General features: G+C 45.5%; 37 protein-coding genes and 1 pseudogene (1 of these 38 running past the window's edge). 14 read left to right on the top strand and 24 right to left on the bottom strand.

Going from position 1 to position 57,671, the window contains the following annotated elements; genetic code table 11:
• Positions 1-8 carry the 5' end (the start) of a co-chaperone GroES gene (locus tag Q4Q57_RS16710; protein WP_006086113.1) on the bottom strand. The gene continues 283 nt to the left of window position 1, outside the view, so the window shows 8 of its 291 coding nt (coding positions 1-8); it begins with the start codon at positions 6-8; its stop codon lies off the left edge, out of view.
• A 224-nt stretch (positions 9-232) separates the two neighbouring features.
• On the opposite strand from Q4Q57_RS16710, the gene Q4Q57_RS16705 reads away from it, so the two are divergent.
• Positions 233-1,600, top strand: coding sequence for an MATE family efflux transporter (locus Q4Q57_RS16705; protein ID WP_311891447.1), 1,368 nt, complete (start codon positions 233-235; stop codon positions 1,598-1,600).
• A 1-nt stretch (position 1,601) separates the two neighbouring features.
• Here the strand turns inward: Q4Q57_RS16705 and Q4Q57_RS16700 are convergent, their stop codons facing one another.
• Positions 1,602-2,591, bottom strand: coding sequence for a LysR family transcriptional regulator (locus tag Q4Q57_RS16700; RefSeq protein WP_006086115.1), 990 nt, complete (start codon positions 2,589-2,591; stop codon positions 1,602-1,604).
• Between the two features lie 128 nt (positions 2,592-2,719).
• On the opposite strand from Q4Q57_RS16700, the gene Q4Q57_RS16695 reads away from it, so the two are divergent.
• From Q4Q57_RS16695 to Q4Q57_RS16685, 3 genes are all read left to right on the top strand, one after another.
• Positions 2,720-3,802, top strand: a complete 1,083-nt coding sequence (locus tag Q4Q57_RS16695; protein WP_311891446.1) for an efflux RND transporter periplasmic adaptor subunit — start codon at positions 2,720-2,722, stop codon at positions 3,800-3,802.
• 3 nt (positions 3,803-3,805) lie between these two features.
• The gene (locus Q4Q57_RS16690; protein WP_311891445.1) at positions 3,806-6,895 is read left to right on the top strand and encodes an efflux RND transporter permease subunit; all 3,090 of its coding nucleotides are present in this window, start codon (positions 3,806-3,808) and stop codon (positions 6,893-6,895) included.
• Positions 6,896-7,089: 194 nt separating this feature from the next.
• On the top strand, positions 7,090-7,626 hold the full coding sequence (locus Q4Q57_RS16685; protein ID WP_012088204.1) for a hypothetical protein: 537 nt from the start codon (positions 7,090-7,092) through the stop codon (positions 7,624-7,626).
• A 126-nt stretch (positions 7,627-7,752) separates the two neighbouring features.
• Here the strand turns inward: Q4Q57_RS16685 and Q4Q57_RS16680 are convergent, their stop codons facing one another.
• Positions 7,753-8,361 carry an FxsA family protein gene (locus Q4Q57_RS16680; RefSeq protein ID WP_011847864.1) on the bottom strand — a complete coding sequence of 203 codons (609 nt, stop codon included), beginning with the start codon at positions 8,359-8,361 and terminating at the stop codon, positions 7,753-7,755.
• Positions 8,362-8,612: 251 nt separating this feature from the next.
• Between Q4Q57_RS16680 and cutA the strand changes: the two genes are divergently transcribed.
• The 5 genes from cutA (at position 8,613) to Q4Q57_RS16655 (ending at position 15,265) form a co-directional block, all read left to right on the top strand.
• Positions 8,613-8,936, top strand: a complete 324-nt coding sequence (gene cutA, locus Q4Q57_RS16675) for a divalent-cation tolerance protein CutA (protein WP_012088202.1) — start codon at positions 8,613-8,615, stop codon at positions 8,934-8,936.
• On the top strand, positions 8,933-10,792 hold the full coding sequence (locus Q4Q57_RS16670; protein ID WP_311891444.1) for a protein-disulfide reductase DsbD: 1,860 nt from the start codon (positions 8,933-8,935) through the stop codon (positions 10,790-10,792). The genes cutA and Q4Q57_RS16670 overlap by 4 nt, the downstream gene beginning before the upstream one ends.
• A gap of 181 nt (positions 10,793-10,973) precedes the next feature.
• Positions 10,974-12,629, top strand: coding sequence for a cation:proton antiporter family protein (locus Q4Q57_RS16665; RefSeq protein WP_311891443.1), 1,656 nt, complete (start codon positions 10,974-10,976; stop codon positions 12,627-12,629).
• A 295-nt stretch (positions 12,630-12,924) separates the two neighbouring features.
• Positions 12,925-14,070 (top strand): galactokinase, encoded by a 1,146-nt coding sequence (gene galK / locus Q4Q57_RS16660; RefSeq protein WP_311891442.1) that lies wholly within the window; start codon positions 12,925-12,927, stop codon positions 14,068-14,070.
• 160 nt (positions 14,071-14,230) lie between these two features.
• Positions 14,231-15,265 (top strand): aldose epimerase family protein, encoded by a 1,035-nt coding sequence (locus Q4Q57_RS16655; RefSeq protein WP_311891441.1) that lies wholly within the window; start codon positions 14,231-14,233, stop codon positions 15,263-15,265.
• Positions 15,266-15,434: 169 nt separating this feature from the next.
• Here Q4Q57_RS16655 and Q4Q57_RS16650 read toward each other — a convergent pair whose 3' ends face one another.
• Together Q4Q57_RS16650 and Q4Q57_RS16645 are read right to left on the bottom strand one after the other, a co-directional pair.
• A complete protein-coding gene (locus Q4Q57_RS16650) occupies positions 15,435-15,839 on the bottom strand; it encodes a hypothetical protein (RefSeq protein ID WP_220591940.1) in 405 nt (134 codons plus the stop codon).
• Between the two features lie 496 nt (positions 15,840-16,335).
• A complete protein-coding gene (locus tag Q4Q57_RS16645) occupies positions 16,336-17,337 on the bottom strand; it encodes an NAD(P)H-quinone oxidoreductase (protein WP_311891440.1) in 1,002 nt (333 codons plus the stop codon).
• A 430-nt stretch (positions 17,338-17,767) separates the two neighbouring features.
• Here Q4Q57_RS16645 and Q4Q57_RS16640 point away from each other — a divergent pair, with 430 nt between their 5' ends.
• The gene (locus Q4Q57_RS16640) at positions 17,768-20,893 is read left to right on the top strand and encodes a M9 family metallopeptidase (RefSeq protein ID WP_311891439.1); all 3,126 of its coding nucleotides are present in this window, start codon (positions 17,768-17,770) and stop codon (positions 20,891-20,893) included.
• A gap of 166 nt (positions 20,894-21,059) precedes the next feature.
• Here Q4Q57_RS16640 and Q4Q57_RS16635 read toward each other — a convergent pair whose 3' ends face one another.
• From Q4Q57_RS16635 to Q4Q57_RS16620, 4 genes are all read right to left on the bottom strand, one after another.
• Entirely contained in the window at positions 21,060-22,877 is a 1,818-nt protein-coding gene (locus Q4Q57_RS16635; protein ID WP_311891438.1) for a sel1 repeat family protein, read from the bottom strand.
• A gap of 183 nt (positions 22,878-23,060) precedes the next feature.
• On the bottom strand, positions 23,061-26,138 hold the full coding sequence (locus tag Q4Q57_RS16630; protein ID WP_311891437.1) for an efflux RND transporter permease subunit: 3,078 nt from the start codon (positions 26,136-26,138) through the stop codon (positions 23,061-23,063).
• Complete coding sequence (locus Q4Q57_RS16625) at positions 26,138-27,370, bottom strand: efflux RND transporter periplasmic adaptor subunit (RefSeq protein ID WP_311891436.1); 1,233 nt, start codon at positions 27,368-27,370, stop codon at positions 26,138-26,140. The genes Q4Q57_RS16630 and Q4Q57_RS16625 overlap by 1 nt, the downstream gene beginning before the upstream one ends.
• 294 nt (positions 27,371-27,664) lie before the next feature.
• Positions 27,665-29,020 carry a leucine-rich repeat-containing protein kinase family protein gene (locus tag Q4Q57_RS16620; protein ID WP_311891435.1) on the bottom strand — a complete coding sequence of 452 codons (1,356 nt, stop codon included), beginning with the start codon at positions 29,018-29,020 and terminating at the stop codon, positions 27,665-27,667.
• A gap of 221 nt (positions 29,021-29,241) precedes the next feature.
• Between Q4Q57_RS16620 and Q4Q57_RS16615 the strand changes: the two genes are divergently transcribed.
• The gene (locus tag Q4Q57_RS16615) at positions 29,242-30,693 is read left to right on the top strand and encodes a LysM peptidoglycan-binding domain-containing protein (RefSeq protein WP_311891434.1); all 1,452 of its coding nucleotides are present in this window, start codon (positions 29,242-29,244) and stop codon (positions 30,691-30,693) included.
• 152 nt (positions 30,694-30,845) lie between these two features.
• Here the strand turns inward: Q4Q57_RS16615 and Q4Q57_RS16610 are convergent, their stop codons facing one another.
• Together Q4Q57_RS16610 and Q4Q57_RS16605 are read right to left on the bottom strand one after the other, a co-directional pair.
• Complete coding sequence (locus Q4Q57_RS16610) at positions 30,846-31,967, bottom strand: sterol desaturase family protein (RefSeq protein ID WP_311891449.1); 1,122 nt, start codon at positions 31,965-31,967, stop codon at positions 30,846-30,848.
• A gap of 159 nt (positions 31,968-32,126) precedes the next feature.
• The gene (locus Q4Q57_RS16605) at positions 32,127-33,500 is read right to left on the bottom strand and encodes a DUF4397 domain-containing protein (protein WP_311891433.1); all 1,374 of its coding nucleotides are present in this window, start codon (positions 33,498-33,500) and stop codon (positions 32,127-32,129) included.
• Positions 33,501-33,874: 374 nt separating this feature from the next.
• Between Q4Q57_RS16605 and Q4Q57_RS16600 the strand changes: the two genes are divergently transcribed.
• Positions 33,875-36,604, top strand: a complete 2,730-nt coding sequence (locus Q4Q57_RS16600; protein WP_311891432.1) for a DEAD/DEAH box helicase — start codon at positions 33,875-33,877, stop codon at positions 36,602-36,604.
• A gap of 5 nt (positions 36,605-36,609) precedes the next feature.
• On the opposite strand, the gene yidZ is transcribed toward Q4Q57_RS16600, so the two are convergent.
• The 13 genes from yidZ to Q4Q57_RS16535 all read right to left on the bottom strand — a co-directional run bounded on the left by yidZ (position 36,610) and on the right by Q4Q57_RS16535 (position 56,072).
• On the bottom strand, positions 36,610-37,569 hold the full coding sequence (gene yidZ / locus Q4Q57_RS16595; protein ID WP_311891431.1) for an HTH-type transcriptional regulator YidZ: 960 nt from the start codon (positions 37,567-37,569) through the stop codon (positions 36,610-36,612).
• Positions 37,544-38,737, bottom strand: coding sequence for an MFS transporter (locus Q4Q57_RS16590; protein ID WP_311891430.1), 1,194 nt, complete (start codon positions 38,735-38,737; stop codon positions 37,544-37,546). The genes yidZ and Q4Q57_RS16590 overlap by 26 nt, the downstream gene beginning before the upstream one ends.
• Positions 38,738-38,958: 221 nt before the next feature.
• A complete protein-coding gene (locus tag Q4Q57_RS16585) occupies positions 38,959-41,766 on the bottom strand; it encodes an insulinase family protein (RefSeq protein WP_311891448.1) in 2,808 nt (935 codons plus the stop codon).
• Positions 41,767-42,119: 353 nt separating this feature from the next.
• Positions 42,120-42,386 (bottom strand): hypothetical protein, encoded by a 267-nt coding sequence (locus Q4Q57_RS16580; RefSeq protein WP_311891429.1) that lies wholly within the window; start codon positions 42,384-42,386, stop codon positions 42,120-42,122.
• Between the two features lie 435 nt (positions 42,387-42,821).
• On the bottom strand, positions 42,822-44,198 hold the full coding sequence (locus tag Q4Q57_RS16575; RefSeq protein WP_311891428.1) for an EAL domain-containing protein: 1,377 nt from the start codon (positions 44,196-44,198) through the stop codon (positions 42,822-42,824).
• 392 nt (positions 44,199-44,590) lie between these two features.
• Positions 44,591-45,697, bottom strand: a complete 1,107-nt coding sequence (locus Q4Q57_RS16570; protein ID WP_311891427.1) for a hypothetical protein — start codon at positions 45,695-45,697, stop codon at positions 44,591-44,593.
• The gene (locus Q4Q57_RS16565; RefSeq protein ID WP_311891426.1) at positions 45,697-46,401 is read right to left on the bottom strand and encodes a hypothetical protein; all 705 of its coding nucleotides are present in this window, start codon (positions 46,399-46,401) and stop codon (positions 45,697-45,699) included. The genes Q4Q57_RS16570 and Q4Q57_RS16565 overlap by 1 nt, the downstream gene beginning before the upstream one ends.
• Before the next feature lie 38 nt (positions 46,402-46,439).
• Positions 46,440-49,298 (bottom strand): TcfC E-set like domain-containing protein, encoded by a 2,859-nt coding sequence (locus tag Q4Q57_RS16560; protein WP_311891425.1) that lies wholly within the window; start codon positions 49,296-49,298, stop codon positions 46,440-46,442.
• Positions 49,295-49,858: a hypothetical protein gene (locus tag Q4Q57_RS16555; RefSeq protein WP_311891424.1), complete on the bottom strand. Its 564-nt coding sequence runs from the start codon at positions 49,856-49,858 to the stop codon at positions 49,295-49,297. The genes Q4Q57_RS16560 and Q4Q57_RS16555 overlap by 4 nt, the downstream gene beginning before the upstream one ends.
• Positions 49,859-49,967: 109 nt before the next feature.
• Positions 49,968-50,543, bottom strand: a complete 576-nt coding sequence (locus Q4Q57_RS16550) for a hypothetical protein (RefSeq protein WP_311891423.1) — start codon at positions 50,541-50,543, stop codon at positions 49,968-49,970.
• A 533-nt stretch (positions 50,544-51,076) separates the two neighbouring features.
• Positions 51,077-52,254 (bottom strand): IS3-like element ISSba5 family transposase gene (locus tag Q4Q57_RS16545; RefSeq protein WP_311891422.1). Its coding sequence is split into 2 segments (ribosomal slippage): positions 51,077-51,996 and positions 51,996-52,254, totalling 1,179 coding nucleotides; the frame shifts between segments, so codons are not numbered across the junction.
• 219 nt (positions 52,255-52,473) lie between these two features.
• Positions 52,474-54,903: an Ig-like domain-containing protein gene (locus tag Q4Q57_RS16540; protein ID WP_311891421.1), complete on the bottom strand. Its 2,430-nt coding sequence runs from the start codon at positions 54,901-54,903 to the stop codon at positions 52,474-52,476.
• Positions 54,904-55,052: 149 nt separating this feature from the next.
• Entirely contained in the window at positions 55,053-56,072 is a 1,020-nt protein-coding gene (locus Q4Q57_RS16535; RefSeq protein ID WP_311891420.1) for a helix-turn-helix domain-containing protein, read from the bottom strand.
• Positions 56,073-56,691: 619 nt separating this feature from the next.
• Between Q4Q57_RS16535 and Q4Q57_RS16525 the strand changes: the two genes are divergently transcribed.
• Both Q4Q57_RS16525 and Q4Q57_RS16520 read left to right on the top strand, forming a co-directional pair.
• Positions 56,692-56,829 carry a transposase DNA-binding-containing protein gene (locus tag Q4Q57_RS16525; RefSeq protein ID WP_409438196.1) on the top strand — a complete coding sequence of 46 codons (138 nt, stop codon included), beginning with the start codon at positions 56,692-56,694 and terminating at the stop codon, positions 56,827-56,829.
• A gap of 233 nt (positions 56,830-57,062) precedes the next feature.
• A pseudogene (locus Q4Q57_RS16520) lies at positions 57,063-57,671 on the top strand (transposase); the annotation flags it as partial.

The raw sequence follows: 57,671 nt of genomic DNA, 5'->3' as shown, positions 1-57,671 counted from the left end.
ATATTCATCTATGAACTCTCCTAATGATTTGATGCCCTACAATCGAGCCTATTTGTGATTAAAAAAACAGACACGTCGGTCTGCTCTTTTGCTGTCTGAGATATGGGGCTGATAGTGTCGAGATCCAAGGGCATTTACAAAAAAAACTTCAATTTTTTGATGTCGGTTTTTTCAAGTCGGCACAATCCTGCTAGAATCTCGCCTCCGCTCGCTAACAAGGCACTATTTTTCCATGAAAGACAGACACGGGCTGCTAACAGCGCCAATTGGTCGTGTACTGCTCAACATGAGCCTCCCCAACTTAATTGGCATTATGACCATTCTAGGTTTCAGCCTCGCTGACACTTTTTTTATCAGCCAATTGGGCACCGAAGCCTTAGCCGCCATCAGTTTTACCTTTCCAGTGACCTTAGTGATCTCGAGTATCGCCATTGGTATTGGCGCTGGTGTCTCGACTAATTTAGGCCGACTTATCGGTTCGGGTAATGCCCACAAGGCCAAAGTCTTCTTGCATGATGCCTTATTACTCACCTTTGGTTTGATCGCCAGTTTAGCTGCACTGGGTAGCATTTTTATCGAGCCACTGTTTCGCTTACTTGGGGCAAATGATGACAGCTTGCCGCTGATCCACGACTATATGATTTACTGGTATGTCAGCGCGCCGCTGCTGGTGTTGTTGATGGTGGGCAATCAAGGTTTGCGTTCCACCGGCGATACTCGCTCGCCAGCGATGATTATGGCGCTGGCGGCAATCATCAATCTTATCCTCGATCCTTTGTTGATTTTTGGTATTGGGCCGTTTCCGCGCTTAGAAATCCAAGGCGCCGCAATTGCAACCCTGTTCGCTTGGTTGATTGCCTTATCTTTGTCGGGATATTTGTTGATTGTCAGGCGCAAAATGCTCGAATGGACAGTGTTTGACATAGACAGAATGCGCGCGAACTGGAGCAAATTAGCCCATATCGCACAACCCGCCGCCTTGATGAATTTAATCAATCCACTAGCCAATGCCATTATTATGGCCATGTTGGCGCATATCGATCACAGCGCCGTAGCAGCCTTTGGTGCCGGTACTCGGTTAGAGTCAGTGCTATTAATAGTAGTGATGGCACTGTCGTCGAGTTTAATGCCCTTTATTGCGCAAAACTTAGGGGCAGGACAGCCACACAGAGCAAAAGAAGCCCTGCTATTATCGATAAAATTTATCTTTATTTTCCAAACCTTACTCTATATCCCACTGATCTTTTTAGCCGAGCCTATCGCGCATTTATTCAGTACCGATCCGCAGGTTATCGAGTGGCTGAGTTTTTATATCTTAGTGCTGCCCTGTGCCTACGGACCTTTGGGTATAGTGATTATTGTCGCGACCTCGCTCAATGCCTACCACAGGCCTATGAGTTCATTAGTCATCAATCTGTGCCGCTTAGTGCTGCTTATGCTGCCGCTAGCAGCCTTGGGATCGTATATAGGTGACGTTAAAGGCCTGCTGCTCGCGCTACCTGTGACCAATATTTTGATGGGAATTGCCTGTTACTGGCTGGCGCAGCGGATCTGTGAGCCCACAAAGATCACGACCGCAAACGCCATTAGCGAGGGGTAAGCTAGCTTGATTTTTTAACGGGAAAGCGCAACACGTCGTCTGAAAACGCTCCCGTAGAGGCTTTGCAGGATCGACGTGGGCCTTGCTCACTCATATTAGTCGGCACCCCGTTTGGCACTAACTCTTGCATGATATAGTCGATAAAGCGCCGACTGGCTAAACTTACGTAACGTCTTGATGGATAAGCTAAGAAGCACTCACCTTGGTGGGGTTGGATTTCAGGTAATAAGGTCACTAACTCACCAGTTTCCACATATTCGGCAACGACTTCAGAAGGTGCATACACGATACCGCGTCCTTGCAATCCAAACTCTACCGCCACTTCAATACTGTTCGAGCAGAAATTGCCTCTAACTCTCACCTCTTGTTCTGAACCGATAAATAACTCATTAAAAATTTTGCCGTTGGATAAACGGAACATAGACACATTATGCGCTTCAATCTCTTTCGGTGTTTTAGGTGTACCGTGTGCCGCTAAATATTGCGGACTGGCGTAAAAACGTAAGTCAGTGGTAAAAATTGGCCGCACCACTAAATCTAAGGTATCCAACGCAGGCTCGACTACAAAGGCCACATCGAGATTATGTTTCACCATATCAACGGATTCTGAACTGCTGATGACTTCTAAGGTGAGTTTGGGGTGCATATCCATAAAGCGGAAAATGGCTTGCATCAAGATTTTCATGCTGTGGATAGGGAACATTTGAATGCGCAGATGGCCACTGATCTCAGCATCATCATTGGTCATTTCAAATAGAGTTTCATCGAGCTGGGCCAGAATGTTTTGCGAGCGCTGGTAGAAATGGCTGCCCGCAGAGGTGAGCGTCATGGAGCGGCTCTGGCGGTGGAACAATTTAATATTCAGCTCATCTTCCAAGGCTTGCAAACGTCGACTCACGGTCGATTTGGGTAAGTTAAGTAAATCAGCCGCTTCAATCAAACTACCGGTTTCAGCAATTCGGTGGAATAACGCTAAGTCCTCTGTCTTCATTTTGACCTTAAGTTCAATCTCATTATGTGGGACTGATAATCCCAAAGTATCCCGTTTATTGCAACTACTTTAGCTGGTATCTTCGCGACCAGAAATGCTGACAACTTGTTAACTAGGAAATCGCCACCATGAAATCATATCGACTCTTGCCACTGGCTATGCTGCTTCCAGCCCTGCTCAGTGGTTGTTCGCCTGCGGAAAGTTCAGTACAAGTGGACACTGTCCGTCCGGTTAAACTGTTTGAAGTGCTCAACGTAGAAGCTGGAGATTTTAGAACCTTTCCTGCCCGCGTTGCCGCCAATAGCCGCGCCGAATTGTCGTTCCGTATTTCAGGGCAATTAACCGAACTAACATTAGTCGAAGGCCAAAGAGTCGCTCAAGGTAGCTTACTCGCAAAACTTGATAACAGGGACGCCCACAATAATTTAATGACCCGCGAGGCGGAGCATGAACTGTTAGCCGCTGACTTTAAACGTAAAGTCGAGCTACTCAATCGCAAGCTGATTTCACAATCTGAGTTTGATAGCACTCAAGCGCAACTCAAATCGGCCACCGCCGCCTTAGCCGCTGCACGCGATCAACTGAGTTACACCCGTTTAACGGCGCCTTTTAGCGGTACAGTCGCCAAACGTTTAGTGGATAACCACCAAATAGTGCAAGCAAACCAAGGGGTATTAACATTACAAAACAATAATTTGCTCGATATTAGCATTCAAGTTCCCGAGTCGATGGCGGCGGGTTTGAAGCAATATACCGATCAAGCTCACTTTGCAGCTAAGGTGCGTTTTAGTGCCTTCCCTGAGCAAAGTTTCGATGCCAAATTTAAGGAATACTCGACTCAAGTCACGCCAGGTACTCAAGCCTATGAAGTGGTATTTTCGTTACCTCAACCTCAAGATATTCAGTTACTTCCAGGAATGAGTGCCGAGTTGACCTTAGCCTTAGTCAAAGATCCTAGTGCCCTTGCGTCAACGGTAGTGCCAGTGACCGCTATCGATAAGCGCGACCAAGATGGCCAAGTGCAAGTGTGGATTTATCAAGCGCAATCGGGTGAAGTAAAACCGACGATGGTGACGCTAGGACGCGTGAGTAATCAAGGTGTTGAGATTTTAACGGGCGTCAACAAGGGCGATCTTATCGTCAGCGCTGGGGTGTCTCAATTATCCGCGGGCATGAAAGTCAAACCACTTCGCTGGCAGCGTGGAGTGTAATTGATGAACATTGCAGAGTATTCGATACGCCACAAAGTCATCAGTTGGATGTTTGTGTTGCTGCTACTCGTGGGTGGCGGCGTGAGTTTTACCGGTTTGGGGCAATTAGAGTTTCCCGAATTCACCATTAAAGAAGCTTTAGTGATCACGGCTTACCCCGGCGCATCACCTGAACAAGTTGAAGAAGAAGTCACACTGCCGCTCGAAGATGCCCTGCAGCAACTCGATGCCATTAAGCATGTGACCTCGATTAACAGTGCGGGCCTGTCACAAATCCAAATCGAGATTAAAGAAAGCTACGACAAAACCACCCTGCCACAGGTGTGGGATGAAGTGCGTCGTAAGGTCAACGACACGGCGGGCAACTTGCCTCCGGGTACAACCGCGCCGCAGGTGATGGACGACTTTGGCGATGTGTATGGCATTTTATTTAACCTTTCGGGACCTGATTACAGCAACCGCGAGTTGAGCAATTACGCCGACTATCTGCGCCGTGAACTCGTGCTCGTGCCCGGGGTTAAAAAGGTCTCGGTTGCAGGCAGTGTCACCGAGCAAGTCGTGATTGAAATCTCCCAGCAAAAGCTGTCGGCACTAGGATTAGATCAAAGCTATATCTATGGTTTAGTGAACAATCAAAACGTGGTCTCCAACGCGGGCAGCTTAGTGATTGGCGATAACCGTATTCGCATTCATCCCACGGGCGAATTTAGCAATGTGCAGGATCTGGCGCGCTTGATTGTGAGCCCACCGGGTAGCACTGAGCTAATTTACCTTGGCGACATTGCTAATATTGAAAAGGATTACGACGAAACCCCGAATGTGCTTTACCACAATAAGGGCGAAGCGGCGTTATCACTGGGGATTTCTTTCTCTAGTGGCGTGAACGTGGTCGAAGTCGGACAAAAGGTCAGTGACCGTTTAGCCGAGCTTGAATCCCAACGCCCAATCGGCATGAATTTAGCAACGGTTTACAACCAGAGTCAGGCGGTCGATGAGACAGTCAATGGCTTCTTAATCAACTTATTAGAATCGATTGCTATCGTGATCGCCGTGCTCCTGCTATTTATGGGGCTGCGCTCGGGTATGTTGATGGGCCTGATCTTACTGCTGACGATTCTGGGTACCTTTATCGTGATGAAAGTGCTGGGGATTGAGCTGCAACTCATCTCCCTCGGCGCACTCATTATCGCCCTCGGCATGTTGGTCGATAACGCGATTGTGGTCACTGAAGGTATTTTAATTGGCCTGCGCCGTGGTAAAACGCGCCTCGAAGCGGCGAAGCAAATTGTGGATCAAACCCAGTGGCCGCTCTTAGGCGCGACTGTCATTGCCATTATTGCCTTTGCGCCCATTGGCTTATCGCAAAATGCCGCCGGTGAGTTCTGCCGCTCTTTATTCCAAGTATTGATGATTTCGCTGTTTATCAGCTGGATCACCGCCATCACCTTAACGCCGTTCTTCTGCCATCTGTTATTTAAGGATGCGCCGAGCGACGAAGAAGCCCAAGACCCTTACAAGGGCTGGTTCTTCAGCTTATATCGCGCAAGTTTAACCCTAGCGCTGCGCTTTAGACTGGTGAGTATTCTGCTGGTTGTCGCCATGCTGTTCAGCGCTGTGGTGGGCTTTGGTCATATCAAGAATGTGTTCTTCCCTGCCTCTAACACGCCGATTTTCTTTGTGGATATCTGGATGCCAGAGGGCACGGACATTAAGGCGACCGAACGTTTTACTGCCGATATTGAGCGCCAGTTACTGCAACAGAACGAGCAAAAAGATATTGGGCTAAAACACTTAACCAGCGTTATCGGGCAAGGCTCGCAGCGTTTCGTCCTGCCCTATCAGCCAGAAAAAGGCTATCCCGCCTTTGCCCAGTTGATCGTCGAAATGCAAGATCTAGCCGCCGTTAAAGCCTATATGCCAGAGTTAGAAACCTTGTTAAATCAACGTTTCCCACAGGCACAATATCGCTTAAAAAATATGGAAAACGGCCCATCGCCCGCAGCCAAAATTGAGGCACGCTTCTACGGTGACAATCCTGAAGTGCTGCGCGCTTTAGGCGCCCAAGCCGAGGCCATTTTCCACGCCGAACCGAGCATGGATGGCATACGTCACAACTGGCGTAATCAAGTGCCCTTGATCCGTCCGCAACTGGAAAATGCCCAAGCGCGGGAAACGGGGATCAGTAAGCAAGATCTCGACAATGCCCTATTGGTTAACTTTAGCGGTAAGCAAATTGGTTTATACCGAGAAACCAGCCACTTGTTGCCCATCGTCGCCAGAGCGCCCGCCGAAGAACGTTTGCAAGCCGACAGCCTATGGAAGCTGCAAATTTGGAGTAGCGAACACAATACCTTTGTTCCAGCCACCCAAGTGGTGAGTAACTTCAACACTGAGTGGGAAAATCCGCTGGTGATGCGCCGCGATCGCATGCGTATGCTCGCTGTGATGGCCGATCCTAAGCTTGGCAGTGATGAAACCGCCGACTCTGTGCTGCGTAAAGTGAAAGACAAGGTCGAAGCGATCAGCCTGCCCGCAGGTTATCACTTGGAATGGGGCGGTGAATTTGAAACCGCAGGCGAAGCACAAACCGCAGTATTCAGCTCGATTCCTATGGGTTATCTGGCGATGTTCTTGATCACTGTATTCTTGTTCAACTCAGTACGTCAGCCCTTAGTGATCTGGTTTACTGTGCCCTTAGCCCTGATTGGGGTGTCTGCGGGACTCTTGTTATTCGACGCCCCTTTCAGCTTTATGGCGCTACTCGGCCTGCTGAGTTTGTCGGGCATGGTGATTAAAAACGGTATCGTCTTGGTCGATCAAATCAACCTCGAACTCAGTGAAGGTAAACCCGCTTATTTCGCCTTGGTCGATTCCTGTGTCAGCCGCGTACGCCCCGTCATGATGGCAGCCATAACCACTATGCTCGGGATGATCCCACTGATCTCAGACGCCTTTTTTGGTTCAATGGCGATTACGATTATCTTCGGTCTTGGTTTTGCTTCACTGCTAACACTCATAGTACTGCCTGTGATGTACAGCCTAGTATTCAATATTAACGCGACAGCGATAGGAGGTGAGTCACCTAACAAATAACACTCAACTTTTTAGCTCCGCAATTGATCCAAAAACGCTTCCCGGCGCGGCCGGTCAGTCACTCGTGGCTGGCTGGTCATTTCTAATACATGTCCCCCCTAGCTATTGCGATCTGTTGCGCTTATCTGACTTGCCATTTACACTTGATGGCGAGCGACAAGCTCAAGGAAGTGATTATTAAATAAGGAAGTTATATGAAGCTCATCAAGCTAGCTGTGCTGCTCGGCCTCGTTTTTATGGCGTATCAAAAATGGTATGCAGTCAAACCCCTCGAATCCCATGTATTAACTTCTGTCCCCGTGAAAGTGCACATGTTACCTAATCCTAAGGCGCTACATAAAAACTCGGGACAGGTCAGCGTTGAAACCATCACCACTCAAAAACAAGCTCAAGAACCGCTGGTATTGAGCGTTATCGCCTACAGCTCCCAGTTTGAAACTATAGATGAGGAAGACATTACTGAGCTTTCCTTCGATGACACCAACACGCTAGCGAAAAAGTTTAAAGAGATGCAGGGAACAGATGAGCTGAAATTGACGCGCGGTTATATCGAACACGGCGGGCAGCGGGGTTATGAGATCAGTATGGATATGGGTAAAGATCTCGGCACCTTAGTGCAGCATGCCTATGCCTACAATAATCACCTGCTGATTTTAACCGCCAGCTATGATGACAACGGCCAAAACCGTCGCACCGCAGAAGCCTTTCTCAACTCAGTGGAATTTTTATAACGAGTGGAAAAAAAGCACCAGCGGCGTAGCTCAGAAGAATTCTGAAGGCCGCTGGTATTGAAGCGAGGTTTGGGTAGAAGCTCAAACGAATAAACGCGTAAATCAGATTAGCTAAACCATAACAGACTAAGGCTTAGGATCTTTATCCTGCGTGTTACCTTGTTCTTTATTCTGATCTTTATCAGGCAGCTGATGACTCGCGGGCTTGATATCACTTGGATCGACTTTATGTTCGAAGTCGCCCTCAAACACATTACCGTCTTTCTTCACGCTATCATCAAACGGCGCTTGGCCAAATGGGTCCTGCGGCTTAGGCCCAAAGGGACCTTGACCCGCTTGAAAGCCACCGTGCATTCCGCCCTGTAACCCCGCTACAACGCGCAACTGCATGCGCTTAAACAGCAAGGCAGCAATGGGACGACGGGTGAATGGCGTCAGCAATAATAGGCCAATGGCATCGGTCACAAAACCGGGGATCACCAGTAAAATACCCGCCATGGCTAACATCATGCCTTCGACGATTTCTTGCCCCGGCGCTTCACCGCGAGCGAGTTTTTGCTGTACTTGCATTAAGGTGCTTAAACCTTGGCTGCGAACCAAAGAGACCCCGAGCACGGCGGTAAACAGCACTAAGCCTATGGTAGTCCAAGTGCCAAGCACTTCACCCACACGGATCAGCACCGACAGCTCTATTACTGGGATCAGCACAAAGAGTAAAAATATAATGAAAAACATACCGACCTCAGGTTTATCTGACTATCTGTGTAAACTAAATGGGGACTATCCGGTCTTAATTCAAGTCAGGCTAAGCATTGCGACAGACTAAGGGGCTAATAACCTCTGATTGAGCAACAGATTTAACAACTGATATTTAGCTCACCCTTTTGTTAACGCGCTAATGTATGAGACCATTAAAACACGTAAAGTAGCCTAACTCAGTTGGCTTAAGCGAACTTTAAGATTCTTAAGAGACGATACCTAATACCATGCAGCATCAGTATTTAATGGTTAGCACTACCTGCCCCGATGAAGTACAAGCCAATACCTTGGCTCGGGCTTTAGTTGAGTCGCGTATTGCCGCTTGTGTTCATATCTCCGCCCCGATACGTTCAATTTATGCTTGGGAAGGGAAAATCTGTGAAGAACAAGAATTTAGCTTACAGATTAAATGTTTACAAAGTCGATATTCAGAGTTAGAACAACTTGTGCTTAGACTTCACCCTTATCAAGTACCAGAAATTATTGCCGTGCCTGTGACTCACGGGCTACCAGCCTACTTAGATTGGATAAAAGACAACACTCAGCCATGAAAAAACTACTCAGCCTTATTTTCACGTCTTTATTGCTCCTCACGCCCTTAGCGCACAGTGAAGGGGTTTTCGGTAACAAATTCGACTTCATGAAGAGTGAACCGGAATTGATGCCTGTCGATCAAGCATTTGCCTTCGATTTCAAGCAAGAAGGTAATCAGGTCAAACTCAATTGGGTGATTGCCGACGGTTACTACATGTACCGCGACAAGCTTAAGTTTACTGTCAATGGCGCCGAGCTAGGCACAGTGGCGCTGCCCAAGGGCAAGCCCCATGAAGATGAGTATTTTGGCGAGCAAGAAGTCTATTACACCTATGTGGATATTCCCGTTGCGTTAAAGCAGGCCGATGAAAATGCCACGCTTACCGTCACTTTTATGGGCTGCGCCGAAGGCAAGTTGTGTTATCCACCGACCAAACGTGACGTGGTGCTAAAAGCGATTGCCGCCAACGATGGCTTAATCGCAGGTGCCGAAGCGAGCGAATCGACCGCCGCCGCAAAGCCAGTAAGCACTGAGTCAGCCGGTAACGAGCCAAGCACGGCCGACAAAGCCAATACCCAACCTATTACTCAGCAAGATACCCTGAGCCAAATGCTGTCAAACGACAGCCTGATTTGGACCTTAGTGATCTTCTTTGGTCTAGGTGTCGGTCTGGCATTAACGCCTTGCGTGTTCCCTATGTACCCGATTTTGTCAGGCATTATTGTCGGCCAAGGGCAAAAACTCTCAACCGCGAAAGCCTTTACCTTGTCCATGGCTTACGTGCAAGGCATGGCAATCACTTATTCAATCTTAGGGTTAGTGGTTGCATCGGCGGGACTGAAATACCAAGCAGCATTGCAACATCCGGCCGTGTTAGTGGTTCTGGCGATCCTGTTCTTTGTGCTCAGCTTATCTATGTTTGGCCTGTACGATTTAAAACTGCCATCGAGCTGGCAGGAGAAGATGAACTCAGTATCGAACAATCAAAAAGGCGGCAACTTAGTTGGCGTATTCTTGATGGGCGTGATTTCAGGTCTGGTCGCATCACCTTGTACTACCGCGCCGCTGTCGGGCGCACTCGTTTATGTGGCGCAAACCGGCGACTTACTCCAAGGCTTCTTAGCCCTGTATGTGCTCAGTATGGGCATGGGTTTACCTCTGCTGATTATCGGCACCTCGGGCGGTAAATTATTACCCAGAGCCGGCGCTTGGATGGACATCATTAAGACCATCTTCGGCTTCCTGTTGATCGCTGTGTCTATCGTAATGCTCGGCCGCATTTGGACGGGCGTGGTATCCGATGTGCTTTGGTCACTGTGGGGCGTGAGCTTCACCGGCTACTTGATGCATCAGAACAAACTCAGTCCCTTCAACTGGAAACAAACTGTCCGTTCAGTGCTATTAACTCTGACGCTACTGGCAAGTTTCTCCTACGGATTCCAAGCTGTGATGGGCCACTTTGGTTTTAATCACAATCCCGTAGGCACTGCGGCGACGACCGAAGAAGCCCATGGCTTTAAACGGATTAAATCCATTGAAGATCTTGAGCAAGAAATCGCTGCCGCTGCCGCCCAAGGTAACCCTGTGATGCTGGATCTCTATGCCGATTGGTGTGTTGCCTGTAAAGAGTTTGAAGCCATCACCTTTAAGGATGCAGACGTGTTAGCCCGCATGAATAAAATCGTGCTGCTGCAAGCCGATGTGACTAAGAGTGACAAGGTCGATGTGGCCTTACTCGAAAAATACAATGTGCTCGGTTTACCTACGTTGTTGATGTTTAACGAACAAGGTGAGCAAAGGGAAGATTTACGTGTGACTGGTTTTATGGGCCCTAAAGATTTTGCCGCCCATTTAGATCATCTGGTGAAATAGTCACGATTTAGACTTAGACCACTAAAGCGATTTCACCCGCGCCAGTTTTAACCGGCAAGTGTATTTGCCGCAACACCAATAGAAAGCGGACTTTTTTCATTAAAAGTCCGCTTTTTTGTTCCAGTGTCATAGATTTCTTATACAATCACTCATAATTTTGGACTTTTTAGATTGGAGCATCATGGAACCCGGTATCCTCATTATCACACTCATCTGCGGCATGCTCGTCAGCCGTATAGGACTACCACCGCTCATCGGCTACTTAGTGGCGGGCTTTGTACTATTCGTCCTCGGGATAGATAAAGAAAGCCTGCCATTGCTGCAAGAACTCGCCAGCCTAGGCGTGACTTTGCTGCTGTTTGCTATTGGTTTAAAACTCGATATTCGTAGCCTGTTCAAGGCCGAAGTGTGGGCGGGTTCGAGTGTCCACTTAGTGCTCTCAATCGTGGTTTTTGTGCCTATTCTGAAACTCTTCGGCTTACTGGGTTTAAGCCAACTCACGAGTCTTAACCTTGAGCAACTGACGTTAATCGCCTTCGCGTTAAGCTTCTCCAGTACCGTATTTGCGGTCAAAGTGTTAGAAGATAAGGGCGACGTCCAATCACTCTACGGCCGGGTTGCCATTGGTATCTTGATTATGCAGGATATCTTCGCCGTACTGTTTTTAACAATTTCTAAAGGCGATGTACCTTCGGTATGGGCCTTCGCATTACTCTTACTGCCACTGGCTAAGCCGCTCATTTATAAAGCCTTCGACCGTGTTGGCCACGGTGAACTGTTAGTCCTTTTTGGTCTAGTGATGGCACTTGTGGTTGGCGCTTGGTTATTTGAATCTGTTGGCCTGAAACCCGATCTCGGCGCACTGATCATAGGTATCTTGTTGGCGGGCCACAAAAAGTCCTCAGAGCTGGCAAAATCCCTGTTCTATTTTAAAGAACTCTTCCTCGTCGCCTTCTTCTTAACCATTGGGCTCAACGGCTTACCTACGGTATCGGATATCGTACTCGCGGCGCTGTTAGTGCTGTTAGTGCCACTTAAAATCCTGCTGTTTGTTTATATTCTTACCCGCTTTAAGCTGCGTTCACGTACCTCTATGTTGGGCTCGTTCAACCTAGGTAATTTCAGTGAATTCGGTTTGATTGTCGCCGCCGTCGCCACCTATAAAGGTTGGTTACCTCCCGAGTGGCTAGTGATCATCGCCGTGGCATTAAGCTTTAGCTTTTTACTCGCCGCGCCGCTTAACGCTACCGTCGGTAACATCTATCAACGATTCCAACAGCGTTTAATCAAGCTTGAAAAACGCCCATTGCATCCAGAAGACAGACCGATCGCCATTGGCAATCCACGCTTCTTAATCTTAGGCATGGGCCGCATTGGTAGCGGCGCCTACGATGAACTCAGGGAGCAATTTGACGGCGAAATTCTCGGCATTGAGCACAAGCAAGACATAGTCGACTTACATAAAGCCAAGGGCCGCAACGTAGTACAAGGTGATGCCTCGGATACCGACTTTTGGGAGAAGCTCGACAGAGCACCGAATCTTGAATTAGTGTTGCTGGCCATGCCGCACCACGCGGGAAATATGTTTGCGGTCGAGCAACTCAAAAAACTGGATTATCAAGGCAAGATCAGCGCGATTGTGCAGTACAGTGACGATGCCGCGGCGCTTCGAGAGTCCGGCGTACACAGTGTTTACAACCTGTACGAAGCCGCCGGTGCCGGTTTTGTGGATCATGTGATTTACGAGCTGTTGCAAGACTCAGAAAAAAACACCGCGCAAGCGGAAGAAACAGCGCAAGTGGCTGATCCTAAGATTAATGCAGAGTCCAACAGTTAAGTGCCTGCTAATGCTGCATTGAATTAAAATCACGCCATAATAGGCCGCACAAACGAGCAGTAACCTCTTCTGCAAGTTTGTGCGGCATCCAACTAACTACTGACTAATCTTTACAAATCAATCGACTAGATAACGCACTGAATACGCTATTTTGACTTCCTATCACAGTATCGATTTTCTCCTTACAACCTATCGCCATTTCAGCAAAAAATCTCAGTTACATCACCGACTCAGTCGTGATATAAATCGATGACGGTAACGAAATTAGCTCAGCTTTTTTGGAATTTTTTACAGCATGTCAAACCCTGCGCAGCGCGCCACAAAGTTATTTGTCCAAACCTTTGGCACTAAAGCCGACGATTTATATCAAGCCCCTGGGCGCGTCAATCTGATCGGTGAATACACGGATTACAACGACGGTTTTGTACTCCCGGCAGCCATTAATTTTCATACAGTGATTGCAGTAAAACGCCGTGACGACACTAAGTTTCGTGCCGTTGCCGATGCCTTCCCCGGACAAATTAAAGAGTGGACCTTCGGTCAAGAAAACGACATGAACCCGCAAGATGGCTGGGTGAATTACCTCAAAGGTTTTACTGCGGCTATGGCGCAAACGGGTTTATTAGCCAAGGGCTTAGACTTAGCCATTGTGGGCGATGTGCCACTTGCGGCGGGGTTATCCTCATCGGGCGCCCTGGTTGTCGCCTTCGGCACTGCCATCAGTGATACCAGCCAACTGCATTTATCGCCAATGGCGGTAGCGCAACTCGCACAGCGCGGCGAGCACAGGTATGTTGAATCGGCCTGTGGCATCATGGATCAAATGTGCAGCGCTATGGGTGAGCAAGACCACGCACTACTGATTGACTGCTTAGATCTGGACAGTGAAGCCATTCCTATCCCAGAAAACCTAAGCCTTATCATCATAGATGCCCATATTGAGAAACAACGTTTAGCCGCCACCAATCAACAACGTCGCAATGAATGCGCCCAAGCGGCTGAATACTTTAGCTTAGATGCACTGCGTCACCTCGATTTACGTCGATTAGAAAGCGCAAAAGCCAATTTAGATGAAGTGTTATATCGCAGAGCGAAACACGTAGTCACAGAAAACCAAAGAACCCTAAGTGCTGCACGCGCGTTAGAGCAAAATAACATTGAAAAATTCAGCCGCTTAATGGCGGAATCCCATGTTTCACTGCGGGATGATTTTGAAGTGACACTGCCCGAATTTGATACTTTAGTTGAGATTGTCAGCCAAGTGATTGGCGAGCGTGGCGGTATCCGCATGACCGACGGCTGCGTGGTGGCTTTAGTCGATCATGAACTGACCGACGCTGTCGTTGCCGCTGTTGAACATGAATTTTTCGACAAAACCGCCATCGATGCCACTGTCTATTTATGTTCCGCCAGCGCTGGCGCGGGCCGCATAGACAATTAGCCAGAACGCGCTTAAAACAAAGAAAACCAATACAGTGACAACGCCGTCGATACCATACGAATTCATCGCTGAACTTTATAGTGTTGATGGCAAATAATAGGGTTAACATACTCATTTAACACAATAAGCAGTGAGCATATTCAACACAGAGGGAAGCTAAATGGTACGTTTCAGTGTTTTGGATCCTTGGGCCGATCCCCGCGGCGGCGAAATCGAACGGGTTCGGATCGACAATGGCATACTCGCATTAGAAGTCATCAGCTTAGGCGGAATTATCCGCGCTCTGTGGACCCCAGATAAACACGGCGAACGTGCCAATATCGTCCTTGGTTGCGACAGCGCCGAAGACTACCTGACGCAATCGGCTCACTTAGGCGCCATTGCTGGCCGTTTTGCAAATCGTATCGCTAACGGCAAAATGCACTATCAAGGCCAAGATTATCAACTTGATGTCAACCAAGCGACTAACTGTTTACACGGCGGCCGTGAAGGATTTAACCGTAAAAACTGGCACTTAGGCCAACTGCCCGATGGTGTGCGCTTGACCTTAATGAGTCCAGACGGCGACATGGGTTTCCCCGGTAATTGCACGGTTCAACTGGATTACCGCCTCGCAGGCAATAATCTCTATGTGGAGATCTTAGCCTCGGTGGATAAAGCCTGTCCCGTGAGCTTAACCCAGCACAGTTATTTCAACCTCGATGGTTCAGAGACCAATCACGAGCATTTGATGCAAATCGATGCCAAGCGTTATCTCACCATGAATGATGTCAGTGTTCCCACTGGGATTGCCGAGACGGCAGGGTCGATTTTCGACTTGAGTCAGCCGATACGCTTAGGCGACAAACTGCATGCCGCAGAACTCGCAAGTACGCGCGGTTATGATCACTGTTATATGATGAATGACCCCGACGGTTCACTCGCCCGCTTTGGCTGTTTAAGCAGTCCAGTGAGTGGTCGCGCTATGACGGTTTATACCAATCAACCGAGCGTGCAGCTCTACTGCGCTAACTTTTTAGATGGCACTGTAGGTCGCAATCAACAGGTATTAAATCAACATCATGGCGTGTGTTTAGAGCCGCAGATGCTGCCAGACTCACCGAATCAAGGCGAGCGCTTTGGTGATGATGTTTGGTTAGTACCTGGCAAGGTTTATCACCACATCAGCCGATATCAGTTCGATGCCGATGCGTAACCATTGCCTATAAAATAGCAATAAATTAACGGTAAATGGGGGCACGCTAAAATAGCGATGAATTGAGGTTAACACTCGGTTTCGCGGAAGGAAATAAAGCGATAAGGAATAAAATAAGCCCTATTTTATTCCTTACACTCACAGTGTTAGCCCTTAAGCCGACACTGTGTTAATCATCAAAATCATCGCCCCAATCATCGTCAAAATCCACGCCTACGGCATCGGATTCCACTTCTGGTTCAACTTCAGGCTTTGCCTTACGTACAGGCGCAGTTTCCTTCACGTTGTTTAGGTCAATACGAGCTTGATGCTTACTCATGAATTGAGCTCTAGCCGCCTTCCATGCACCACTAAACTTAGCCTCAGCAGCTTTTAACGCAGCCTCATCTAAGTCGTATAGGTTCACTTTGACTATATCTTCCACATACTCAATGATCGCATCACGATCGGTATTGTATAGGTAGATACGTCCTGGGGAGGCATCGGGCAGCTGGTTGTCATGGACGACAATCGCATTGCCTTTCGATGTTCTCAGCTCACCATACCAAACCTGTTTCTTTGCTGTGTTATACATATATGCTAATACCCTTAAATCAACACATACACTATGAGTTTTTTAGCCTGAATAAGCGAAGCATCGCTTGCTTTGATCCACGAATAGCGCCGGAAAGTCTCTGACGTTTTCAACTGGGTATTTTTACAGAATATTTCCGATAATCAATGCCTCATACCATGAAATTTTCACTAATTACGTATTAATTTCTGCCAAAGTACCCAAAAAGTTTAATCATTAACGACTTTAGTCTAAAAAATCGACGCGGCAAGTTTTATTCCCAATAAAAAGCAATCATATCGACTATGTTCGATGGGCTTAAACTTTGCAATTCGAAGTTGCCGTTCGAGGTTACTGCAAGGTTAAGCATCAGGTTTAACCATGACGATTTAACGACAGTCGCGCAAACGGCTATTTACCACTGCGTTACTCAGCCACACTTTTGCCTGAAAGATCGCAGACTGGCATCGAATGGCAGCGACCTAAACCAGCTCGCTGCCAAGCCAACGTGCCTAATCTAAATAACAGTCAGTACCACCTTGCCCCTGTGCTCACCCGACTCCATCAGCGCATGGGCTTTCGCGGCTTCGTCTAATGTAAAGGTCGCAAAAATATTCGGCACAATTTTATGGGCATTTAACAGTGGCCAGACTTTCTCAAATAATTCGGCGGCAATGGCGGCTTTAGCCTCCACGCTTTGTGGTCTTAGGGTCGACCCTGTCCACATAATACGTTTTGCCATCAGGCGGAAAATCTCGACTTCAGCCTTAGGCCCGCGCTGCATCGCCACCGACACCATACGGCCGTCCATCGCTAAGGCTTGTAAATCGAGGTTAATAAAATCGCCACCCGCGATATCAAAGACCACGTTCACGCCCTTATCTTGGGTGAGCGCCATGACAGGTTCAACAAAGTTGTGGGTGCGATAGTTGATGACTTCAGCGGCGCCAAGGCTCAAGCAATAATCGCGCTTCTCATCTTGCCCCGTCGTCGCTATCACTGTTGAACCTAAAGCGCTGGCGAGTTGAATGGCCGTACTACCAATACCGCCCGAGCCGCCATGGATCAGTACCGTCTCGCCCGCTTTCAGTCCCGCACGCATAAACAGGTTGCCCCATACGGTGAAGAAGGTTTCTGGCAGCGCAGCGGCCTGCACATAACTAAAGCCCGTTGGGATAGGCAAACAGTGGGCGGCATAGGTGAGCGCATACTCGCCATAACCCCCGCCCGGCACTAAGGCGCAAACCTTGTCGCCGATTTGCCATTGGCTCACGCCTTCACCTAGGGCGCAAATATCCCCCGCGACTTCAAGCCCAATAATCGGTGATGCACCCGGTGGTGGTGGATAAGCGCCCACCCTTTGTTTGACATCGGGGCCATTCACTCCAGCTGCATGTACGCGGATCAACACTTGACCAGCGGCGGGGACAGGCAGAGGCGAGCGCGATAATTGCATCACCTCGGGGGCACCGGGTTGCTCAACATAGATATGGGTGTATTCGCTTGGTAAAGCTGACATAAAAGCTCCTTTGGAATGGCATCGACCTCATCGCAGATTGCTTGGCGGTTCGAGTGCTTACAGCGGAAAGTGCATATAACCTTAATGCGGCTAAGCTAGCGCAAATTCAAGCCAAATAGCCACTCTTATTCAATCAGGCATTTCATAAGGTGTGGAGTCCCACAGACTCAGCTTCCGGGGCAAACACATTTAGCAAAAGCTGAACCTAAGCTGAACAGAAAAGATGTATAAAACAAATTTACAGATAAATACTAGATATATTAAAAACTTACAGCCATCATTTGAACGCATTATTTGCTAGCTGCGATGTTTGTCGCGCTATTGTTATCACGCAAATAATCCAATGAGGTTTGATGCAAGCTTAGGTTCCACGCATCAAATAACGCCCAAGGAAGATCTGCTTTGCAGACTAGATAACTACGGATACACAATGAAAAACACACTGCTCTTCGCAGCTATTAGCTTAGCTTTTGCGACTCCCACTCTCGCCCATGACACTCATACGAGTCACCCATTAGGCAGCAACACACCCAGCAATCCACAAGCGCAACCCGCACCACGACCACCCTCGGCGCCCATTAGCCAAATAGAATCCCATAGACCGCTACTGCGGGAGACGCCATTGATGGCATCCCCGAATGAGCCAACTATGACAGAACAGACAATGACAGAACCGCCTAAGATCCATTCACGCAAGAAGCGAGAAGTATCTGAGCAACCGCCACTTAAGTTACAGAGTCGCAGCGCCGCACTGCAGAGCAATGACTGCAGTGACTTTGTCGGTAAATCGGGCCAAGCCCTAGTGGATCAATTGAGCCAATCGACACCCGAATGCGTCGGTAAGCTCTATAGCCTCAAAGGCAGTAGCGCCACCGCGCTGTTTAGCGAGGCCAATGTGATCAGTGTCGCCAACGCCATAGCCACTAAAGCCAAGGACTACACTGGGGTCGATGTTCAGCATCTTGAATCGCATATTTACTTTGTCCGCGCCGCCCTCTATGTGCAGTTTTACAGCCCAAATGATGTGCCCGCTTACAGCAGCGCCGCTAAGGCCAGCTTAAAATCGGCCCTCAACGCTTTATTTGCGAACGCTGCGATTTGGACTGTATCCGATGACAATGCTGGCGTGTTGAAAGAAGCCTTAATCCTGATTGACTCTGCCGAGCTCGGCGCCGATTTTAATCATGTCACCATAAAAGTGCTAACGGACTACGACGCTAACTGGCAAGCCAGTTTCGCCATGAACGCCGCAGCAAACTCAGTGTTTACCACCTTATTCCGCGCCCAGTGGAATGATGACATGCAGGCGCTGTTCGCTCGTGACCAAGGCATTTTAGATGTGCTGAATAACTTCCAACTCGAACATCGCGACTTGTTAGGCACCAATGCTGAGTATCTGTTAGTCAACTCAGTCAAAGAGTTATCTCGGCTGTATTACATTGATGCCATGCGCCCGCGAGTGACTCAGCTAGTTAAAAACATCCTCAGCAGCACCAGTAAAACCGAACCGAGCAAAGTGCTTTGGTACGCGGCGGCAGAAATGGCCGACTATTACGATCGCAGCCATTGTAACGATTACAATATCTGTGGTTTTAAGGCGCAGCTAGAGGCCGATACCCTACCGTTCAACTGGAAATGCTCCGACAGTCTCAAGATCCGCGCCCAAGATCTCTATCAAGATCAAGCCAAGTGGGCCTGTGATGTGCTGACCAGCCAAGAAAGCTATTTCCACAGCAAACTTGAAACGGGCATACAACCTGTAGAGCAAGATAACAACGATGACTTAGAGCTAGTAATCTTTGGCAGCTCGTCTGAGTATAAATCCTTAGCCAACAGTATCTTTGGCATCAATACCGACAACGGCGGCATGTACCTTGAAGGCTCGCCCGCCGGACTCAAAAATCAGGCGCGTTTTATCGCCTATGAAGCCGAATGGCGCACGCCGGATTTCCATGTCTGGAACCTGCAACACGAATATGTGCACTACCTCGACGGGCGCTATAACCTGTTTGGTGACTTTAGTCGCGGCACGTCAGCCAATACTATTTGGTGGATTGAAGGCCTAGCGGAATATATCTCTTACCGTGACGCAAACCCAGCGGCGATTGCCATGGGCGAAACCGGTGAGTTCATGTTGTCGACCATATTCAAAAACAACTATGAATCGGGCCAAGACCGCATCTATCGCTGGGGTTATCTGGCGGTGCGCTTTATGTTTGAGCACCACAGAGACGATGTAAGACAGATTCTGGCCTACCTACGTAGCGACCAATACGCTGAATATCAAACCTTTATGGATGGTATCGGTACACGTTACGACAACGAGTGGCAAGGTTGGCTCGCCAGCGGCTTGAGCACGGCTGACGATGGCATTGTCGATAAAGGCCCAAGTGATGTCGATGCTGAGCCCAGTGGCCGTGAAGGTAATTGGACTGGCCCTGCGGGCACTATCAGTAAGGATTACTCTCCTTGCCAAGTAACGAACGAAGCCTACCGTTACACTGAATCGGCTAGCCTGAAAATCGATGTGCCGATGGAATGCATCGACTCCAAACTCGGTCGCGCCAGTTTCAGTTTTACTAATACCGATCGCTCGGCCCAAGATCTGTGGATCAAGATTGGCGGCGGTTGGGGTGATGCCGACATTTATTTCGATTCTAGAGGCTGGGCAAGCCCAGAACAAAACCAAGGCGCGGGGATCGGCAATGGCAACTATCAAGTCATTAAAGTGCAGTTAAACCCTGACGAATATTGGCACTACATTACCTTGTCGGGGGACTTTGGCGGCGTCGATATGCAAGTCAGCACCACAGAACTGTTCGCTGATGTCGATCCCGATCTGGGAGATGGCGGCGTGGATCCTGAGCCACCAGCAAATTGCGGTGCAGTGACCTTAGATTACGGCCAGCTCACCCTAGGCAAAAACGAGTGTATCAGTGGTGGACGCAACAGCTTCTACTTCTGGGTTGAGGAAGATAATAGCCAGTTCACCGTCACCACTAAGGGCGGTTCTGGGGATGCCAATCTTTACTTCAATGCCAGTCAGTGGGCCGACGCCGATAATGCCGATGCCAAGAGCACCCAAGTGGGTAATCAAGAGTCGCTTAGCTTTAGTGCCAATCGCGGCTGGCGTTATATCACAGTGGACACTGCCACTGAGTTTAGCGGCGTCACTCTCACCCTCAATGCTGGTGCAAGCAACACGCCTACGCCAGCTCTAATCGCTAATGCCTGCAAAACGCAATCGCCCTTGAGTCATGGTGAGCTGAGTTCAGGCAAAGCCATCTGCACCGCCGATGGCCGCAGCGATTACTATCTTTGGGTGCCAGAAGGTACGAGTCAGTTAAGCATCAACTCGGCCCATGGCAGTGGTGATGTGAGCCTGTTTTCGGGGACAACGTGGGCCAATGCTCAACACTTCGATGCAGCGTCTGTCACGCCTGCTAACACTCAAGAAAGTATCACAGTCGATGCGCCAAGCCTGGGGTGGTATTACATCACAGTGCAGAGTGAACCCCAGAGTTCGGGTGTCGCACTGCAGGTTGATTTACGCTAGTTGGCTGTCGTTGCTTAAGCCAGAACGTTTAAATCTGCTTATTTAACTCTAGCCACTTAACACTAGAGGCTTAAATCAAGCAGCTGAATAAATAGCAAAATCCCTGCCATGGCAGGGATTTTTATTGGCTAAATGCTAACGAATACTCTTTTATATAAACATGACGTTATAAGCGCATCTCTTCAAGCACTTGCACTCTGTCCTTGGCCTTTGCTTCATAGTCGTTTGAAAATCGCTCTGCCATTTCAATGCTCTGCCGATAAAGCGTTAACGCTGTTTTCGCATCGACCGCGCCGCCCTCGCCTTTATCTAATAAGGTTGCGAGCTGGAAGTATGCATTGCCTAAAATATCCGCCTGCAAACCTTGCTTAGCACCCAGCGTCGTCACTCTTGCTAACCAGTAGCGCGCGTTAACCGCATCTCGATGGGTTTCCGATAACAAGATATTGGCAAGATCGGCTGCGGCGTAGAGATCCCGCTCGGCGGCAATCTGCCAAAACTCCGCACCCGCCGCAAAATTATCTGCCAAATAGTAATAATCGCTGGCCGCCGCATGGGCCAGTTCAGGCTTAGCCTTCACGCTCAGACGATAATTTTCCAGCGCGGCGTTAGCATCAAAATACGGTGAATAGGGTAACACTTGATAGAAAGCCATAAGGCTGCTTGCCTCTGGCATTCCTTGGTCAACTAATTGATTTAACTGCTGCCACGCTTGCGTTTCTCTAACCTTATCTTCACCCGTATTAACGAGGCCACGCTCAATAACCGATAAAGGTAAACGGATTAACTCAAGCTTTGCCGTGTTATCACCAAAGCTTACGGCGCGCTCCAGCCAATAGGTTTTTTCATCATTTCGCCCCGCGTAACCGGCTTGATCTCGCATCCAGTGCAAGGCTTCAATATCGCCCGCCTCTGCGGCTTCGCGGTAATACTTTAGCGCCTTAGCCTCGTCCTTAGGCAAGGCGTGCCCAAGCTCATAGATACGCGCCAATAAGCGCTTATCTTCGGCCTTGGCACTTTGAGCTAAGGTCTTGATTTGTGATTCAGGTTTACCATAGGCATACAGTTTCACATCACCGTTAGTATAAGCATATTGAGTACCGTCGGGATACTTCACCTCAACCGTATCGGGCTGATACCAGACATCGACCTCGTAATGCTCGGCAATCTGTGGATTAAAGTTCACCCGCATCACCGCCTCCTCACCGCGCCGAACCGCTTGAGTATACGGGCTGGCCCAAAGGCTAGAAGTGCGCTGCAGGCTACTCTTCAGCCGTGCCTCGAAGGGCTTATCTTCCTCTGGATAATGAATAAAAACCGGATAGTAAACTGGCGCTAACGATAACGGTGTGGTCGCCAGCAGTGAGTTGTCTGCCTCACTGCCTGCATGAATAGGATCGATATTAAGCTCATGACTTAGATAAAAATCATCGTGGGATGACACTTGAGTCGGCAACGCAGTTTGGCTGGCAGCCTTAGATGCATCTACCGAAGTGCGCTGCAACTTGGCGAGGTAATCCCGTTGCAGCGTTTTAGCTCTCTGCCACAGTGGATGGTTTGGCAGTATAGTCACATCGAGCATTAAATCCTCAAGCCGCCACTGACAATCACCGCCGCCATTTAAGGCTAAGGGCAGCAAAAAATCACTCGCTTTGCTACCACTGCTAATCACTTGCCGCAGCACTGAGGTTTCTTCGAGTGTGGCGCGATAGGGATTGGCAAGATCGCCACTGGGAAAACGGATTTCCTTGCGGGTACAAATCGAAGAGGCGTAATAACCGACCAGTTCTAATTGCGTATTGGCGGGCAACACACCGACAAACTCGAAACGCTGGCTGTCCGCCGGCGCCGTCACTTGATCGACCGGTAACTCACTGCGCAACAAGGACTGCCAAAAAGAGGCCATGACCGGAGAGGCAAACATCAGCCCAGCCGAGCAAGCCAGATACAGGGGCGCCCGATGAAAACACTGTAACAAACTCATAATGCCAGCTCTCCGTCGCTGATGAGGCCACTCGCACTCAACACTCTCTCAAATACTGCAATGATCACTCGACAAAAAAATTAAGCCAACGCGCTTAGCTATTGGCTTAAATCATAACGTATTTATAGGCAAGTTGAACCCATGGAGTGGATCTAGGCTCGATCAACCCCAACCAACCTGCGACTAAGCTTTAGCACTGCGCAGCCCAGCAAGCACATCCTTAGCTTTGAGTTCGGCCATAGCGACATAGGCCACAGGCACCACAAATAACGAGAAGAAGGTCCCCGTCATTAAGCCTCCGACTAAGACTAAGCCTATGTTGGCTAACCCTAATGAACCAGGCCCAGAAGCCAGCGCTAAGGGAATGGCACTTAAAATCATGGTTAAAGAGGTCATTAAAATCGGCCTTAAGCGCGATTTAGCACTGCTGAGCGCCGCCTCAATAGCACTCAAGCCTTGGTCCTGTTGCTTATTGGCAAACTCCACCAGTAAGATGCCGTGTTTAGTCACGAGTCCCACTAAGGTTAATAACCCTATCTGCGAGTAGATATTCACGCTCTGGCCAAACAAAGCTAAGGTCAGCAGCGCGCCAACAATACACAGGGGCACAGTCAGTAAGATAATTAAGGGATCGACGAAGCTTTCAAACTGCGCGGCCAAAATCAAATAGATAAACACCAGTGCCAGCAAAAATAACGACTGAGTCCCCGCCTGCGAATCCATTAAATCTTTCACTACCCCATTGTATTTAAAGCCTTGGGCGTCATTGAGCAGCGTTGGCAGTTGCTCGTCTAAATAGGCTTTAATTTCATTGGTGGAATAACCGGGCATAATATCTGCCGTCAGCTCGGCGCTATCAAGGCCCATAAATGTCTTAATGTTCGACTCTGCCGTGGTCTGCTTAATCGACACAAACTGCGATAACGGCAATGCTTGCCCCGATTCTGAGGTGACGTACAGCTTATTCAATACTTTGAAATCACTGAGCTTATCTAAGTTTACTTGCACTTGAATGGGATAGGTAAAGCCATCGGTGGCATGTAAGTCCGCCGCCTTGACTGAGCCAAGGAAGGTAGAAAGCGCATTCGTCACATCGCCATAGCTGACGCCAGAGAGGATAATGGCGTTGCGATCGATAGACAGATCGTAGCGCAGCTGATCCCTCAGCACTGAGTTACCGACGTTGTTCAGCCCTGGATAATCCTCGAGTAACTTTTGCACTTTGGCGGCGGTGTTGTTCAGCTCATCCTTATTGCGATCTAAGGTCGTTAACTCTAAGCGCAGATTATTGGCAATACTGAGGTTATCCGCCGAGCGAATGCTAAAGGACATGTTGTAAGCAGAAACGCTCTCCTTCGATTTAGTCATCAAGTCGCTGATCACCTCATCTATCCCCTCGCTGCGCTCACCCCAAGGTTTGAGCAGCACATGGTTTACTGGCTCGCCCTCGATGTAAGACAAGTTCGCTCCAACGGCAGAATGCTCGTCCATCACGCCATTAAGCTCAGCATTATGGTTCAGATGATACTGGCGACCCACACCCGTTGGGCCATTGGACGCCACATCAATAAAACCAGAATCTTCCGCGGGTAAAAGTATTTTCGGCAGCTGCCAGTAGGCTATGCCCGCAAGACCGACAAGCACCACTGCCGCGCCGAGCATTAAACGCTTACGACCGAACCACTTATCCAGCTCTTTGATATACAAATCATTTAACTGCTGCAGCGCATGCTCGACTCGGCTAAACCATTTAGGCTGCTGCTCAGTGGTATTGATAAGATAGGCGCTCATCATAGGCGACAAAGTCAACGCCACCACACCAGAGATCATCACGGCGGCGGCCAAGGTGAAGGAGAATTGCCGAAACAGATCGGCGGTTAACCCCGACATGAGTCCTATCGGCAAATACACGGCGGCGAGGGTTAAGGTCATGGCAATGATAGGGAAAATGATTTCCTGACAGCCTTTAATCGCCGCGTTAAAAGGGGTTTCACCGTTTTCGATATGGCGATAGCAGTTTTCCACCACCACAATAGCGTCGTCCACCACCAGACCTATGGCCAAGATTATCGCCAGAATAGTGAGCACATTGATGCTAAAACCCAGCGCCGACATCACGGCAAACACGCCGATCACACACACAGGAATGGTAATGATCGGGATTGACGCCGCCCGCAGGCTACCTAAAAATAACACCACAATTAAGGATACTAAGATCACCGCCTCAATCAGCGCGGAAAAACCTTCGTCGATGGAAGCCTCGATAAAATCGGCCTGATTGTAGGCCAAGGTCATTTCTAACCCTTGGGGCAAATGCTGCTGCATGCGCGCAATTTCGGCCTTAATGTTCGAGGCCACAGTCACAGGATTAGCATTACTCAAAGGTAAAATTTGCAGCGACATGGCACTATGTCCGCCAATGGACAACAGACTCGGCGACAGGCTTTCTTCGCCCATCACCACATCGGCGACATCGGCCACACGGATGATCTTGCCCTCGCTGACCTTGATCACTAAGTCCTTCACATCATCGAGCGTTTCAACTTGATTCAAAGGGTTGATCGAGAAATCCCGTGACTTACCTTTAATCGCCCCCGAGGTGAAGCTGGCATTGTAAGAACCTAAGGTGCCCACCACATCGGCGGCCTTAATGTTCAGCGCCTTCATCTGCTCGGGGTTGAGCCAGACTCTAACCGCCTTTTGTGAGCCGCCATAAGGCCCCCACACGGCGCCAACACCTTGCACTTGTTTGAGCTGCGGCACTAGCTGCTGGCTAATGTAGTCGTACATGGCCTGCTTTTCCATGCCACCCGCGTTCACAAAGGTAATGATATTACTGGCAGCATCGGTAGCCGAGGTATCGTCGGTGACGGTCGGTTTATCTATCATGCTCTGGGGGAAATCGTTAATCCCTTCGACGCTGCTACGCAACTTATTCATTAAGTTGGTGTATTCGATATCGCTGGTATCGTCATTGAATTTAATGGTTAACGAGCAGCGACCTTCGCTACAGTCGGTCGACATAGTATCGACCTTGTCTATGCCCGAAGCCGCCGCAATTAACTTATCGGCCACATTGCTCGACATAAAATCGGCGCTCGCCCCTGCAATCGATGCATTCACAGATGCCGAGTGGGTGGTGTGCTCAGGAAAATATCGGATATCGAGTTTTTGAAAGGCAATCAAGCCCAGTAACACTGCCATGATGCTGAGCACGGAGGCGAAGATAGGATGGCGAATACAGACTTCGGGTAAACGCATTATTCGGCCCCCTCAGTGCTGGGCTCAGCGCTTAGCGCTACGGCCGCACCAGAGTTAGCACTGGAGACAGTGGCTTTATCTGCCGCGCTTTTGTCCTGAATGACTTTGATCTTGCTATCGGCCTTGAGGTTTTGCATACCCGTTTTAACCACGAGATCGCCTTCGGCTAAACCCTCGGTTACAACCGCATAGCCATCATTAGTGTTTTGCGCGAGTTTAACCACTTGTTTTACGGCGCTATCGCCGCGCACTAACCAGACAAAGCGTTCGTCATTATTGGCGATAATTGAATTTTGCGGCACTAATAAGTGTTTAATATCATTGCTGTAGAATTGCTTAATATTGGCGAACATACCGGGCGCCAGTTTGAACTCAGGGTTATCGAGGGCGGCGTGTACCTCAACTCGTCCTGAACTTTCATCCACCGCAGGGGCCACATAGTTAACTAACCCATTGAACACCTTATTACCATAGGCTTCAACGGTGACATTCACCTTCTGGCCTTTTTGTGCCTTACCTAAATCCTTCTGGCTAATGGCATAATGGACTTCGACCGGATTTAAACTATAGAGGGTGACTAAGGCGGTACCTGCGCCAATTTGGCTACCAATGGACTGGCTAAAGCTTGTTAGCTGACCGTCGAAGGGGGCTTTGATCAAGTAGTCGTTCATGGTTGCTTGTTTCTGACGAAAATCGGCATCAGCCAGATTCACATTTTCCCGCAGTTCATCCACATCTTGCTTGGAGAGTGCAAATGGCTCTTTGATTAACAGGTCTTCAATCCGTTCAAGCTTTGTTTTTGCCAGTGCTAAGGTGCTTTTGGCCTTGTCTAAATCTGCCTTGGCCTTAGTGTTATCTTGCTCGGCAATCACTTGACCCTTCGTCACTTTGTCGCCGTTACTAAAATGGATAGCACTGATTTTTTCACTGGCATTAAAGTTGAGGATCGCCGAGTCGATGGCGTTAATTTTACCGACTTCGTTGACCACATCGGCAAAGGCAGTTTCTTGAATGGCCTCAACCGTCACAGGGATAACGTCGATCTTATCCGCCGCTGATACAGCTATAGGGGTTAAGGTGAAAAGACTCGCCAGTAGAAACGTCAAAGGCGCGATTAAGGGCGCCTTTGGGAGATGATGGGGGCTTTTTAATGAAATATCGCATGCACTGCGTGCTCGTTCAGTCACTCTTTGTATAAACATCGTTTGTGTAAACAGCGTTCGTGTAAACATAGTATGCAAACCTATTGTTCTTACTATTCAACGGACATCCTATCCGACAACAGCAAACCGGATTGAACCCAAGACTAATACCCAGTCCTCCAAAGTGCTTATTCAGCAATTTGAGGTTATTTGGGTATACAGCCTATAGGCATAATCCCTGTCAGTGCCAGTAAAAATACTGTTACACATTCAAACAAAACAATGAGTTAACGAAAAACCTAATCGACAAAACTTAAATCACACAAAATCACACAAACCACAACAAACTAGAAACAGATGTAAAATCAGCCTGTTAGCAAGCCACTATTTGCCTTTTAACAGGGCTTCGATGGCCTTTTTCACCTCTGCAAAACAGGGGCGCTGAGTCACATCTAACTGCATGCACTCATCCTTAATCGCACTCAACTTTCTATAGTGTTCAGGGCCAATCGAGGCACTCACATAGGCTGATGCATCCACATAGGCCAACAAATCTTCAATCAAGCAGCCCAGCGCGCGCACTTCAATCGCTTCCATTGCCAAGCGCTCTACTGTAGACAGATTGCGTAAATTGGATGCCGCACCAAAATCACCAAACAACAGGTTCATCTGTTGATTAACCATAATGTTATGGGCGTAGACATCGCCATGGCTCACTTGCTTAGCGTGCATGTGCGCCATCGCATCGGCGAGTTGGAATGCCATCATTGCCACCTCATCAAGGCTGAACTGGGTATCGGCATGGAAAGTATCGCGGGTGCAACTTGCTAAGCTTGGCGGTAAGCCTAAATTGCTAAACCCTGGCGGGATAAGCTCCATCACTAAGCCCAATTGATCTTTTTGGCTGATGTGCGCGACCACCTTGATAAGGCTCGGATGATCTCCCGTTGTGAGGCAGCAATCTAACTCGTCGGCGGGATAACCATCGCTCGTCACTTCACCCTTAAAGAGTTTTACCGCAATCTGCGATGACCCCGTCGCGGCGACCATGGCCTGATTCAACCAATCACCACGGTAAATCACCCCAGAGGCGCCTTCACCCAGTTTTTCTGCCAACTTAATATCATGCAGAGTCACATTTGCCACAGTGGCCACATCGGCATGGGGATCGATTAAGGTATGGCTGAACGGATTACCCGCAAACGCGAGCCAAGTTAACTTAGGCAAACCCAATAGCCAAGCTGGCAGCGCTTGCAGTTGATTGGCCGATAGGCGCACTAATTCTAAGTTACGGCAATTGACCATAGACTCGGGCAAAGCCGTTAACCGGTTGCCCGCTAAGGCTAATTTTTGTAGACGAGGTAAATCGCCCATAGCCGCAGGCAAGGTCTCGATTTGGTTATCAGTAAGTATGAGCCAGCGGGTTTGTAGCGGTAACGCGGCGGCAGTCACAGTGCGGATTTGATTCGCCTTAAAGCCAATCATCTCTAAACTTTCACAGCGTCCTAATGCCTCGGGTAAATGCTCGAAGCGGTTATTAGAAGCAAAGATGATCTTTAAACGCGATAATCGGTACAGGTCCTCGGGCAAAGCATTCAATTGATTATTCGATAAATCGAGGATTTCGAGGGTATCGGCTAAGTCAAAAATCTCCCGCGGAAACTCGGTTAACTCCTCGACCAATTGTAAACGCGTGATCCCTTGTAACTGCCCTGCTCTTAACTGCGCTAACGTCTGCACTTTGCTACCCAAGTCAATGAAAAATCGCCGCTATGGTAGCGCATTAATGGCTAAAGCTAAACGCAAGATATCCAGCCAAAGGGCGGCACAATCGGCGCTAAACGTGCGTTAAGCGGGCGCTGCAAATAGGGGGAAACCGTGGGGGAGCTATCCAGAAACGCGAAAACAGATTAGCATGTGCACCAATATGGAATGCCCAGTTAACTCATCACAGGACAATCATGCGGAAACATTTTCGCCAAACGCACTCTTTTACAGTGCTAATGCTGGCCATGTTTGTGGCCCAATTGAGCGGTTGCGCGACCACGTCGGCAAGCCCATCAACCACAGAATTCAATGCCCCAGCAAATGATGTGAGTAACGCTAACGACCACTCGCCACAACACCAGCAGCACACGCCACCCGCTGTGGTTGAGCAGTACAGCGACGTTTGGGAAAAGATCCAACACGCCAATACCATTGACGTACATGACGATGCCGAAGTACGCAAACAGCGTAACTTTTTCGATGATAAACAGAAATTTATGAACCAAGTCGGCGAACGCGCCGAGCCCTTTTTGTATTACATCGTCAGCCAGCTCGAAGCCCGTAACATGCCATTAGAATTGGCGTTATTACCCATAGTCGAAAGTGGTTACAATCCACTGGCACAGGCAAACGGCCCAGCTGGACTGTGGCAGATGATCCCCGCCACTGGGCGTAATTTTGGCTTAACGGTTAATTCTGCCTACGACGGTCGCAAAGATGCGCTGGCCTCAACCGATGCCGTGCTCGACTATCTACAGCATTTGTACGACACCTTAGACAAAGACTGGATCAACGCCGTCGCCGCCTACAATACCGGTGAATTGGTGATTAAAGCCGCCATCGACAAGAATAAAGCCAAGGGTAAACCAACGGACTTTTGGTCACTGGGCATTCCGGCCAAACGCGTACAAACTGTGCCTAAGTGGCTGGCCTTTATTCAAATTATTCGCGCCCCTAATCATTACAATCTAAAAGTACGGCCGATAGCTAACCGCCCTTTCTTGGATAGAGTCCCTGCGCCCAATGGCGTAGATATCGGCCAAATCGCCAATGCGGCAGGGCTGAGCAAGGCAGAATTTAAAACCTATAACCCGGGCTTTCGCCAAGGCGTGATCCCGAGCAAAGGCAAATATCAGATCGCCTTACCGCTGGAAAACATAGGCCAATATCAAGAAAATCACGACAAACTCTACGCCCAAAAACGCTATGACAGCCAAAGCTACATAGTTAAATCCGGCGACAGCCTAGGCACAATCGCGGCTAAGTTTGATACATCAGTCAAAGCATTAAAACAGGCTAATAATCTGACCTCTGACCGCCTCAAAGTCGGCCAAGAGCTCACACTATTAACGCCAATGGCGGCCAATGACAATGCGCCTGAACCCGCTAAAGCCAACACTAAGGCCGATAGCAAAGTCAGCAGCAAGTCATCGACTAAAGCAAATGCCAGTGGCACTAAAGCCACCAGCTCAAAATCGGCCGACAAACCAGCGGCAAAAGCCAAAACCTATAAAGTGAAATCCGGCGATTCACTGGATAAAATCGCCCGTAAGAATAAGGTCAAACTGGCTGATTTAATGAAGTGGAACCAGCTCAATAGCAAAAGCATTATTAAGCCAGGTCAAGAACTGAAAATCAGCGAATAACGCTTACGGCGTTAACAGCAAAAAGCCCATCAAAGCGCGAATTAAAAACGCTGTGTTGGGCTTTTTTCTGTCCCACTCTTACAGGAAGAGTCACTTGCGAACAACCACTTCAAACCCATCTTTTAAAATAAGTCGCTTCAAATACAGCGCTGCTATTTTGTGTCTTTCTTCGCTAAACCGAGGGGATACAATTGCTGCTTAAACATGCCAACAGGCATGTAATCGCCAACGACACCATATCGCTCAGGCCACTCTTTCTGACCTCGAACGGCGGTTCCAAATAAGTAATCTAAAAATGAAAAGTGGGCAGCATAGTTACGATCGATGGCCGCCTTATCGGAAGCATGATGCCAATGGTGAAACTGCGGGCTGACGATCAAGTAACGTAACCAACCGAAGTTAACTTGGACATTGGCATGATTAAAGACCGCCTGCACGCCAACGATAATCACATAAATACTGATGATGTCTTTAGAGAATCCCAAGATAAAAATCGGCGTGAGCACTAAACAACGGGTAGCAATCAACTCAAACATATGTTGCCGAGATCCCGCCAACCAATCTAAATGCTTGGCGCTATGGTGCACTGAATGGAAGCGCCACAGGAAAGGAATTTCATGATAAGCGCGATGCGCCGCATATTGCATTAAATCGGCGACCAATAAGATCAACAGCAGTTGCAACACAAAGGGCAGACCCGCGATAAAGCTTTGCACTGTGCTGGAAATGGCCCAAGAAAAGCTCGACTGCACAAATTGGTTTGCCACCAATAATACAAATCCAATCGCTAAATGATTCACCAGAAAATGATTTAAATCCCCTTGCCACTCGGGTCTCAATATTGCCTGTTCTGGTTTATGGGGTAACCATTTCTCGATAAAAATGAAAATTAAGGTTGAGCCTAATAAGTCTAAAATAAACCAATCCAAACCCAGTGAGACCTTATGATTGGCAAAAGGCTCGACCTCGACTTGATGGCCACCGAAGGCGATCGCTAAGCTCACAAATACCCAAGCCACAAAGCCGAATCGTTTATTTTTATTTCGAATAAAATTTAATAAACCTAAGCTGCCCGACACCACTAAGGCAACAAATATCAAACTGCGAATAATATCGACGTTATAACTTTGGCGTAATTCGGGGGTAGTCAGGTATTCAGGGAAATGAAACGCCAATACACCTAAAAACGATAATATGGCTAACATGCACGCTATGGTGCCGCTAATACTGCCTTCACCAATTTGGAAATGGCCATCTTTAAATCCTTTGCTAATCACAGTGAACTCCTTTTCCTATGCTGCTCGCGTTATCCACACAACCACCACTCAGCTTAATTTTTGCCGATTAGCCTACATTAACCCCACTGCCACAATCAATAAAAAGCGCTACCTAAGTAGCGCTCTTGTATTAGCTAAGTTTACTCACCTTAGCGGTTAGATTTTAATCAAGTTATAACCAAAGCTAGTCGCAGGATCTTTATTCAGCACCATAGTGACATTGTCTTCATTGCTGAAATCCATTAAATCGGATGCATAGACAACGGTTTTAGTGCCGTTTTCGACTGCGATGACTTTAATAGAATATTCGCCTGCAGGTACAGTCACTGACTGAGGGCTCGCAGGATTGACCGCAGTGATCTTATTTACCGCAGTTTCAATCGTGTCATTTGCTTTTAAGAAATACACAGTGAGATTGCTTTTATCGGCAAAACTCACGATGTCGAACTTAAAGCTATAGGGACTTGGAGTCTGAGTTTGCTTCATCTCCATCGCCTTCACTTGGCTGCCCTGCTCTGTCGCCTGCTCGTAAATGAAGATGGTTTTAATATCATCTTGATTAAGGGTGATCAGCACATTGTCGAGTAATTTAGCTTGGCTAGTATGGTCAAGTACGCTCACACCAAAGTCATTAAACTCGGCGCCTTGGTAAGCTGTTACGCCGAAGGGGGCCACATTGCTAAATAGCGCTTCTTGTTTACTACTCACCACTTTCACATCGACATTATGTGCAGCCAAGCCATTGAATACCCTAAAATCTACACTGCTTTCGAGGGCGACATGGTTACGCACATTGGTGGTTGAGTCGACGCTGTCTAAACTGATTTTAGCGGCTGAAGCGCCAAAGCTTTCCCTTAAAATCAACTTATAAGGCACCTTGGTTTTAAAGTTAATGCTTGCCGTGGTGTAGCTGATATTGGTCGTACCCGCCGCAGTCAGATAAATTTTATAGTCGCCTGTATCTAAAATCTGTGGTGTTGAAACCTCACCATAGGAGACGCTGCCTAGCATCACTGCATCGGCAAAGCTTTTATCCGCTTTGGCAATATAGGCATCGTAGGCAGGTGCATCAGTCGCAGTGTGTGCAATCAATAATTGCATCTTGCTCTTGTCCGCTTCGGCATTTTGTTTATCGAGTTCGGTACGCGAGTAATTGATATTCAAAAGGGCTGGCGAGGCAAAATCCCCATGCAATACAAAGAAATGGTCGGTTGCCGTTTTTAAATCGATATTCTCTTTGTAGAGTGAAATATCTTTATTTGCCGCGTCCTTACCCATTACCTCTACCTCACTCACACCGGGGGTAGATGTAAATCGTGGCATCGCATCTGCGTAGCTCACGCTTTCATAGGTTTTATCGCCAATCTTCAGCGCGGTAGCAGTGCTCCCCACTGTCGCATTATAGAATTGCACATAAGTATCAGTTTTAGAGGTATCCTCATCCTTGTCATTATCAGAACCACCGCAAGCGGTCACGCCTAAACAGGCGAAGGTCAAAACCGCGAATCCCTTTAGCTTACTTTTTATCATTGTTTCCCTCATTAGCAGACAAAAATTCAGTTCAGTCTACGCAGTTATACAATGACAACAATGGCAATTTCCACTAAAAACAAAAACAAATATTTCACAAACTCAAACACTTAACAAACATTTCAATAACACATCAAATACTGATACAAACGCCACTTTTCAGGCCCTTAATTGATACAAATGCGATTGCTGATACCTTAGTTCACATCTACAAAAACGCATCTGCTCCAGAGAAATAATGCTGGCATATCGAATACCCTCTTTTAGGTTATTGCGACCATGGAGAAATCATCCGCAGTTGGTGCAAACCTTGTTCGACTTATGCGATTGAGTTACTCTCGCACCGCCAATTAAGCCTTTGGGATGGATAGGGTTTGCAAGGGATTCTCAACTACTACAAACAGTGTTTTCAACACGATAGTGCTGAAATTAACCTTTGGTCTAGCCACAAACTTGCTGAGCAAGAAAAGCTATTACTCCAAGGAGAAGACGAGTTAAGCAGTGGCTTTCTGCCTCGCTTGCCGGTGCCATTTGCTCCTGCCTCCGCATTAATGACGCGTAGTGCCTTGTATCTACGTGAAAAAGTACTATTGCACTGTTGTTTATTTTTCTGCGGCACAGTCGAACTTAATGGCGAAAAACGTAAAGTCGTCACGCCACTGCTGTACCGTGAATGCCAGTTACAGGCCGATGGCGATAACATTTACCTCGAATCTAATAACAGCTTCTCTGGCGGCGGGCCATTCACCATCAATGAAGCACTATTAGAAAAATTAGTCGTTGAAGGACACAGCTTAAGTCAAGAGTTACGCGATAATCCAACGGATGTCAGTGGCTGGATAGCTTGGCTGCGGGCGGGCCAAGCCGATGTTGATACCAGTCATTTATTGCATTTTCCCAAGCTGATCGATGAGACTGAATTCACTGGCTTATGCCGTAAACGTGGGCGGTTTATGGTTAGTCGCAGCCAAATTATTCTTGCAGAGCGTTCGCAGGCAAGTCGCGGCATATTGCACGAACTCGACAATCTCATCACAGCGCCTTCACACTCTGCGCCGCTTCAAGCGCTGTTTAGGCAAGTGCCAACTCGAGATCCACTTAGTCACAATGTCGATACCCAAGAGCATTACCTTCCTGGGCTATTAAGCCGCGCGCAAATTCAAGCCTTAAAGGTGGCGGCCAATCAAACTTTGGGGCAAATATCGGGTCCACCGGGAACGGGTAAAAGTTACACCATAGCCACAGTGGCGGCGGAGCAGGTATTAAGGGGTAAATCTGTCCTCATCGTCGCCCACACCGATGTTGCCGTTGATGTGATTGCCGATAAGTTGCAGCAACAATTCCAGCTTGGGAGCAGCCTTATTCGCGCCGGCTCGCCGCAATTTATTAAAGTCCTTAAAAACCAGATAGATGAAATGCTGCATGGTCAGCATCCTGCGACTGCTGAAACCCTCTCGGATATCCTACTACTCAATGCAAAACAGCAACTTAATACTGTGACTCGCGAGCAAACCAAAATGGAAGCCGGTTTTATTCACCATTGCCGACACGCCATACGTCGCGGCCAAAAACTGGCGACCTTACAACAAGGACAATCGCGCTGGCGCTTAGGATTTTACAACTGGGCTTACCGTGCCGGGATCAAACAGTTTGCTCAGCAATGGGATGTGCTCGATAAATTAACCGCCCTCATCGCCCAAAAAGAAGACTTAAGCCTCAAATACTTACAATTGGCCACTCACTATCGATTAAACCAATTACTCAAACATAAGCGCAGTACACTGGTGAGTTTTGCCAGTGCACTTCGCGCTCGGCAGTCCGCTAAGCAACTCGACGGTTTCTACAAAACGGATTTTGATGCCTTAAAGCAAACCTTTCCCATTTGGTTATCTAGCCTTGCCAGCTTGCATAAAGTGCTGCCCATGGAGCAGCAAATGTTTGATCTAGTGATTATTGATGAAGCCACCCAAGCCAATATTGCCGCCTGTTTACCGGCCTTACAGCGGGCAAAAGCGGCACTGGTGGTGGGCGACAGTAAACAGCTGCGCCATTTCTCGTTTTTATCCCGCGCAAAGCAAACCCAAATCCAGACCCAACTCGGACTTGCTGCGGATTGCCGCGGCCTAATGAGCTACCGTGATGCCAGTATGCTCGACTTAGTATCACAATCCCTTGCGAGCCAATCCCAAGTGGTATTTTTAAATGAGCATTTTCGGAGTAAACCTGAGCTGATCCAATTTAGTAATCAGCAGTTTTATCAAGGCATGCTGAAAATTATGCAGCACAGACCCTGCACGAGTTCAGGACACTTACATAGAATACAAGTGACAGGCGCGCGGGATAGCAAGGGAGTTAACAGACTAGAAGCGGAGGCATTAATTCAAAAGTTATCACAACTGATTGATGACCAAATGAATACATTAGTGCCCGCCAGCATTGGTGTGCTCTCCTGTTTTCGCAATCAAACTGAGTATTTATCCCAGCAGATCCTCGCACGCTTTAGCGCACAACAAATAGAACGTCATCAATTGAGGATTGCCACGCCCTTTGGTTTTCAAGGGGAAGAGCGCGATATCATGCTGCTGTCGTTTAGCATTACGGCCAACGACAGCCGCGCCGCCGTGTATTTAAATCGAGCCGATATGTTCAATGTCGCCATCACCCGCGCTAAACAAATGCAGTGGCTATTTTTATCGGTACAAGCGCATGAGCTCCCCAACAATAATTTACTGGCAACTTACTTAACATCGGCGGGCCAATTTCAAGCGGCGCACAATTATGTCGATGCCCTCGATAGCTTCGGCCAGTCGGTGGCACTCGCGATTGAAGCAAAAGGCATAACAGTCTGGCGCGCCTACCATATGGCGGGGCTAGAACTGGACATTCTGTGCCGCTATGGTAACCAATATTTAGCAATAGATTTAATCGGTTACCCAGGGCCATGGGCGGACTTTTTCGATATTGAACTGTATAAACTGTTACAGCGCGCCGGGATTAAACTTATCCCCGTCAGTTATGGGCTATGGTGCCAACAGCAAGAATTGTGTATCCAATATATTTGCCAGCAATTGGGTATTCCCCAACAAAGTGAAAGCAGTAAATAGAAACCTTAATCATGCTGTTGATAAATTGCTTTTATCTTGTTTCGCAGCCAAGTGATTTTGGGGTTGTGGCTGTTTCTCTTATGCCAAATCAAGGTAAAAGGAATGGCAAGTTTATCAAGATATTCGCCACTTATCGGGATAGGACGACTGACTAAGTCAGGGTGTAATTGGTGGGCATACTGCTCACAATATTGCGGCGCGATTGCCATCATACTGTGGTGAGGCTCTGCCGCGACAAACAGTGACTGCTCAAAGCTGGCCAAGGTCAGTACTATATTGCGACTTAAACCAAGCTCAATAAGTACATCATCTAAGGCCCAGGTTTCGCTCTTTTCCCACAAGATATTGATATGCGAGTATTTTAAGAAAGTGTCTATATTCCACTCTTCCTGCAAGGCGGGATGATCGCGGCGTAAATACACCTGGGGAAGATCGGTAAATAAAACCTCAAAATCGATAAAATACGGTAATAAATCAAGGGATTCCTTGGAACGAGGATGACTTTCTCGGCCTGTAAAACCTATGTCAGCCTCACCGCGAATAATGGCCTCCAGAGAATCATAATCCCAATTTCGTACTTTCACTTTTGCATCAGGGTAGTGTTGGTAAATAGCCTGCGTTAATTGATTAAGCATAATGAGCGACAAAGGTGACTCAAGCATTAGCTCAAAACTGAGCCCTTTTGCCATATCGTCCCCGCGCTTGCCCATAAGCTGTTTGCCCATTTGTAACCAATCGGCTAAGTCATGCTCCATGCTTTGGGCCAATGGCGTTAACTGCAATCCCTGAGGCGTTTTAATGAATAGTGGGTCGTCAAACCAATCACGCAATTTCGCCAAGGATTTACTCACGGTTGATGGGGTGACATTGAGCTTTTTAGCGGCCTTAGTCACACTCCGCTCTTGTAAGAGAAGTTGTAGAGTAAACAATAGATTAAGGTCAAGACGTGCGAGTGATTTCTTCATCTAGATAAACGCTCGGTGCTGTAGGCACACATAATATGAGTAAGGTACTGATAACAGAGCCCAAGGCTAATATCAGCAACAATATGTTAAGTGGACTAATACCTATTAATCCCATCAGCCAAATATACAGTGCTGAAGTACAAACCTGTGCAATACCTAACAATGAACTTGCCACCCCAGCACGCGATGCAAAGGGGCTCAGTGCTTGGCTCATAGTCACACCAAATCCAATAGCGAATCCGCTACAGACAAAACCAAAGCCTAATAAATTCACATTAAGGCTAAAATATTGCACCTGAGTTAGCACAAACACTAGCGCGGCAGCTGCAAATAACAGCTGTGAAATCAACATCAAACTTTTTTCTTTAAGCACAGCAAGTGCAAAAGGAGTCGAGAACGATACCAGCATACTCACTAACGCTGTCAATGCCATAACATTAGAGTATTGCCCGCGGTCAAACCCCATCTGCCCCATGATCAGCATGGGAGACACATTGACATAACTGAGAATCGTAGTCACACCTAGAGTCGTCATAACAAGCCGGCTGAGGAAAAAGGACTGACGAAAAGACTCTTGCGACGTCAGCTCACGATTAACATCCTCAATCCTACTCTGCGCTGGCTTAGTCTCCCGTAATATAAAAATACATAACAAACAGACTAATAGTCCCATGCCAGCCATAGTGCTAAACAGACTCTGCCAAGGGAACTTGAGCATAATTACATGCCCAATAACAGGTGCAATGACCGGGATAATGCACGTAATACCATTGATCATTGAGAGCACTTTAGCTCGGCGCTTATCGTCTAAGGTGTCGCGTAAAATAGCAAAGGCGACAACGTAACAGGAACCAGCACCAATTCCCTGCATAAAACGTATGAGTAAGAACTGATTGCTTGTCTCAGCCATACCACCTAAATACGAAGCTAAGGCAAAGACAATAGCGCCGAATAGAGTGACAGGCTTGCGCCCTAATCGGTCCGCTACGCTGCCAGCAAAAAGCATGGTTGCCGCCATTCCGCCAAGATACACAGAAAAAGCGATATGCAACTGTGCTTCACTCGCGCCTAAATCCTGCGCGATTTGCGGTAAACCAACCAAGTACATATCTATCCCAGTTGGATACAGAAGCACTAAACAAAAACTACACAAAAGATATTGCAACATATACCTCACCCATCTCCTCGCAAATAAGTTGCGCTTAGAGTAGTGGGGCGACCGCAGTTAAGTGAGTGGCTTTTTCGACAACAGGTATTTCCGTTTGCGACCAAGGGATATAGGCCGTGGAATTGGCCCTAAATTGAAGGAACAGAAGGAATACCCCTGCACTGGCTAGCACAGGGGATATGGCGGCGAATGGTCAATCTTCTATTCTATGAACCCAACACTCATTGCTGAGGTGTTAAGGGTGCAGGAAGGACTTGGATGGTTAAACTACCCTCTGCTGGCAAATATTGCTGTGCCAGTTTACTAAGCTCTGCCGGTGTCATCTTCTGCGCCAACGCTTGTCTTTGTTTGAAAGCAGCAAAGCGTCCAGGATAACTCTGGGCATTTGACGCTAAATCTAACCAAAAACCATTGCTCTGCGGCGCGGCTTGCATCCATTCAAGCACAGGTTGGCGGGCTCGGTTAAGTAAGTCTTCGCTAATCCCCTGCGGCTGCTTGACTTGGTTAACTGCAGCGGTGAAATACTCGGCCACCGTTGGCAACATGGCTTGAGTCGTCACGCTAAACAAACCTAAGTAACCATAACCGCTGGCATTGAAATCACTATAAGAAAAGGCCGATGGCGAATAACTCGCGCCCGCTTTTTCTCTCACATTCTCCGTTAATAAAATGCCGAGCACTTGCTCCAGCAATCCCAATCCCGCATGTTGGCTCAAGTGAGTCATATCCGTTGTTGGCCACACCATGGCCAGCGCCGCTGAATCGGGATGACCATAGTGTGTTAACGTCATCTTAGCGGGCACTTTCGGGAACACAGGCACTAGCGACTGGCTATTTTTAGTGGGGCTGCGTTTAATTGCCCCGAGAGTGTCAGCCACAGCAGCGATGGCACTGGCTTCGTCGAAATCACCTACTATGGCGATTTCAATTGCTCCTTGCTCGACGGCTGAATGGAAACTCGGCGCCAACTCTGCAAACTGACGCTTTAAAATTTCTTCAGGATCACCATAACCATAGCGTTTATCACCACTGTGGGAGATACGATCAAACTGATTAGAAAACTCAGTTTGCGGGTTGCTATGGAGACTTTGCTGTTCGGCAATCACTTGCTCGCGGAACAATTGCTCAGCCTGCTTATTCATGCCAGGTTCAATCAAAAAGGCCGTCATTAAGCCAAGCTGTGTACGTAATTCTGCGGCATTGGTACTGATCTCACCACCAAAACTCTGCTCACGCACACCTAGGTTAATGGAAATATCTTGCCCAGCAAAAATATCCTGCAGACTGCCATAGTCATGGGCCTTAAGCCCTCCCTGCACAAAGGCACTGTTAAACAGATAAGACAGGCCATCTAACTCAGGGAATGGCACTTCACCAAAGCCAATGTTGAGGCTGACCAATGTGGTGCCTTTATTAAAGTCAGTAGGCTTAAGATTAAGCCGCACACCATTGGCAAACTGCAACTGACGAATGCCCGTTTCGGCATCGCGATTATCGGCGTTTAACTTGCCCTGATCGCCAAATTCAGTGTATGCGAACTCATCAATCGCCTTCGCTGCTGGTGCGCTCACAGCTTGTTTGCGGCTTTTCTCATAGCTAGCAACAAGCTGTTTTTCAACATTTTCGATGGGCTTATTGCTGGTTAGATACAGATACGGCGTGGCGTTCCAAGTCTGATTAAACACTTGCTTTAGCTTTTGCGGCGTCACTGTTGGCATTATTTTTTCAAAAAATGCCAGCTGCCATTCAGGCTCTACAGGCACGCGCTTTTCTGCGACCGAGTAGACTAACCCATCAGCAATATTCACACTGTGGATAGTACTGCTACCCGCAGCGCTGAGCTGATATCCTTTGTGCATACGTTTGATTTGTTGGTCAATTTCCTGCTGACTAAAACCAAATTCTTTTGCTTGGCGCAAGGTTTGCTCCAATATTGCTATGCCCTCTTGCCAGTTATTTTCCTGCGTACCTAAGCTCATTTGAGTGCCGTAGGCGATATCAAATTGATCCCCAACCTGCAGGCTAACGCCATATAAACCTTGGCTATGCTGCAACTGCGACTCCATTCGGCGATACAAGATGCCGTGGGCGAGTTCGAGCAGTATTTCCTGCTCCCGCACAGCAGGGCTGTCGGTAGGGTATGCCATAGGCTTGAGCATACCGAGTGAAACCGAGGTCGATAGGCTTGGATCGAAAAATGCCGCCGCCTCGACGCTCTGGCGCGCAGCGACAGTGCCAATCGATTGCGGCTTCACCTTCGCCGCTAAAGGCGCGGCCTGCCAACTGGCAAACTGTTGTTTTATCTTTTGTTCAACTGCGGCCACCTCGATATCACCCACCACAATTAAAGTGGTGCGTGAGGGCGTGTAAAAACCTTGGTATAAAGACAGTAAAGCCTCACGAGTAGTATTCTTTATGCTGTTGGCCTCGCCCACAGGGAAGCGCTGCGAGAGCAATGTTTGCGGCATCAAGAACTGTAATTGATTGCGGTAATTCTCCAGATCCGCACCGCTACGCTCACGCAGCTCAGCCAAGACCACCGCTTTTTCACGCTCGATAAGCGCAGGGTCGAGTAGTAAATTACTGCCAATTTCACGCATTAAAAATAAAGCAGTATCGACTCTATCTTGACTATTACTAGGCAAGTTGAATTGATAAACCGTCTGCTGAAACTCAGTCACAGCATTGGTATCGGCGCCAAAACTCAGACCAAGACGCTGCAATGTTGGGATCATCTCCCCCGCAGCCAAACCCGTCGAGCCATTAAAGGCCATGTGCTCAAGAAAATGCACTAACCCCTGCTCGGTATCAGACTCCACCACTGAGCCGACATCCACCCGCATGCGTACTATGACAGCCTGCTCAGGCGTCTTATTGCTCACTAATAAATAGCGCATGCCATTGGCAAGTTCACCGGTATGGACTCGCCCACTCATGGGCAAGTCTGCCGTCCCCATCCACAGCGGCTCTTCGCTCGCCTGTAGCGGTAACGCCACACTTAATAATGCCAGCAGTAACCACTGGCGCATCAAACTGATCACCTTGAAATTGTTCATTAAAATTCGCACTTTTCCCCCAAAATAAAATAAGAAACCTAGGAAGCGCATACCTAAGTTTCAGATAAAATAAGCAGTCACTATAGTACCTAAAGCACTTTAAGTCACAAAATCAATACCTTATGGCGTACTAAAAATAGTTTATAGCCTTGATATTTAGCAGGAATATCTTGAAAAATAAGCGCGAGGGGGATAGGGCAAAGGATAGCATTCAGCAAGCTAAAAATTAGCTTATACCAACCGAATTGCTCCCAGATGTTAGCAGTGACGTTAAAAAAGCAGAATATAAGTGATTAGAAATATATTCCGCTTTCATATTCAGAAATTTAAACTAACAAGGTGAGAGCATAAATAATCATCGCCCAATAGAAACAAAACAGACAAATCCATATCCAATTCAACCAAGTTAAGCGCGAATTATCAGGATATTCCACAGATTCAAGTGCAAAGTTAACTGCTTTTTGAGCTTGGTACAGCGGATATAAAACAGCTAATGGAACAAATATTGATGCCACAACTAATGATATTGGCAACGTTTCAATTTGATTAAGAATTCCGCCAACGACTAACAATACAACATAAAATGTCGCCATAGCTGAGCTATTCCAGCGATACTCTCGATTATCTTCTTTAATGTATTCACTAATATAAACAAATAGAGAATGTGTATAAAAGATAGAAAAAAAGCTACGCGCTATTGGCCACAGGGTGAGATTATGCTTTGTAAATTATCTTAACATTTAGCTGTTTTGTTCTTTAATCGACTTAATGCGACAGTATTTATTTATATAAATCATCCATAATCGAATGAAATTCGTTCGACTGAATAGGTTTGTTAACCAATCTAACAATGTATAATCCGGCCCTGACTACTATGGCAGTAATGATGAGGCCCTGCGATGTTAATATATAAATCACCTCTCACCAGTTATCTTCGTTCTCAAATGAAAAGTAACCTAATACGTAATGGCAGAACAAATATCAACTATTAAGCTGTAACCCAAAATATTAAAAACTCGAGAATAATACTAATGAAGTAACTCTAATAGTCTTTCAAATGGAACTGGAGGTGAAAAATAGTAACCTTGTATATACTTAACATTTTTCAGTTTAAGATATTCAATCTGCGCCTCAGTCTCGACTCCCTCAGCGATTATTTCATACTCATTCTCATGCGCCAATGATATAATTGAATCTAAAATTGTACTTTTGGCATCAACGGTCTCAATTGTGTCAACAAACATTTTATCAATTTTTATTGAGTCAACATTAATGGTTTGTAAATATGAGAATCCACCATATCCGACACCAAAATCGTCAATTTTTATACTATGCCCTAAATCCCTTAATTCATCGACATACTTAGCAACCTCAAGCAAACAATGCATGGGTTGCCGCTCAGTAATTTCAAATGAAATACCATGACTAATATTTTTAATACTTCGCATATAATTCAATAAATTTTCATTCACAAAATGCTTTGCTCCAATATTAACGCTGAACCAAAATTCCTTATTTCTGATTTTCTGTTTATCATTACAAACCTGCTCTATAATTTGCGAGGTAAAAGCATGCAAAATATTAACATCGTTTTCAATCTCACAAATAAAGTGAGCCGGTGAAGCAAAGCTTCCATCAAGTTGCCGCCAACGGGCAAGCACCTCAAAACCAACAACTTCGTTACTAACAATATCAACTATCGGTTGGTAAAATGGTACGAATTCGTTAGATTTAATCGCTCTAAAAACAATATCCTTATGGCTAACTTTACGAAAAAAAATCAAATGCCACACAGAAACCAACATCAAGCCAAATATTAATGATAATAAATACACATATTTATTGTACCAATACTCAACTCTCTCATTTAACAACTGAGTTGCAAAAACATCAAGATTTAGCCGTCCAACAGAAATGCTATTCGACGGAATTAACTTTCTCGATATATAGCCTCTGCCTTTACTTATTGTAATGTTATGATCATTTACACTGGCCTGGACACTTACAATAAAGCAGTTTTTGCAAAAACTATAAACTAAATCATCAATCCAATAATTACTCAAAATAGCATAAACAAGGCCATGAATTGACTTAAATAAAACTATATACTCACTTCCGCTTGATGGCGTTTTCAATAAATAATATCCATTATCACCCTGAAAATATATATTTTTAATTACATCTATGGCGCCCACGCCGCCACTTGAGGTACAACTACCCGTATCAGTTACAAGCCCAATAACCCTAATATGCTGTGTATAGTATTTAGGATTGCGAATGCTTAGCATATCACTTTCCCTACAATTATAACTTAGCTCTTTTGGTAATAATTTAAGCATATTCTCAATTGAGGATTCACGTTCATGCAATGATAACGCTATTTTTTTTGTGACATATGTAGTCATTTTATCAACGGTAATATTTTTTAGCGACGATTCAAAAGTGAAAAGACATAATAATGGCGATAAAAATAAGAAAAACATACGTAGCGATGTAAAACACTTCAAATTCACCACCAGTTTAAATTTTAAAAGTTTCCGAAAAATAAAAAACATGACATAATAAATATCATGTTAGATATTATAAATAGATGCCAGAATCAGCGATAGAGAGTAAAACCGATATTATTGCCAGAAAACATCAAAGATAAATTATGGCGAATTTAACAACCCATAAAGATATAGTTTTCAAAAAAATAGATAATCAGCCAACAGATAATGATGACTGTACGATGTCTGTCGTCATGGGGGAATATAACTTAGTTGGAATAAAAACCAGAACCAACACCTAATATAACTTACATAATTTCTTCAAATATCACTGTAAATGTATCCATATATGTGCCAGTTTCAATGTCTTCAGACGATATACCCTCGTAACCCACGGTAAGGTTAAATTCAAACATTTCTGTAGGACTACTAACTTCATACTTTACTGGAGATACTGCTAGATTTTGTATAGCACCATTTTCAACTATTGAGCTAGTTGAGCACTCTCCGCACCTGATGAAATAAGGTATGGGTTTACTGCCTAATGAAATATCATCCGGATCATTTTTTACTTTATTTAAAAAGTATTCCTTCTTTGGATCAAACGTCATTTGAATTCCCGTTTGGAAATACCCTGTTGCTTTAACATTAAAATCTACGCTGCCAGATGCCATATGCAAAGAGGTATCATAAACTGGGACAATGTTTTTTTGAGTATCGACATTTATATCAGTTATAAATTCTGGAGAGTAGTTGATCTGTACTGTAAAACTTTGACTAGGTAATTGCCTATAGGTCACAACCCCATTTTCCAAAAAATAATAACGATTATTGACTGATATACTGCCAAAATATTGCCCTGGAATTTTTTTATCCAAAACTTCAAAAGCAGCAATTAGCTCTTGACTATTTATTGAGAAAATTGGTCGATTGAAATAAAATGGTTGAACCGACTGCAACGTTGATAAACTGAAACCAGCTTGACAACTTTCAGTAACATGACCGACATTGTCTTGCACAACACTGGACAGCGTTACCACTGAACCATCGAAACCGGAACGATCACCACATATGCTTCCTGATATAATAGGTGCATTCTGATCACTCACACCAGAAACACCGCCAATATTAAATTGTCCTCCAAGTAGATGTATAGGAACTATTACATCTCCTCCTGGACCGGTCAAAATAAATTGGCGATTATTTGTTGTTAAAAGTGCTGGCTGCCACCTATTCGTTGGAATCAAATTATTGATAGCAGTCCAATCTGTTAATGCGTATTCATCTCCACCCAATGCTATAGCATTATTGTAGACAACATTATTACCTTTCAATTTCATGTTTAATGTGTATGCACTAGCTGAAATGGAAAAAACACTTAGTAACAGTGAATACAATAATATGAAAAAATTCATTACTCACCCTCTAATTTTATAACTTGACGCCTCACAAACGTTTCATCATGATTAACAATAATCACTTTCAGCTCATCTGATTGAGTGTTTTTAGGTAGTTTATAGTATTTTTTCCTTCCTGCTAAAACAGTGAATGCTGCTCTGCAATTTTCAGTAACCGCGACAGAGCATTGGTCAATCCCTAGCCTAAAAAATGTGTTCCCTGTATTTTCAACGTAAATTTTATCACCAAGATTTTTAATGGTGAATTTCATGTCAGGTTGTGCTGCAGGAATGATGTAAAGAGGTGCATAACCAATATTTACAGCAACAATGGGGGCCTCACCACCATCCTCAGCATATGGAGTTGGTACAAAGTTTATCTGATAAACATGGTCTTGAGCGAAGTCGCAGCTCTGTCCACAAAGCGAACGCACACCGACCTGCTTTGTTCTACCCGATTCCAAGATGATTTTTGAATTACTAAGAGTGATTTCCCAATCACTAAGATTATCTTTGGTATATTGCGTTTTATTAATAATCTCTCCATCAACATCATATTTAGTAATTTCACCAGTAATGAAGCTGGTATACTGTAAATCATTAGTCAATGTAAAAATACCATTTCCAGCTTTATCACCAACCAATACCATTTTATCAATTGTGAGAGCCTGGGCGCCTTGGCTAAATGCCAAAATAATAAATAATCCAAGTCTTTTCTTCATGATACCCACCTTATGAAAATTCAATATAATTAGCTGCCTCATATTTTTGCCAATATGTACATATGCTGCTCCTGGTAAAATCCATTTGTCAACACATATTGTTCCATATCACCGATAACTTCCTGCTGTTTTGATGTCAACTGACTATCTGTACTAACATAGATATAGACATTATCACCTACAACTCTATCAATAATACTATCCTTTGAAATATTGAGCTGTTCAATGTATTGTTTTAGCAAAGAATTATATTGTTTTAAAGAAAATCCACCAACAAAAGTTATATTCATATTTTTATAACCATCATAGATAATAGCTTGCTCGGTTGGCTCCATTTCAGGTAGACAATAGTTATCTCCAAAGTTAAATAATTTTGCCTTTTCCACTTTTGGTATAAAGCAAACAACGTCATTATTTGTTAACTTGAATGGCACACCTTCTTTTACCGAGAACTTATATATTCCTTCAACAATTTGATCTTCACCTAGACACCCATCTCCCTCACAATGAATATCTGATATGGAATTATTGTATAAATCCTTAAATCCTGATACAAATGACAAAACTCGCGTTACATTTGACTTAATCTGGGTGACGGTACCAGGCATAGTAAATACTTCTGCACTTGTATCACCAGTGTTATTCAGATCAACACTTTCCGTATCTAAAATTGCTCTATATGATTGATAGTCCTTAAGCGGTATAACCTCTACATTTTCTCGAAGTAATTTCTTACTTACTCCTTTACCATCACGCTCTATAATCAATAGTCCTTTGACACTATCTGAACGCTCATCGCCTTCTAGCTTAGAATCTGAATCTACGACTAAATACGAATTAGCTTTATTCGACGTTAAAGATATGCCGTTCTCAGTCATAAGCTGGCTACTTGAAAAGTTTGCTGAGCCAGAATAATCACCTGCATCATTAAGATAACCATATGCACTAGCAATATACTTATCCTTATTTAAAGAGACATTAGCACTTGTATCAAAAGTAGAATATTGCGGCCCTTGCGGAAAGTAGTTATTACCAACTCGCATAGCACCATATACATCATCATATTCACTAAGTAAATTACCACTCTGTAAGCTATTCCCAAAACTAGAGATTCTTCCTTTCCCTGTTACCAATCGAGATTCAGCGGTCAATTTTCCTGACAATGGGATGCTAAAAACTAATTGAGTTGAGAACTTATCATGATAACTATTCCCACCATTAAAGTCATAATTTGCATTAAACTGTAATGTAGAACTACCAAAAGTAAATAGTGTAACTCCTGTACTTAACATTGATGATGTATATCCATCATTGAATGCATCACTATGCTCATTCGTATAATATGAGTAATTTAAATAAGCTTGTACATCTCGACTAACCCTAAACCCCTTTGACAAATAAAACTGAGCATAGCCTGTATTACCATAATAATAACGAGCCAATGAACTTCCTTCATCAAAAATGTTATCTTGATAATGAAATTGGCTTACACTATCAAGATTGAATTTCTGATATGAAATACTCCAATCATCGAAGTTAATATAACTATCAAAATATGAAGCTCCATCGCTAAAAAACTGCCCTGAAATGGTAGCTTCTATATCACTAGAAAGCTGAGTTTTAATACCTACATTAGTAGCTCTTTCGGCCTTTGCTACTATTCCGCCAACACCAAGAACAACGGACTCAACTGGTCGGTATGTATACAATCCCTTTAAAAAACCTTCCCCTCTTAAACTTTCCTGCTCATTCTGACGAATTGTAGGCTGTTCTATATCTGCGATATCGGAGAACGAAAAATCGTCATCACTTACGTTAAAACGTTCAAATGTTTTATTAAATATTCCAGCAGATATTGCAAAATCACTGGCTTTTATTGCCAGAGTATCGCCACTACTATTATAAACAGTTTTAACCTCTTGGGAGATGACTTGCCCGCTGACCTTAAGCTCAAATTTAACATCGTATCGCCCTTTCGGAAGATCTGTGTTTGAGATATATCCTTGACCAGCAGGTACATTTTTTTGATATATTATTCTATCTCCTCGATAGACAGTTAAAACGCCATCATTTGGTGCGAAGTAAAACATTTTTTGTGTCGTCGCTTTCTTTCCTACAACCATATTATTCGAAGTCGCAAACGTTACACTTGTTTCTTTATTCAATGTGCCTGAGGTAAGGAAATCCGTAGAGTTGATATCCAGTTGGTCCCTGCTTAACCCTACAATCAATCGATATTTATCAAATTCGTAATTATAGACAAACTTATCTAGTTCAAAATCGTCTGAACCAGACTGGTAATAAAAATTCGTATCGAAATTACCATAAGCCAATCCAACAGTAGATTCATTGTAAAAACTAAAGTTAGCATCTGAGTTATTGCTCTTACTTACGTAACTATTAATATGATTTATTACCCCCCAATCTGATTTAACCGGATCTGCATAAACAACTCTAGCATCATCTAGGTTATTATCTTCAATAAGGAGTTTAGGGTTAATATAGAAATACACTACATTAGAATAAAAATCGTATAAAAAGGCATAGGTATCAGGCTGTACAACACAGTTACCAAGCCTACCAGTACATTCATTTCCGTTTTGAATGCCAACACTAAGTTCTGAAATTATATTATTAATAACATCTTTTTTTACATTATTAGATATTAATATCGCCTGTAATGAACTTACCATACCATCACTGTTTATTTTAATATTATCATAACCTGCTAGCATCGTTATGTTATGATAATTTCCAGATAGGTCTTTAAATTTAACGGTTCGTTCCACTACTTGATATAACTCGGCAAACTCAGCTGGCACCGGTGGTTGTGCAGAAGTCGCGAGTGATGGATACATAAGAAATATTGCTACATGTTTTTTTAATAATGATGTCATATATCAAATTCGACCATTACAGCCACATCTCCTTCGCATTTATTCGCATTAACTGGCAACTCATTAAAATGAAGTAGAAAATCATGTGTTGCAGACTTACCATTTTCGTCAAATGAATCAAATGCTAAAGATAATGGTTCTTTCGCCTTTAGTGGCTGTCCGTCAACAAGCACATCTACTAAATCACTTTGATAATTATAACTACTAGCATCATTGGGGATCGGTTTAGACTCTCCGGCTTCATCGTATTCATAACAAATACTGGAATTTTGTGTCAGCGTTAGTAAGTGCTGCACATTTGCATTGTCAATAGTATCCTGCAAAGTGGATGTTACATAGAGAACCGTTCCGGTATCGGCTAGCGTCTTAAGTTTTTTATCAAAAACTGGATATAGCCTCTCGTCTTTAAACTGAATGTTAAGCTCACCATCGAAAAATGCATTTTTGTTTAGCGTTGTGATAACTGTCATACTTCGTGATAATGCAGCAGCATTAACCGATGGGCAAAAGGAGAACGACACTCCGATTAACATTATGCTGATCGCTTGTAGACGACTCACAACTTCTCCTTGAAATGCATAAATAAAAATGCCTTAACCAATTCGCATTGCTAAGGCACCTGACAAACGTCTAGCATTGTGAGCTTTATGTATAGCTCACATTTCAAAATTATGCATCTTGAGTCGCACTGATAGACATAGTCACAATCGCTTTAGTCACTCCTTCTACCGCAGCAGGTGCAGTAGCTTGGTCTACTAGAATCCTAATGGTATCTGCCCCCGTGACACCTGCAGTAGTACCGTCTACAGTTACATCTAATCCATTAATGTTCACATTCGGGGTTACGCCAGTGTTCACCACGGCACCACCGGCAATAACATCATATGTGACGCTATTTACCATCCAAGACGCGGCAACTAACTCGCCAACTTCACTTTGATCTGCGATACCATCATTGTTACCAGAAACATCATCGAAACTGTGAGCTTCAAGTATTGCTTCAGAGCCATAGTTAGGTGCAAAAGTCAAATCATCAGATACTTTACCTAGAGCATACTCTGTACCAGCTTGAATAATCTGATCATTTTGGTCAGTGATCACCAGACTACCAGTCAAAGTTTGTGTAGTCAGATCTGATACCCATTTAAGGTTATCAACACGAGCGACATCACCTCCTGCTGCAATAGAAGAACCAGATACAGCTGCCAGAATAAGTGCAGAAACCAATACTTTTTTGTTAAACATATTTATACCTTAAAAATGTGAATTACTATCATTTACTACATTTACTACATTTAATGTGGCATGTAAGTAAAGCGTTATGAGCAAATGATAGAGATGTCGGCGAAAAAATTAACAAAACCAGGTGAATTCCCCTTCCTGATTTGATGAACTTATTTTAATTAGGAAGCCACTTCACATCTCGACAATTCCCGTAAAAACACATGCAGATCACACCAATTAAGCCAATAAACATCATTGACTTCACAAATCAACCAAGAAACCGGTTGAAAGTCACACCACCGAATGCCGATAGTGGCCAAAATTGATTTATGTTTATGAGCTAATTTTGCAGAGTTGAGTTATTCATAACTATTTTTAACATTGAATCAGGTAAATTCTGTTAACTGATGAATCTTAAGGACCGTATGGGGATGAACCAAGCGAAATGATAACTATTATCAAATTTTACATGTAACACCTGTTGATGTAATAGCCATACCAATGAGCTGAACCAATGAATGCTCCGTGCGGTGCACAGTAACGACCTGTAGTGGTCAAGTAAAATTGGCCACGGTTTTAGAGTCATTCCAATATAAACGTTCTGACTCATTTGGCGTTAACCCTCCATTATATTGATGGGGTCTGGTCTCACTGTAATATCCAGTGATGTAATTTGTGATCTCTTTATCTGCTTCTGTAAAATCCCCATAACCACTGGCGGGTATCCACTCAGATTTCAAACTTCTAAAGAAACGCTCCATTGGTGCGTTATCCCAACAATTCCCGCGGCGACTCATACTTTGCTCAATCTGAAGACGCCATATTAATTGTCTGAATTTCAAGCTTGTGTAATGCGAACCTTGATCGCTGTGATATATCACATTCTCAGGCTTACCCCTTAACTCAAATGCCATTTTCAAAGCTTTACAGGTCAGCTCACTATCTGGTGATAATGACAAAGCCCATCCAACAGGTTTGCGGGAAAATAAGTCTAAAACAACAGCTAGATAGGCCCAACGATTACCGACCCAAACATACGTCACGTCGCCACACCACACTTGATCTGGTTGAGTTACTGCAAACTGTCGATTAAGCGTATTGGGGATTGCAACATGCTCTTGTGTCGCTTTTCTATAAGAATGCTTAGGCTGCTGACAGCTTAATAACCCAAGCTTTTTCATTAGATTACGGGCTCGATAACGACTGAGACCAATCCCTTTGTTAGTCACTAATTGCGCTATCGTTCGCGCATCGGCAGAGCCATGACTAATACGATGTGCGGCCTTCACTTCACTGCATAAAATAGTAAAGTCTGCATCAATATGTTCTTTTCTTTTTAGCCAATACTTATAGCTACTTCGATGCACTTTGAATGCATTACAAATTGTGAGAATAGAGTGGCTCTGCTTGAGTGCGCTGATTAGCGTAAATTGTTCATCGAGTCTAACATCAAGAGAGCGGTAGCCTTTTTTAGGATAAGATTGTGCTCCTCAAGACGAGCTATTTGCTTCTTCAGCTCACGGATTTCAATTTGTTCAGGGGTAATCGGAGATGCTTTTGGTATGCCACCCTGGCGTTCTAGTTTTAACTGTCTCACCCATTTATCCATAGTGGATTTACCTACGTTCATCGCCTTTGCAGCTTCGATGATGCTATGGTTTTTATCGAGGACTAATTGGGCTGCTTCAAGTTTGAATTCAGCACTAAATGTTTTTCTGGTTGTCGATCTCATGTGTTCACCTAAAGTCATCTACGAGGTAATAATATCACCTCTATTTAGGTGGCCAAAATTAGTGTGCCACTACAACCATCGTCAATTGCCGCAAACAGAGAGAAAATATATAAACTCCTTTCTCTGAACATGTTCCATAAATGCCTACTAAAAACCAATTTGAAAATAGAAAAAGACAGGGCTCTAAATTGAGCCCTGTCTTGATTATAGATTAACGGATCAATTGAGTGGTGCAGGGATCATTATAATATCATCGAGCTTTACAGCTATTGAATTTACATCACCATTAGAACTTGATACCTCTACTTTAAATTCATGGTCCCCAGTAGACGGTGCGTTTAACCACCCTCTCATATGAACCCACTTATCATAACCAGGTGTGGTTCCATCAAGATATACAGGGTTGGAACTAGATATAGGTGGCCAACCAGTTGTATAATGATGGAATTCAATTTTAGAAGTTCCAATGTGCAGTTTAATACTTGGAACATATCGATGAGGCTTTAAAATATTCAACCACATATCAACTTGCATTCTTTGCCCATTGACAGCATATATTTTAATAGGCTTGATTAAATATCCGTAAGTAGAGTACCTACTATCAAGTTTTTGCCCCTGGACCTCTATATAGTTCTTACCTTGAGGCGCATCATTACAACCCTTATAACCGAATGCTGTAAATTTTTGATTACCATAAGCGTTAACCAAGTTAAAGCCAGATATATTATTACCATATGATTGTTTTGTACAATCACCATCCCCTAGCCCTTCAAAATAGGGATCCGTCCCGTCCGTTGCCAACAAGTTATAAATCACCTTGAGGGTGATGGTATCGCTTAACTCCCCCAAGGGGTCGGTCACGCTGACATTGACCAAACCATCCGCCAAGGCGGTAATTATCCCCGTGCTTTCTTCAATGCTGACATTATTGTTAAACTCTGGCACGATTGGCGTGGCTGAACCGTCTGACTCCATTATCGGCTGACCGGTTTTCGCGTCCAGCGCAAATCCATTGGCATCCACCTCCGGCATACTGACCGACCAATACAGTGGCTTGGTATATTCGAACCGACTTCCGGACGCGGTGGTAAACTCTGCAACCAAATCAGAAGGCACACTGCGTAGAATATAACTAGGTGTAACAATCGCCAAATCAGTTGGCGTTTTGTCGATACAGGTCAAATAACCCAGATATGCGGTATCAATACCATTTTGACCACTGCTGACCAACAGCAGTTGATTATTGACGGCATCCCACACTTTAACCTGATTTTTATCGGTTCCATCAAAGCTGCTGGTAAAATAGTAACGGGCGACTGGCCAGTTGCTCGCCATCTCATTAGCCGACCCATCGCCGCTCAAGAAGGGGTTCCCCTCCTGCGTCATCAGAGTCTGCATCTGAGTCTCTGTCGGTAACGATCCGCCACGGGCACGACAGACGGCGTCAGCCGCTGCCCAGTCATACGTTGGCACCTGCTTGTCGCCATTACCCGCGGGCTTATCCGCCTCGGCCGCAATACCGATAAAATTCAGATCGGCAGTCATGGCTTCAAGCAAGCTCAAAGGCGCGGAAAATACATCCCCGGTTTGCTGCACAATGACATCAGGCCAGGGTCCGGACACATAGATTTGCACTAGGTTGCTGGCATAGCCCCCCTTGTGATCTGACACGGTGTAAGCCACATAATAGACGCCTGGTGTACTCGCACTGAACTCAAACTTGAGGTTCGTCATATCATCGGGGAAGCTGGATACCACCATGCCATTAAACACTTGTACATTCACAAGCTGTAATGCGTCGTTGTCCACATCGCTTACTTTGTCAGCCAAATCGATGGTGATGGGCTCACCCAATGGCACTTCGGTATTCGGTTTATTGGCCGCCGCATCTGCTTCAGTCACATAAGTGAACTTGCTCGCCAGCGGCGCTGTGTTAAGGGTATCGGAGGACACAGACACATCTATCGTCCCCATTGATACCTTGCTATCAGCATCGGTAAAGCTATAGAAAAGTCGGGTCACCCCGGCATCACCTTCGTTCGTCCCCGCGGTGTAAGTAATGCTGTTCGCACTACTGTCAACGGAACTACTACCAGCCCCAAGCTGGGTCACCTCTTCGGAGAGCGTCATGCCAGCAGGCGCCACTAAGTTGATGGTAATTTGCTCCCCCAACTCGGCAACCCGACTGATCGGAGTCAGCGTGCCAGCAGCCAACAACTGGCTATTCGCTCCGACCACGGCCACTTGGCTGATCGCGCGTGCTTTAACACGATTGCTTGCATCCATCACTGTGTATTGGTAAACGCAAGCCCCTAGCTGATCGGCTTTAACCGTAAAGTTCAAGGCATTGAGTGTTACATCGCTACAATTGGCATGATTACCAAGAGGGCTCACCGCGTTAAGGTATAGAGCAGAGCCATCGCTGGTCTTGACGCTGTGGGCTAGATTGATGACCCCAGGCTTACCCTGAGCCACGGCATCACGGGTATCCCCGGCATAAATGGAAGGGGTAGGTGTTGGCGGCGTGATAACCGACGTGTCATCCTCACTGCCACTGCAACCCACCAACCCTGCTGTCAACATTGAGACTAGCAACAATGCTCGATTCTGAGAAATTCTCAACCTTATATCCCCATTAAGTGTGTTCAAAACGACCACTGGTACTGATCACATATTATCGTTTAAAAAAACCTCTTCGCCCCGACAAACTGCGAAGTTTTTCTGATGGATTGCGCCAAGTTCGCTAAAATAACTTAATATATAGTCAGTTAAACAAGGTGAGTAACCCCCTTAATGTGCTAATTGCCGAGAGGCGTAAATTCCCCCCTCCATTCCAGTGGTGTTAGCCCTGTCCAACGCTTAAACTGCCTACTGAAAACAGACGTGTCAGAATAACCAAGAGAAAGAGAGATATCTAAAATACTTATGGATGGGTCGGACAGCAATGAACATGCTTGTTGTAAACGACAGTCTTTCAAAAGTTGATTATAACTGACATCCAATTCTTTAAACTTATTTTGAAGATTTCTGACTGTCATTCCAAGAGCGTTTGCTAATTGTGCAATACTAGACTCTCCAGCAGAAAGATTCTGCATTATTATGTGTTGACTCATAGAAATTAAGTTATCTGGATAACTTAACTTTAAATTATCCACTACTTGCTCACTTAGTTTATAAAGGTCACGCTCATCTACCGATGGCTTTAACTGTAGATGCCTAACAGGAAAACTGATACCGTTAAAACTAGACCCAAATTTTATGTGTTCAGCCCAACTTGGGCGTAATGACTCATCAAGTACAAAAGTAGAATGAGCATATAAGCCGGAGCCAATTGGTGGGCATCTTACTTTAAAGAAATCATATGCGCCTTGAACCTGAAACAAGTTCAGTTGAACCAAATCCACCTTAACCTTTGATTCTAAGATATTATTGAAAATAATATAAAATCGATCTTGTTCCTGTTTGGTATCAAAAAAAAGGTTATTATTTTGCAAATAATAATGTTCCTTCGCGAATTCAATCATACTTTCTATATCGGGTTGAAGTGCTAATGATATTGCTAACACTCCTATTGGTGAAGAATCATCAGCTAAACAAAGCTGCAACCCAAATAGAGGCATAGCTAATTTTTTTGAGCAAAGTGTAAAAAGACGTGAAACAGTGAGGGATGATATATAGGAGTCAGGGTTTTTTATTCCTGCGGATGTAAGCCCTACCTCCCTAAGTAAAGCAACGGGATTACCATTGTTTTCCCTTATAAAATGTTCAAAGTTCCCCAAAACAGCGCATCTCACAAGATGGTTACTTCTTTTATTCATACACCCTCGCAATTAAAATTGTAAAACGGCTGCAAAAAATCTTTGATTCATGATTTATTATATGCAGATACAGCAAATCTACTCGTGAATTTAAACGTATACTCAATTATCAAATACGAACAAAAACAATACTCATAAGTATAGCGCCGTTTCCTACCACTTGATGTTTATTTGTCAACACACACAGTATACATTAGTTTCTTTGCATGTAAATTAAATAACTCATGTAAGAATCCTGAATTCAACTCCTAAGTGCGACACTCAGCCATTAAGCTGCTAACTGATGAAACACCACGGCAGGCGGCTTAAACTTTAAACGCATTTCGGCTGATAGTTAATTCAATCCAGCGAAAATTCAATTAACTAAGAGGTCGATATGAGTCGGAATTAATCAGATAAGAGTTATCCGCAGGCATTTAAAGATGAAGCGGTCTGGATGGTGCTAGGGCGAGGTTATAGCGCTGCAGATGCTGCAAAGTCTTTTGGGATTGGCGCTAATCTGCTTTACAACAGAAAGCTCCGCAACAAGCTGTCTATTCTCCACAAATCCCTCGATTTTCCCCGGTTTTTTTTGAACCATTTTCAATTACCCTGATCTGATCCTGACCTTTTGTTTTAGATACAACGTGCCATATTTTTAAGTGAACCATCACTCTGGGCACAGAACATTTTTCAGCGCGCAAAATTAGGGGATGTACGAAGGACCAAACGGCTTGTACAGTTGGCGGCTCAACTTGCAGTGACGATACCTATTTAAAGAAAGTTGAAGGCTAGATGGATTAAGCGGTGGTGATTGATTTATATTCATCATCGAATTGTTGGATAGTATATAAGCTGAGATTGGTTTAACAAGCTATCACTGCAATAGCATAAAACCATGTACACTTAGGTGTGTGGACTTCTTGATAGACATTCTCAACGAGTGTTCTGGTCTAATCCCATCGGACACTTAATTTTGAGACAGTATGGTCAATAAATTAAGAGGTCTATATGAGTCTGAAAAAATCACATAAGAGTTATCCCCAGGCATTTAAAGATGAAGCTGTCTTGATGGTGCTAGAACAAGGTTATAGCGTTGCCGATGCGGCAAAGTCTCTTGGAGTTAGCACGAGCCTGCTTTACAACTGGAAGGAAAAACACCAAGCCCTGAAACAAGGTGTCACCTTAGAAGAGTCTGAGCGTGATGAGCTAAAGCGATTGCGTAGAGAAAACAAAGAATTACGCATGGAGAAAGAAATTCTAAAAAAGGCAAGCGCCTTCTTTGCGAGAGAAATGAAGTAAGATTTCGTTTCATCAAACTGCAATCTCACCTATTCCCCATAGCACTGTTATGTCGAGTAATGAGTGTCAGTAAGTCAGGCTATTACGATTGGCATAAACGCCCTGCAAACGTGATAAGCCTTGAAACACTGAAACTTTATCGCCTTGTTCGACAGCTATTTAAGCAAAGTCGAGGCAGCTTAGGGAATCGTGAAATGGTGAAGAAATTGCGCAAGGAAGGCTACCAGGTTGGTCGCTATCTCGTTCGTAAAATTATGCACCGCCTTCGACTCAAAGTAACCCAGCGATGTGCTTACAAGGTGACGACACAGCGAAAAC

This window comes from Shewanella sp. SP2S2-6 (genome assembly GCF_031931965.1).
Taxonomy (GTDB): Bacteria; Pseudomonadota; Gammaproteobacteria; order Enterobacterales; family Shewanellaceae; genus Shewanella; species Shewanella baltica.
This window is presented reverse-complemented; position numbering and strand designations above follow the sequence as displayed.

Excerpts from the sequence above, each read along its gene's own strand:
- Q4Q57_RS16705 (WP_311891447.1), top strand. The coding sequence starts at position 233 with ATGAAAGACAGACACGGGCTGCTAACAGCGCCAATTGGTCGTGTACTG.
- Q4Q57_RS16700 (WP_006086115.1), bottom strand. The coding sequence starts at position 2,591 with ATGAAGACAGAGGACTTAGCGTTATTCCACCGAATTGCTGAAACCGGT.
- Q4Q57_RS16695 (WP_311891446.1), top strand. The coding sequence starts at position 2,720 with ATGAAATCATATCGACTCTTGCCACTGGCTATGCTGCTTCCAGCCCTG.
- Q4Q57_RS16690 (WP_311891445.1), top strand. The coding sequence starts at position 3,806 with ATGAACATTGCAGAGTATTCGATACGCCACAAAGTCATCAGTTGGATG.
- Q4Q57_RS16685 (WP_012088204.1), top strand. The coding sequence starts at position 7,090 with ATGAAGCTCATCAAGCTAGCTGTGCTGCTCGGCCTCGTTTTTATGGCG.
- Q4Q57_RS16680 (WP_011847864.1), bottom strand. The coding sequence starts at position 8,361 with ATGTTTTTCATTATATTTTTACTCTTTGTGCTGATCCCAGTAATAGAG.
- cutA (WP_012088202.1), top strand. The coding sequence starts at position 8,613 with ATGCAGCATCAGTATTTAATGGTTAGCACTACCTGCCCCGATGAAGTA.
- Q4Q57_RS16670 (WP_311891444.1), top strand. The coding sequence starts at position 8,933 with ATGAAAAAACTACTCAGCCTTATTTTCACGTCTTTATTGCTCCTCACG.
- Q4Q57_RS16665 (WP_311891443.1), top strand. The coding sequence starts at position 10,974 with ATGGAACCCGGTATCCTCATTATCACACTCATCTGCGGCATGCTCGTC.
- galK (WP_311891442.1), top strand. The coding sequence starts at position 12,925 with ATGTCAAACCCTGCGCAGCGCGCCACAAAGTTATTTGTCCAAACCTTT.
- Q4Q57_RS16655 (WP_311891441.1), top strand. The coding sequence starts at position 14,231 with ATGGTACGTTTCAGTGTTTTGGATCCTTGGGCCGATCCCCGCGGCGGC.
- Q4Q57_RS16650 (WP_220591940.1), bottom strand. The coding sequence starts at position 15,839 with ATGTATAACACAGCAAAGAAACAGGTTTGGTATGGTGAGCTGAGAACA.
- Q4Q57_RS16645 (WP_311891440.1), bottom strand. The coding sequence starts at position 17,337 with ATGTCAGCTTTACCAAGCGAATACACCCATATCTATGTTGAGCAACCC.
- Q4Q57_RS16640 (WP_311891439.1), top strand. The coding sequence starts at position 17,768 with ATGAAAAACACACTGCTCTTCGCAGCTATTAGCTTAGCTTTTGCGACT.
- Q4Q57_RS16635 (WP_311891438.1), bottom strand. The coding sequence starts at position 22,877 with ATGAGTTTGTTACAGTGTTTTCATCGGGCGCCCCTGTATCTGGCTTGC.
- Q4Q57_RS16630 (WP_311891437.1), bottom strand. The coding sequence starts at position 26,138 with ATGCGTTTACCCGAAGTCTGTATTCGCCATCCTATCTTCGCCTCCGTG.
- Q4Q57_RS16625 (WP_311891436.1), bottom strand. The coding sequence starts at position 27,370 with ATGTTTACACGAACGCTGTTTACACAAACGATGTTTATACAAAGAGTG.
- Q4Q57_RS16615 (WP_311891434.1), top strand. The coding sequence starts at position 29,242 with ATGCGGAAACATTTTCGCCAAACGCACTCTTTTACAGTGCTAATGCTG.
- Q4Q57_RS16605 (WP_311891433.1), bottom strand. The coding sequence starts at position 33,500 with ATGATAAAAAGTAAGCTAAAGGGATTCGCGGTTTTGACCTTCGCCTGT.
- yidZ (WP_311891431.1), bottom strand. The coding sequence starts at position 37,569 with ATGAAGAAATCACTCGCACGTCTTGACCTTAATCTATTGTTTACTCTA.
- Q4Q57_RS16590 (WP_311891430.1), bottom strand. The coding sequence starts at position 38,737 with ATGTTGCAATATCTTTTGTGTAGTTTTTGTTTAGTGCTTCTGTATCCA.
- Q4Q57_RS16585 (WP_311891448.1), bottom strand. The coding sequence starts at position 41,766 with ATGCGCCAGTGGTTACTGCTGGCATTATTAAGTGTGGCGTTACCGCTA.
- Q4Q57_RS16580 (WP_311891429.1), bottom strand. The coding sequence starts at position 42,386 with ATGGCGACATTTTATGTTGTATTGTTAGTCGTTGGCGGAATTCTTAAT.
- Q4Q57_RS16575 (WP_311891428.1), bottom strand. The coding sequence starts at position 44,198 with ATGACTACATATGTCACAAAAAAAATAGCGTTATCATTGCATGAACGT.
- Q4Q57_RS16570 (WP_311891427.1), bottom strand. The coding sequence starts at position 45,697 with ATGAATTTTTTCATATTATTGTATTCACTGTTACTAAGTGTTTTTTCC.
- Q4Q57_RS16565 (WP_311891426.1), bottom strand. The coding sequence starts at position 46,401 with ATGAAGAAAAGACTTGGATTATTTATTATTTTGGCATTTAGCCAAGGC.
- Q4Q57_RS16560 (WP_311891425.1), bottom strand. The coding sequence starts at position 49,298 with ATGACATCATTATTAAAAAAACATGTAGCAATATTTCTTATGTATCCA.
- Q4Q57_RS16550 (WP_311891423.1), bottom strand. The coding sequence starts at position 50,543 with ATGTTTAACAAAAAAGTATTGGTTTCTGCACTTATTCTGGCAGCTGTA.
- Q4Q57_RS16535 (WP_311891420.1), bottom strand. The coding sequence starts at position 56,072 with ATGAATAAAAGAAGTAACCATCTTGTGAGATGCGCTGTTTTGGGGAAC.